The 57,671-nt window shown below is 65.7% G+C and carries 51 protein-coding genes and 1 pseudogene (1 of these 52 running past the window's edge); 12 read left to right on the plus strand and 40 right to left on the minus strand.

The annotated features are described in order from the left end of the window. Positions 1-187: pseudogene (locus CH292_RS01195) on the plus strand (cytochrome ubiquinol oxidase subunit I); the annotation flags it as partial. Between the two features lie 15 nt (positions 188-202). Here CH292_RS01195 and CH292_RS01200 read toward each other — a convergent pair. Then, complete coding sequence (locus CH292_RS01200; protein WP_230594061.1) at positions 203-1,504, minus strand: ATP-binding protein; 1,302 nt, start codon at positions 1,502-1,504, stop codon at positions 203-205. A gap of 170 nt (positions 1,505-1,674) precedes the next feature. Between CH292_RS01200 and CH292_RS01205 the strand changes: the two genes are divergently transcribed. Next, positions 1,675-2,628, plus strand: a complete 954-nt coding sequence (locus CH292_RS01205) for a HAMP domain-containing protein (protein ID WP_019663633.1) — start codon at positions 1,675-1,677, stop codon at positions 2,626-2,628. A 9-nt stretch (positions 2,629-2,637) separates the two neighbouring features. Here CH292_RS01205 and CH292_RS01210 read toward each other — a convergent pair whose 3' ends face one another. Both CH292_RS01210 and CH292_RS01215 read right to left on the minus strand, forming a co-directional pair. After that, the gene (locus tag CH292_RS01210; RefSeq protein ID WP_019663632.1) at positions 2,638-3,135 is read right to left on the minus strand and encodes a metallophosphoesterase; all 498 of its coding nucleotides are present in this window, start codon (positions 3,133-3,135) and stop codon (positions 2,638-2,640) included. Between the two features lie 63 nt (positions 3,136-3,198). Continuing rightward, positions 3,199-6,486, minus strand: a complete 3,288-nt coding sequence (locus CH292_RS01215; protein ID WP_052061884.1) for an error-prone DNA polymerase — start codon at positions 6,484-6,486, stop codon at positions 3,199-3,201. Positions 6,487-6,657: 171 nt separating this feature from the next. On the opposite strand from CH292_RS01215, the gene CH292_RS01220 reads away from it, so the two are divergent. Both CH292_RS01220 and CH292_RS01225 read left to right on the plus strand, forming a co-directional pair. Then, positions 6,658-8,787 (plus strand): MMPL family transporter, encoded by a 2,130-nt coding sequence (locus CH292_RS01220; RefSeq protein ID WP_037159718.1) that lies wholly within the window; start codon positions 6,658-6,660, stop codon positions 8,785-8,787. A 212-nt stretch (positions 8,788-8,999) separates the two neighbouring features. Continuing rightward, positions 9,000-11,000, plus strand: coding sequence for an SDR family oxidoreductase (locus tag CH292_RS01225; RefSeq protein ID WP_094626220.1), 2,001 nt, complete (start codon positions 9,000-9,002; stop codon positions 10,998-11,000). A 15-nt stretch (positions 11,001-11,015) separates the two neighbouring features. On the opposite strand, the gene CH292_RS01230 is transcribed toward CH292_RS01225, so the two are convergent. From CH292_RS01230 to CH292_RS01240, 3 genes are read right to left on the minus strand one after another with little or no spacing between them, the layout of a single operon-like run. Next, on the minus strand, positions 11,016-11,525 hold the full coding sequence (locus tag CH292_RS01230) for a hypothetical protein (RefSeq protein WP_094626219.1): 510 nt from the start codon (positions 11,523-11,525) through the stop codon (positions 11,016-11,018). 27 nt (positions 11,526-11,552) lie between these two features. After that, entirely contained in the window at positions 11,553-13,106 is a 1,554-nt protein-coding gene (locus CH292_RS01235; RefSeq protein WP_037181935.1) for a DNA polymerase Y family protein, read from the minus strand. 13 nt (positions 13,107-13,119) lie between these two features. Further along, the gene (locus tag CH292_RS01240; protein WP_230594067.1) at positions 13,120-13,923 is read right to left on the minus strand and encodes a hypothetical protein; all 804 of its coding nucleotides are present in this window, start codon (positions 13,921-13,923) and stop codon (positions 13,120-13,122) included. 343 nt (positions 13,924-14,266) lie between these two features. Between CH292_RS01240 and CH292_RS01245 the strand changes: the two genes are divergently transcribed. Next, positions 14,267-15,487 (plus strand): serine/threonine-protein kinase, encoded by a 1,221-nt coding sequence (locus CH292_RS01245; RefSeq protein WP_019663625.1) that lies wholly within the window; start codon positions 14,267-14,269, stop codon positions 15,485-15,487. 63 nt (positions 15,488-15,550) lie between these two features. Here the strand turns inward: CH292_RS01245 and CH292_RS01250 are convergent, their stop codons facing one another. The 6 genes from CH292_RS01250 to CH292_RS01275 form a co-directional block, all read right to left on the minus strand. Then, the gene (locus tag CH292_RS01250; RefSeq protein WP_019663624.1) at positions 15,551-16,207 is read right to left on the minus strand and encodes a response regulator transcription factor; all 657 of its coding nucleotides are present in this window, start codon (positions 16,205-16,207) and stop codon (positions 15,551-15,553) included. Next, positions 16,186-17,319 (minus strand): sensor histidine kinase, encoded by a 1,134-nt coding sequence (locus tag CH292_RS01255; RefSeq protein WP_019663623.1) that lies wholly within the window; start codon positions 17,317-17,319, stop codon positions 16,186-16,188. The genes CH292_RS01250 and CH292_RS01255 overlap by 22 nt, the downstream gene beginning before the upstream one ends. Then, positions 17,316-18,002 carry a hypothetical protein gene (locus CH292_RS01260; protein ID WP_033189925.1) on the minus strand — a complete coding sequence of 229 codons (687 nt, stop codon included), beginning with the start codon at positions 18,000-18,002 and terminating at the stop codon, positions 17,316-17,318. Before CH292_RS01260 ends, CH292_RS01255 begins: the two co-directional genes overlap by 4 nt. A 68-nt stretch (positions 18,003-18,070) precedes the next feature. Further along, on the minus strand, positions 18,071-18,718 hold the full coding sequence (locus CH292_RS01265) for a response regulator transcription factor (protein ID WP_019663621.1): 648 nt from the start codon (positions 18,716-18,718) through the stop codon (positions 18,071-18,073). Further along, positions 18,715-20,034, minus strand: coding sequence for an ATP-binding protein (locus tag CH292_RS01270; protein WP_033189924.1), 1,320 nt, complete (start codon positions 20,032-20,034; stop codon positions 18,715-18,717). The genes CH292_RS01265 and CH292_RS01270 overlap by 4 nt, the downstream gene beginning before the upstream one ends. 71 nt (positions 20,035-20,105) lie before the next feature. After that, complete coding sequence (locus tag CH292_RS01275) at positions 20,106-20,897, minus strand: NADPH-dependent F420 reductase (RefSeq protein ID WP_256976891.1); 792 nt, start codon at positions 20,895-20,897, stop codon at positions 20,106-20,108. A gap of 14 nt (positions 20,898-20,911) precedes the next feature. Between CH292_RS01275 and CH292_RS01280 the strand changes: the two genes are divergently transcribed. Next, positions 20,912-22,342: a PspC domain-containing protein gene (locus tag CH292_RS01280; RefSeq protein ID WP_094626217.1), complete on the plus strand. Its 1,431-nt coding sequence runs from the start codon at positions 20,912-20,914 to the stop codon at positions 22,340-22,342. Beyond that, positions 22,335-22,583 carry a hypothetical protein gene (locus CH292_RS01285; RefSeq protein WP_094653831.1) on the plus strand — a complete coding sequence of 83 codons (249 nt, stop codon included), beginning with the start codon at positions 22,335-22,337 and terminating at the stop codon, positions 22,581-22,583. Before CH292_RS01280 ends, CH292_RS01285 begins: the two co-directional genes overlap by 8 nt. 7 nt (positions 22,584-22,590) lie before the next feature. Here CH292_RS01285 and guaA read toward each other — a convergent pair whose 3' ends face one another. The 4 genes from guaA to guaB all read right to left on the minus strand — a co-directional run bounded on the left by guaA (position 22,591) and on the right by guaB (position 29,114). Beyond that, the gene (gene guaA / locus CH292_RS01290) at positions 22,591-24,180 is read right to left on the minus strand and encodes a glutamine-hydrolyzing GMP synthase (protein WP_020111133.1); all 1,590 of its coding nucleotides are present in this window, start codon (positions 24,178-24,180) and stop codon (positions 22,591-22,593) included. A gap of 48 nt (positions 24,181-24,228) precedes the next feature. Then, complete coding sequence (locus CH292_RS01295; protein WP_019663615.1) at positions 24,229-25,986, minus strand: GMC oxidoreductase; 1,758 nt, start codon at positions 25,984-25,986, stop codon at positions 24,229-24,231. 411 nt (positions 25,987-26,397) lie between these two features. Continuing rightward, positions 26,398-27,537: a GuaB3 family IMP dehydrogenase-related protein gene (locus tag CH292_RS01300; RefSeq protein WP_019663614.1), complete on the minus strand. Its 1,140-nt coding sequence runs from the start codon at positions 27,535-27,537 to the stop codon at positions 26,398-26,400. Positions 27,538-27,590: 53 nt separating this feature from the next. After that, a complete protein-coding gene (gene guaB, locus CH292_RS01305; RefSeq protein WP_170945130.1) occupies positions 27,591-29,114 on the minus strand; it encodes an IMP dehydrogenase in 1,524 nt (507 codons plus the stop codon). A 312-nt stretch (positions 29,115-29,426) separates the two neighbouring features. On the opposite strand from guaB, the gene CH292_RS01310 reads away from it, so the two are divergent. Next, positions 29,427-29,831 (plus strand): DUF5319 domain-containing protein, encoded by a 405-nt coding sequence (locus tag CH292_RS01310; protein WP_026347520.1) that lies wholly within the window; start codon positions 29,427-29,429, stop codon positions 29,829-29,831. Positions 29,832-29,910: 79 nt separating this feature from the next. Here the strand turns inward: CH292_RS01310 and CH292_RS01315 are convergent, their stop codons facing one another. The 3 genes from CH292_RS01315 to CH292_RS01325 all read right to left on the minus strand — a co-directional run bounded on the left by CH292_RS01315 (position 29,911) and on the right by CH292_RS01325 (position 32,427). Further along, entirely contained in the window at positions 29,911-30,903 is a 993-nt protein-coding gene (locus CH292_RS01315; RefSeq protein WP_020111134.1) for an anti-sigma-D factor RsdA, read from the minus strand. Then, on the minus strand, positions 30,896-31,474 hold the full coding sequence (locus CH292_RS01320; protein ID WP_019663610.1) for a sigma-70 family RNA polymerase sigma factor: 579 nt from the start codon (positions 31,472-31,474) through the stop codon (positions 30,896-30,898). The genes CH292_RS01315 and CH292_RS01320 overlap by 8 nt, the downstream gene beginning before the upstream one ends. A gap of 122 nt (positions 31,475-31,596) precedes the next feature. Further along, entirely contained in the window at positions 31,597-32,427 is an 831-nt protein-coding gene (locus CH292_RS01325) for a hypothetical protein (RefSeq protein ID WP_026347519.1), read from the minus strand. A gap of 684 nt (positions 32,428-33,111) precedes the next feature. On the opposite strand from CH292_RS01325, the gene CH292_RS01330 reads away from it, so the two are divergent. Then, positions 33,112-33,405, plus strand: coding sequence for a WhiB family transcriptional regulator (locus CH292_RS01330; RefSeq protein WP_026347518.1), 294 nt, complete (start codon positions 33,112-33,114; stop codon positions 33,403-33,405). A gap of 75 nt (positions 33,406-33,480) precedes the next feature. Here the strand turns inward: CH292_RS01330 and groL are convergent, their stop codons facing one another. Further along, positions 33,481-35,094: a chaperonin GroEL gene (gene groL, locus CH292_RS01335; protein WP_019663607.1), complete on the minus strand. Its 1,614-nt coding sequence runs from the start codon at positions 35,092-35,094 to the stop codon at positions 33,481-33,483. Between the two features lie 98 nt (positions 35,095-35,192). Further along, a complete protein-coding gene (groES, locus tag CH292_RS01340) occupies positions 35,193-35,492 on the minus strand; it encodes a co-chaperone GroES (protein ID WP_008718149.1) in 300 nt (99 codons plus the stop codon). 438 nt (positions 35,493-35,930) lie between these two features. Between groES and CH292_RS01345 the strand changes: the two genes are divergently transcribed. Then, on the plus strand, positions 35,931-37,505 hold the full coding sequence (locus CH292_RS01345) for an Hsp70 family protein (RefSeq protein ID WP_094653832.1): 1,575 nt from the start codon (positions 35,931-35,933) through the stop codon (positions 37,503-37,505). 12 nt (positions 37,506-37,517) lie between these two features. On the opposite strand, the gene tsaD is transcribed toward CH292_RS01345, so the two are convergent. Genes tsaD through glmS form a run of 8 tightly spaced genes read right to left on the minus strand, consistent with a single transcriptional unit; the run spans position 37,518 to position 45,880 of the window. Next, on the minus strand, positions 37,518-38,561 hold the full coding sequence (gene tsaD, locus CH292_RS01350) for a tRNA (adenosine(37)-N6)-threonylcarbamoyltransferase complex transferase subunit TsaD (protein ID WP_037144573.1): 1,044 nt from the start codon (positions 38,559-38,561) through the stop codon (positions 37,518-37,520). Then, positions 38,558-39,034: a ribosomal protein S18-alanine N-acetyltransferase gene (gene rimI / locus CH292_RS01355; protein WP_019663604.1), complete on the minus strand. Its 477-nt coding sequence runs from the start codon at positions 39,032-39,034 to the stop codon at positions 38,558-38,560. Before rimI ends, tsaD begins: the two co-directional genes overlap by 4 nt. Next, positions 39,031-39,693 carry a tRNA (adenosine(37)-N6)-threonylcarbamoyltransferase complex dimerization subunit type 1 TsaB gene (gene tsaB / locus CH292_RS01360; RefSeq protein ID WP_094653833.1) on the minus strand — a complete coding sequence of 221 codons (663 nt, stop codon included), beginning with the start codon at positions 39,691-39,693 and terminating at the stop codon, positions 39,031-39,033. Before tsaB ends, rimI begins: the two co-directional genes overlap by 4 nt. 33 nt (positions 39,694-39,726) lie before the next feature. Next, a complete protein-coding gene (gene tsaE / locus CH292_RS01365; RefSeq protein ID WP_026347517.1) occupies positions 39,727-40,200 on the minus strand; it encodes a tRNA (adenosine(37)-N6)-threonylcarbamoyltransferase complex ATPase subunit type 1 TsaE in 474 nt (157 codons plus the stop codon). Positions 40,201-40,234: 34 nt separating this feature from the next. Next, positions 40,235-41,275: an alpha/beta fold hydrolase gene (locus tag CH292_RS01370; protein WP_019663601.1), complete on the minus strand. Its 1,041-nt coding sequence runs from the start codon at positions 41,273-41,275 to the stop codon at positions 40,235-40,237. Beyond that, positions 41,272-42,567: an alanine racemase gene (gene alr / locus CH292_RS01375; protein ID WP_020111137.1), complete on the minus strand. Its 1,296-nt coding sequence runs from the start codon at positions 42,565-42,567 to the stop codon at positions 41,272-41,274. The genes CH292_RS01370 and alr overlap by 4 nt, the downstream gene beginning before the upstream one ends. Further along, positions 42,560-43,999: a bifunctional ADP-dependent NAD(P)H-hydrate dehydratase/NAD(P)H-hydrate epimerase gene (locus CH292_RS01380; protein ID WP_033189919.1), complete on the minus strand. Its 1,440-nt coding sequence runs from the start codon at positions 43,997-43,999 to the stop codon at positions 42,560-42,562. The genes alr and CH292_RS01380 overlap by 8 nt, the downstream gene beginning before the upstream one ends. An 18-nt stretch (positions 44,000-44,017) precedes the next feature. Continuing rightward, positions 44,018-45,880 carry a glutamine--fructose-6-phosphate transaminase (isomerizing) gene (glmS, locus tag CH292_RS01385; RefSeq protein WP_026347516.1) on the minus strand — a complete coding sequence of 621 codons (1,863 nt, stop codon included), beginning with the start codon at positions 45,878-45,880 and terminating at the stop codon, positions 44,018-44,020. 103 nt (positions 45,881-45,983) lie between these two features. Here glmS and CH292_RS01390 point away from each other — a divergent pair, with 103 nt between their 5' ends. Further along, positions 45,984-46,838, plus strand: a complete 855-nt coding sequence (locus CH292_RS01390) for a dienelactone hydrolase family protein (RefSeq protein WP_094627611.1) — start codon at positions 45,984-45,986, stop codon at positions 46,836-46,838. A gap of 24 nt (positions 46,839-46,862) precedes the next feature. On the opposite strand, the gene CH292_RS01395 is transcribed toward CH292_RS01390, so the two are convergent. From CH292_RS01395 to CH292_RS01405, 3 genes are read right to left on the minus strand one after another with little or no spacing between them, the layout of a single operon-like run. Then, complete coding sequence (locus tag CH292_RS01395; RefSeq protein ID WP_230593821.1) at positions 46,863-47,219, minus strand: hypothetical protein; 357 nt, start codon at positions 47,217-47,219, stop codon at positions 46,863-46,865. Positions 47,220-47,235: 16 nt separating this feature from the next. After that, a complete protein-coding gene (locus CH292_RS01400) occupies positions 47,236-49,140 on the minus strand; it encodes a hypothetical protein (protein ID WP_256977839.1) in 1,905 nt (634 codons plus the stop codon). Then, positions 49,137-49,529 (minus strand): hypothetical protein, encoded by a 393-nt coding sequence (locus tag CH292_RS01405; RefSeq protein ID WP_037181607.1) that lies wholly within the window; start codon positions 49,527-49,529, stop codon positions 49,137-49,139. Before CH292_RS01405 ends, CH292_RS01400 begins: the two co-directional genes overlap by 4 nt. A 96-nt stretch (positions 49,530-49,625) precedes the next feature. Here CH292_RS01405 and CH292_RS01410 point away from each other — a divergent pair, with 96 nt between their 5' ends. Further along, positions 49,626-50,666: an LLM class F420-dependent oxidoreductase gene (locus CH292_RS01410; protein ID WP_020111143.1), complete on the plus strand. Its 1,041-nt coding sequence runs from the start codon at positions 49,626-49,628 to the stop codon at positions 50,664-50,666. 7 nt (positions 50,667-50,673) lie between these two features. On the opposite strand, the gene glmM is transcribed toward CH292_RS01410, so the two are convergent. The 8 genes from glmM to eccCa form a co-directional block, all read right to left on the minus strand. Further along, positions 50,674-52,011, minus strand: coding sequence for a phosphoglucosamine mutase (glmM, locus tag CH292_RS01415; protein ID WP_094653835.1), 1,338 nt, complete (start codon positions 52,009-52,011; stop codon positions 50,674-50,676). Positions 52,012-52,225: 214 nt separating this feature from the next. Continuing rightward, complete coding sequence (rpsI, locus tag CH292_RS01420; protein ID WP_019663591.1) at positions 52,226-52,762, minus strand: 30S ribosomal protein S9; 537 nt, start codon at positions 52,760-52,762, stop codon at positions 52,226-52,228. After that, positions 52,759-53,202 (minus strand): 50S ribosomal protein L13, encoded by a 444-nt coding sequence (gene rplM, locus CH292_RS01425; protein WP_019663590.1) that lies wholly within the window; start codon positions 53,200-53,202, stop codon positions 52,759-52,761. The genes rpsI and rplM overlap by 4 nt, the downstream gene beginning before the upstream one ends. A gap of 192 nt (positions 53,203-53,394) precedes the next feature. After that, positions 53,395-53,736, minus strand: a complete 342-nt coding sequence (locus tag CH292_RS01430; protein ID WP_019663589.1) for a TraR/DksA C4-type zinc finger protein — start codon at positions 53,734-53,736, stop codon at positions 53,395-53,397. A 118-nt stretch (positions 53,737-53,854) separates the two neighbouring features. Further along, positions 53,855-54,148: a WXG100 family type VII secretion target gene (locus CH292_RS01435; protein ID WP_019663588.1), complete on the minus strand. Its 294-nt coding sequence runs from the start codon at positions 54,146-54,148 to the stop codon at positions 53,855-53,857. Positions 54,149-54,227: 79 nt separating this feature from the next. After that, a complete protein-coding gene (locus CH292_RS01440) occupies positions 54,228-54,536 on the minus strand; it encodes a WXG100 family type VII secretion target (RefSeq protein WP_230593817.1) in 309 nt (102 codons plus the stop codon). A gap of 166 nt (positions 54,537-54,702) precedes the next feature. Further along, on the minus strand, positions 54,703-56,475 hold the full coding sequence (locus CH292_RS01445; RefSeq protein ID WP_094653836.1) for a type VII secretion-associated protein: 1,773 nt from the start codon (positions 56,473-56,475) through the stop codon (positions 54,703-54,705). After that, a protein-coding gene (eccCa, locus tag CH292_RS01450; RefSeq protein WP_179277885.1) for a type VII secretion protein EccCa crosses the window boundary here: on the minus strand, positions 56,472-57,671 show its 3' portion. It continues 2,820 nt past the right edge of the window; the window shows 1,200 of its 4,020 coding nt (coding positions 2,821-4,020); its start codon lies off the right edge, out of view; its stop codon occupies positions 56,472-56,474. The genes CH292_RS01445 and eccCa overlap by 4 nt, the downstream gene beginning before the upstream one ends.

Genomic DNA, 57,671 nt, shown 5'->3' on the forward strand with positions numbered 1-57,671 from the left:
CACCGAACTGCCCCGGATCCGTTCCGAGCGTCCCGCGTTCGAACTGCACTACCCGCACATGGTCGAACGCCTCCGCGCCGAAGCCCACGTCGGACCAGGTGCCCACGGCGGACACACCACCGAAGTCCTCGAGAAGGCGCGTCGAGAACCACTGGCCACCGGCGACGACGAGCATTCGGGCGACTGAACCGGCAGCGACGAATCACAGGTACTGCCCCGTCAATTCGGCTGCGCGCCAGCGTCCGTCGGCGATGGTGCGGAGCAGCACCTGTGTGGTCACTGCAGTTCCGTGTTCCAGCACTGCGCGTCGCACCGTTTCTCGCACATCCGCCCCGGAGACCGCAGTAGCGAAAGACCGCGCCACGGCATGGCAGTCCACAGCGTCGGCGCCGGGTATCGACGTCAGTATCCGACGCAGGATCTCGGCTGTCGCGGCGGTGTCCGGGTAGTCGATCTCGATGATCGCATCGAACCGAGCCGACCGCGTTGCCGCGGAATCGAGAGACTTCGGATCGTTGGTCGACGCGATGGTCAGAACGTCGTCGTACTGCCGGGTGCCGTCGAGGACGGTCAGAAACTCCGCCAACGGCTCGTCCCGACCCCCGCTTCCCCTCGTGCCGATGATCAGATCGAGATCCTCGAGGATGACGACGGTGCGTCCGAGATATCTGGTCTCCTCGTAGATGGACCTCAGCGCACGAGATCCAGCGAGGGCGTCGACGATGATGACGGTGGCGTCTCCCATCAGCTCCCCGGCCACGACACGGCTGACGGCACTCTTGCCCACACCGGGAGGACCGGTCAGAAGCACTCCTCGGCTGGTGCCGAGGCCGAGCTGACGCATCAGGTCGGCGCGAGTGGTCACTGCAGCGATATTGGTGTCCAGTTCGTTCCACACTTCGGCTGGCAACACCAGATTCGAGCGGTCCTGACGGGGAAGGTCGACGATCGACAGGCCGAGCACAGGTTTCGCGGTCGCCTGAAGAACACGCCCTCGGAAAAAGTTTCGAGGACCGCGCGCCGCGGTCATCGTCTGCGCGAGCAGTGCCCTGCCCGCCTCGGCGTCGACCGTGCGGGTGTAGATGCGAAGCTCGAATTCGTCGTTCATGAACGACGCTTCCCTCAGGCACCCCACGACGTCGATCGGGGCGAACGAGCCACCGACGAAGAACACGGCAAGTTCCTTGGGCAGCGAGATCGACGTGCCGTCGATTTCCGTTCGCTCCCACGTCGGAGGACACGAATCCTCTGCGGGACCGACCGGAGGGTTCCATGTCGACATCTCGTCCGCGAGGATTGCAGCCACTGCCGGACGCGTGGAGACCGTGAGGAGTTCGGTGGCGCAGACGACGTCGTCGCTCGACACTCCGAGTGAGGTCGAGACGAATGCGTCTGCCGTGGTGGCCGAGCGCGAGGCGCCGAGGAGCAGGTTCGCTATCGCGGCGACGGTGCGACGGACGGATTCCGGTTCACCGGACAGGCTTTCGTGCACTTCTGATGCCATGTGGGAGTCACGATTCTTTCACCACGCCGAGTACGTGGACTACTCCGCATGCGCGAAGATCGCCAGAGTACTACATCGACAACACGGTCGCCCAACGCATTTCCACGCGTCACCGACCGAGTAATCCCGTTTCTCAGAACGCTCTCAGCAGTCACGGTCATACTCGTCCAGTGATCCCCCGCGCAGCCCATCGCCCCACAGCGTTGACGCTGCACGGCCGCATCCGTGTCCTCACGATCAGTGTTGCGGCTCTCGCCGTCGCGGTCAGTGCGCTCGCCATCTACGTCGTCGCGGACCAGGCTCTTCGTGATCAGCTCGGTGACCGAGTGTCTCGCAACGCCAAAGCACTCATCACCGGAGCACAGTTGGGCGTCCCGCCGAACGCGTACGGTTTCGGCGTCAGCAGCCCCGATGGCCCCGCGATCAAGGTAGCTCTGGTCTCGTCGACCGGGGAACTCGTCACGTTCAACACCGAGTCCAAGCCGTTCACGAACTCGGCGGGTGTGCTCGACTCCCAGGAGCAGGCAGTCGTCGACGGGACGGCGCCTGATTCCCTCCGCGAGGTGCGCGGATACATGGTCGCGGCCGAGCGGACGACCACCGGCGAAACCGTCATGGTCGCCGAGTCGCTCGAGTCCAACGATCCACTGCTGGGGAAGCTGACGCTCGCTCTCGTGATGATCGGAGCATTCCTGGTCGCCCTGGCCGGAATCGCCGGTTCGGCGGTGGCTCGAACAGGGCTGAGACCGGTCAAACGTCTGCGCAACGCCACCGAGCAGGTGGCGCGCACCGGCGACTTGGAACCCATCGTCGTCAGCGGAGACGACGAACTCGCATCGCTGGCCACCAGCTACAACGAGATGCTCGCCGCGCTCACCGTCTCCGGCCGCCGGCAGAACAAGCTCGTCACCGACGCCGGCGAGGAGTTGATGGAACCGTTGCAGACGCTGCGAGCGAAGATCGACACCGTGATGGCGCTGGACTCGGACGACCCGCCCGCACTGTCCCCCGAGGAGCAGGACGAGCTTCGCGCGGGTGTCATGACCGACATGGACGTGATCATCCGACTGGTCCACGATCTGGTCGATCAGGCCCGCGTCCAGTCGGAGGCGTCGCACTCCTGATCGACGCCACTACCGTTCGATTCGATGCAGGCGAACGTTTCCGAGCGTCGAATCCTCGATGTCGGCGGTCATGAACGTACAGAACGGTTGCCGACGGCGGTCGGTGGGAGATCCTGGATTGAGCAGGCGCAGCCCGTTGTCGGCCGTGGTGTCCCACGGAATGTGACTGTGTCCGAACACGAGTACATCCGTGTCGGGATAGGCCGCCGCCATGCGTTTCTCACGTCCGGTGGCCTGACCTGTCTCGTGGACGACGGTGAGTCGGACGCCGTCGAGTGCGACGTCTGCCCGCTCGGGCATGCGTGCGCGTAAGTCTTCGCCGTCGTTGTTCCCCCAGCATGCGATCAACCGTGTCGACGCGGCCTGCAGCGCGTCGAACAGGTCGACCTCGACCCAGTCGCCGGCGTGGACGACGACATCCGCATCTCGGACGGCATCCCAGACTTGCTGGGGCAGTGCCCTCGCCCGCTTCGGCACATGAGTGTCTGCCAGCAACAGAAGTTTCACGTGCTCCAGTGTGCACGCTCGGCTGTCGCGGGCGGGGAATCCGGATCGGACGATGCGCGGGGTTCACCGGAAATCCCTCGACTTGGATTGCACCCGCAGATCCAGCAGTTGCAGATGATCCGCCACCACGGTGGCGGCCCCTTCGGCGTTCTGCACCTTGCCTCGGATCAGCAATGCAGGAGCGGTGAGCGCAAGCTTTCGATACTTCGCCCACAGTCCGACCGAACACACGACATTGACCATTCCCGTCTCGTCCTCCAGATTGACGAACGTGACTCCGCCCGCTGTCGCAGGCCGTTGACGATGCGTCACCGCTCCCCCGACGAGCACCCGGTCCCCATCGGGAATCGCCAACAGCCGATGCGCCGGAACCACCCCGAGGCGGTCGAGTCGATCTCGAAAGAACTGAGTGGGATACGAATTCGGTGATACCCCCGTTGCCCATACGTCCGCGGACGCCAGATCGAGATCGCTCATACCGGGAAGCACGGGCGCGTGGGTCGACGCCCCGAGACCGGGAAGCAGATGCGGCCGCTCCCCTGCCGCAGCGCCGGCAGCCCACAACGCTTGGCGACGAGTGGTCCCGAAACAGCCGAGAGCGCCTGCTGTCGCCAACGATTCGGCCTGGGCGGTGGACAGCTCCACACGTCCGGTCAGATCGAGGAACGAGGTGTACGGGCCCCCCAGTACCCGAGCTTCGACGATCTTCTCCGCGAGCGCCTGACCGATGTGACGAACATCGGCCAGACCCATACGAATCTCGAGTCCACCACCGCACAAGTCCGCGTACCAGGAGCTGGCGTTGACATCCGGTCCGTGCACCTGCACACCGTGACGCCGTGCATCGGCGACCAACGATTGCGGGGAGTAGAAGCCCATCGGCTGTGCCCGCAGCAGTCCCGCGCAGAACGCTGCCGGATGGTGCAGTTTGAACCACGACGAATAGAACACGAGCGATGCAAAACTCTGCGAATGACTCTCGGGAAAACCGAAGTTGGCGAAGGCGGACAGTTTCTCGTAGATACGATCGGCCGCATCCCCGACGATTCCGTGCAGCTCACGCATACCGTCGTAGAACTTTCCGCGCAGTTCGTTCATGCGCTCCGGGGACCGTTTGGAACCCATGGCTCGGCGGAGTTGATCGGCATCCGCAGCGCTGAAACCCGCGACATCGATCGCCATCTGCATGAGCTGTTCCTGGAACAGCGGAACTCCGAGCGTCCGATCCAGAGCCTTCTTCAACGACGGATGATCGAACGTGACCGGTTCGAGCCCGTTGCGGCGCTTGATGTACGGGTGAACGGATCCACCCTGAATGGGCCCCGGCCTGATCAGTGCCACTTCCACGACCAAGTCGTAGAACTCACTCGGCTTCAGGCGAGGCAACGTCGCCATCTGCGCGCGCGACTCCACCTGGAACACGCCGATCGAATCCGCTCGCTGCAGCATGTCGTAGACAGCCTTCTCGCTCAGATCGATGTCCGCGAGGTCGATCCGGATGCCTTTGTGCTCGTCGATCAGATCGATCATGTAATGCAGGGCCGACAACATCCCGAGTCCCAGCATGTCGAACTTGACCAAACCCACCGCAGCGCAATCGTCCTTGTCCCACTGGAGAACACTGCGGTCGGCCATCGTCGCCCACTCCACCGGACACACGTCCGCAATGGGGCGATCGCAGATCACCATGCCGCCCGAGTGAATACCGAGATGACGCGGAAACCCTTCGATCTGCCGCGCCAGATCCAGTACCGGAGCAGGTATGTCGCTTCCCTCCTGGTCACCGATGTTGGACCAACGGGTGACCTGCTTGCTCCACGCATCCTGTTGCCCCTGAGAGAATCCCAACGCGCGAGCCATGTCACGCACCGAGGATTTACCTCGATAGGTGATCACGTTCGCGACCTGCGCGGCATACGTGCGCCCGTACTTGGAGTAGACGTGCTGAATAGCTTCCTCACGCCTGTCCGATTCGATGTCGACGTCGATATCGGGTGGACCGTCCCGCTCGGGCGCGAGGAATCGCTCGAAGAGCAGCTTGTTGGCAACAGGGTCCACGTTGGTGATGCCGATGGCATAACAGACGGCGGAGTTCGCTGCCGAACCCCGCCCCTGGCACAGAATGTCGTTGTCCTTGCAGAATTTCACGATGTCGTGGACGACGAGAAAGTACCCGGGAAAACCCAACCGCTCGATGATGTCCAGTTCGTACTCGATCTGAGCGTGCGCCGCAGGATGTTCCGTCGGCGAGCCGTACCTGAGGCGCGCACCACGCAGCGCGAGATCACGCAGGTGACTGATCTCGGTATGTCCGGGAGGCACATCGAACGGCGGAAGCTTCGGCGCGATCAAGTGAAGATCGAACGCACACTCACGACCGAGCCGGGCTGCGGCGTCGACCACGCCGGGATGATGTCGGAACAGCGCAGCCATCTCCGCACCGGACCGAAGATGGGTACCACCGGTCGGTGCGAGCCATCCCGATGCCTCGTCCAAGCTGCTTCTGGCGCGCACCGCAGCCATCGCCATGGCAAGACGGCGGTTCTCCGGCGTCGCGTAATGGGCCGCAGTCGTGGCGATCACCGGAAGGCGGAAGCGGGCGGCGGCGTCGAACAGCGCGTCGTTGCGCTCGTCGTCCTCCGGCAATCCGTGATGAGTGAGCTCGACGGTGACACGGTCGGCGCCGAATCTGTCGACCAGGTCCCGGACGGCAGCATCCATCGCGTCCCGCCCGCCGTCGCGCAGGGCACGCCGCACGTGCCCCTTTCTGCACCCGGTGAGGATCTGCCAATGCCCACCCGCGGCATCGGACAACGCGTCGAAGTCGTACCGAGGCTTTCCCTTGACGCCACCGGCCAGATGCGCCGCCGCGATCTCCCTCGACAGTCTGCGATACCCCTCCTGACCGCGAGCGAGCACGAGAAGATGCGTACCGTCCGGGTCGAGCTCACCTGCCCGCGACTTGTCCGTTCCCAGCGACAGTTCGGCACCGAAGACAGTCCCCACACCCAGCGCCTTGGCGGCCTCGGCGAACCTCACGACCCCGTAGAGACCGTCGTGATCGGTGAGGGCGATCGACTCCAGCCCGAGCCTCGCGGCCTCCTCCACCATCGTTTCCGGCTGGCTCGCCCCGTCGAGGAAACTGAACGCGGAATGCGCATGCAACTCCGCATACGGAGTTCCTGTCACGGGTGCCGAAGTGACCGACCCTTCGTACGCCGCACGTTTACGCGACCAGGCAGGACTGTCCCCGCCGTCGCCGACGATCTCGGGCTTGTCCGGCCGCGCAGGACGCCCCGACAGCACCCGCTCCATCTCCGACCACGTCGGTGGACCATCGTTCCAGCCCATGACCATCCCCTCGTTCATCGAGAACTCGAACAGCACGGTCGAACAGAGGGGAAGACACCGTTCGAACGTGTGTTCTATTAGAGCGCACGGCACCGACAGAAATCAACGTGTCGTCTCCAGCCACTAGGCTCGCTCTGCGATCGCATGTAACTAGAGAGCTGGAGTGAGAACGTGACACGTTGGGCTTCGTTCGTCGTTTCCCGTAAACGCTGGGTGCTCACCATCGCCATCGTGGCGGTGGCCCTCAGCGGGGTATGGGGAATCGGCGTGTTCTCCAAGCTCAGCGAAGGCGGCTTCATCGACCCGGGAAGCGAGGCCGCCGAAGTCAGCACACTCGTCGCCGGCCTCGGGCAACCGACACCGGACATCGTCGCCATCTACACCGCACCCGAAGGCAAGACGATCGACGACATCGCACCCGATGTCACAGCCGTGCTCGACGAGTTCCAGAACGAATACTCCGTCGAGAACGTCACGTCCTATTGGACGGCGAACGCCGCAGCCAAGCAGTTCCTCCTGTCCAACGACGGCACCAAGGCGCTCGCGACCGTCACCCTCGGCCCCAAGTCAGGCGTCACGTTCTCGACGTTCGGCGACCTGCCGCCGAAACTCGTCGTCCCCGGCGTGACTTCGCAGTTCGCCGGCGGATCGGTGGTAGGAGTGTCCTTCAGCACCACGCTGCAGAGCGACCTCGTGCGATCCGAGGCGATCGCGATCCCCATCACCCTGGTGCTGTTGATCTTCATCTTCGGCGGCGTGGTCGCGGCCGCGGTGCCGGTGTTCGTGGGCATCCTCAGCGTCATCAGCGCACTGGCAATTCTGCGGGCGCTGACGGTGGTCACCGAGGTCAGCTCGTTCTCCATCAACGTCGCCTCACTTCTCGGGCTCGGCCTCGCCATCGACTACGGACTGTTCATCGTCAGTAGATTTCGAGAGGAGATGCGCGCAGGCGTCGACCCGCAGAACGCCGCAGTTCGCACCGTGCTGACCGCAGGCCGAACCATCGTCTTCTCGGGGCTGCTGCTGATCTGCGCATTCGCGGGAATGCTCGTGTTTCCGCAACCGGTCGTCAAATCGCTCGGATTCGGAGCCATGGCCGCCGTCGCCAGCGCGGCAATCCTGTCGCTGACGGCTGTTCCTGCCCTGCTCGCGATACTCGGTCATCGCATCAACTCGCTCACCTGGAGCCGTAGCGCATCCGACCGCGGCGACGCGCGCGCACAGAAGTTCTGGGGAGCCGTCGTCACCCGGGTGATGCGCACTCCCGGAATCGTCGCTGTAGTCATCGTCGCCGCACTGCTCGTGCTCTCAGCGCCGATTCTCAAGGTCACGCTGGGAGAAGTCGACTACACCGCACTGCCTCAGAACGATCCGGCTCGCGTCGCCGTCGAGACACTGAACTCCGAATTCCCGACCACGGGCGAAGGTGCCACCGTAGTTCTCCGCGGCACCGACGGGCAGAAACCCCAGGGCGCCCCGATCGCAGACATCACCCGCCAGGCAGAAGCCGTCGACGGAATTGCCCGGGTCCAGTTCACCGGGTCCGCGGACGACTTCGTCGTCGTCCAAGCAACATTCAGCGAACCCAGTGAAGGCAAGAGCGAAGTCGAATCGACCAGTGACGCCGTCGCTTCCCTGCGACAGATGACACCGCCGGAGGGCACCGAGATCCTCGTCGGAGGCTCGAGAGCTCTCGTCGACGACGGCAACGCAGCGATCGCCAAGTGGCTGCCGGCGATGATCGCGATCATGGTCGTCTCGACGCTCATCCTGTTGTTCCTCGCCTTCGGCTCGATCGTTCTCCCCATCAAAGCGGTCCTGATGGCAGGGCTGAGCCTCGGAGCCACCTTCGGTGTGTTGACCTGGGTCTTCCAGGAAGGGCACGGTGCCGAACTGCTCGGCGTCACCCCGGCACCACTCGAAGCGACATTCGTCGTCCTCATCCTCGCCGTCGTCTTCGGCCTGTCCACCGACTACGAGGTCTTCCTGATGTCCCGAATGGTAGAAGCAAGAGCCGGCGGCGCCACGACGGAAGAAGCAGTGACCGTCGGCGCACAACGGACAGGACGCATCGTCACCGCCGCCGCCCTCATCCTCATCGTCGTCACCGGCGCATTCACCATCTCCGATCTGTCGATCATGAGATTCCTCGGCGTCGGAATGATCCTCGCCTTGATCGTCGACGCCACCATCATCAGAATGCTGCTCGTCCCGTCACTGGTGAAACTGATGGGCGAAGTCAACTGGTGGGCGCCTGCATGGATGAAGAAAGTGCACGAAAAAGTCGGTATCGGTCACTGACCTCGCCGCATCCCTGTCTTCGTGGACCGAACGTGACGTTCGGTCACCTCTAGTGACCCAACGTGACGTTCGGTCACCTCAAGTGACCCAATGTGACGTTCGGTCACCTCAAGTGACCCAACGTGACGTTCGGTCACTTCAAGTGACTGAATGCCACGTTCGGTCCGAGAACAAGGGTGGCCGAGGAACTTACTATCAAGTAAGTTCGAGGGATGGCGAAGTACATCGTTACCGGCGGTACGGGTTTTCTCGGGCGGAATGTGCTGCCCCTGATACTGGAGCGCGATTCGGCTGCGGAGGTGCATGTTCTGGTTCGGCAACAGTCGGTTGCCAAGCTCGAACAGCAGGTCGCCGGGCTGCCCGGTGACGACAGGGTTCATCCGCTCGTGGGAGACCTCACCGAACCGGGGCTCGGGGTGAAGGAGGTGCCGTCGGATGTCGATCACATCGTTCATCTCGGCGCGGTGTACGACCTGACCGCCGGTGATGAGCAGTCCGGGGCGAATGTGGACGGCACCCGAGCCGTGGTCGATCTGGCGGTGGCGACGGGGGCGAGGTTGCACCACGTGTCGTCGATCGCAATTGCCGGTGACCATGTGGGGACGTTCACCGAGAACGATTTCGACAAGGGCCAGGGATTCCCGACGGCGTATCACCGGACCAAGTTCGAGGCGGAGGCGATCGTCCGCGATTCGGCTACCGATTGGCGCGTGTACAGGCCGTCCGCGGTTGTCGGCCATTCCGAGACCGGCGCGATCGACAAGATCGACGGGCCGTACTTCTTCTTTCCGTTCTTCGCCGAACTTGCCAAGTTACCGTCGATCCTGCCTGTCACAGTGCCTGATATCGGTGCGACCAATCTGGTACCGGTGGACTACGTTGCCACTGCCATCGTCGATCTGATCGTGCGGAATCCTCTGGGTCAGAGGGTGTTCCATCTCGTCAACCCCGAGCCTCAGTCGATGGTCGAGGTGTATTCCGCGTTCGGCGCGGCCGCGGGTTCGAAGGCCAAGGTCGTGGGGATACCGGGGGCGGTTGCTGCTCCTGTCGTCTCGCCGCGGACGAGGGTGGTCAAGAACGGTCGCGACGCCGTGCTCACACGGTTCGGTGTTCCACCCGTCATGCTCGATCATCTGACGCTTCCGACGGTGTTCACGTCCACTGCCACCCAGACTGCGCTGAACGGACTCGTTCCGCCGCCGTTGAAGTCCTATGCGGACAAACTGTGGACGCATTGGCAGCGCAACCTCGACCCGGACCGCGCGCGCAAGCAGGATCCACGCGGACCGCTGGTCGGCCGTCACATCGTCATCACCGGGGGTTCCTCTGGAATCGGACAGGCGAGCGCCGTGTCCGCAGCGCGCAAGGGCGCAACGGTTCTTCTGCTGGCGCGCGGCGCCGAGCAGCTGGAAAGCGTTGTTGCGGACATCCGTTCCTCCGGCGGGGACGCGTACGGGTATCCCTGCGACGTCACGGACACCGAGTCGGTGGAGCAGACGGTCAAGGCCATTCTCGGTGAGCACGGGCACGTGGACATGCTCGTCAACAACGCCGGGCGATCCATCCGGCGTTCGCTCTACCGATCGACGGACAGACTGCACGATTACGAAAGAACGATGGCCGTCAACTACTTCGGTGCCGTCCGACTCGTGTTGGCGCTACTTCCGCACATGCGTGAGCGCCGCTTCGGCCATGTCGTGAACGTCAGTAGCGCGGCAGTGCAGGGCCACACACCACGTTTCTCCGCGTACGTGGCGAGCAAGGCCGCTCTCGACGCGTTCTCCGACGTGGCTGCAGCCGAAACTCTGTCCGACGGAATAACGTTCACGACCATCCATATGCCGCTCGTTGCGACGCCGATGATCACACCCACCGGCGACAAGAACGTCGGCCCGGTGGTGTCACCGGAGAAAGCCGCGGCAATGGTGATCAGGGCGTTGACCGACAGGCCGAAGCGCATCGACACTCCACTCGGCACTCTCGGTCAGTTCGGCAGCATCTTCACGCCGAACGGCAAGGACCGGACGATGCATCAGTTCTACCGGCGGTTCCCCGATTCGGCTGCGGCCAAAGGCGAAGTGACGGAGGGCCAGGGCGAATCTCAGCCGATCCCTGTACCTCCGACCTCGACCTACGACGCGTCCAGCGCCTCGGCGCGGGTCGGCAAGCTGGCGAGGCGACTCGGAAGGCTGGTTCCCGGAGCCAACTGGTGACGAGGCCGGTACCGATCACCTGCGTATCGAGCGCACCAGCACCGAACCGAAGCCGGCGGTCAGATACCCCAGAGATCCCAACGCCAGAGTCCATTTGGCGATACTGACGGCCGAGGTGGCTCGCACGACCGAATCGGTGATGTGCTCGGGCCGATCCAGCAGGTGCAGGCCGACGATGTTCTCGACGTAATCTCCTGCTGCCGAGAGGACAGGAGCGAGCGCAAGCACACGTGCGGTGGCGGGCGGTATCGGCATCAGTTCACCCAACCGCTCGGCACCGGCACGAAGCGCGACGGCGTAGATCGCCGGGTGGACGAAATCCGGGTAGTAGTGGCTTCGAAAACGCGCGGTCTCTCGAACGTCCATCTTCTCGAGAATCTCTCGATATCGTCGTGCCGACCACGCCGTCTGCACTTCGAGGACGCGGGGCCCGGCCGGACCGAGCAGCCGAACGATATTCGCTTGCGAGACAACGAAAAGCGCTGCACTGGCGATCAAGGGAACATCTCGCTTCGACAGTCTCATGCACTGATGGTAGATCCTCACCGCGGATCATTCGTAGATACCTTCCACTCGCCACCCGTCGTCGCCGTAGAGAAGCAGCAGGGCACGGGTTTCTTCGAACAGCACCTGAACGCGCGCGCCCTGTGTACCCACGGTGGGATCCCACCAGCGTTCGTCGATCGGCCATGGTCCGGCCCATCCTCGTAGTGGCCACGCCTTGCTCCCCCACCGCAGTGTGACCGGGCGGGTGTCGAAACTTCCGCGCATGCCGACGTGCACGTCGTTGCCGTTCGCGTCCTCCAGCGTCACCCGAGGAGACGTGTCCATCACTGCTGCCGGTGCGGGCGCCGGGAGCCGGCCGGGCCAGGGAGCAGCAGGATCCGACAGGGGCACCAACTCGTCGCCCAGACTGCGCAGAGTCACCCGGTCGCCGGGGCCACGCCCCCCGCTCAGCACGCCGATTTTCACCGAGTCGCCGCCGAGAAGTCCCTGCACACGGACAAGGGCACGTCTGGCGCGTTCCTCCTCGTCGCCGACGCTTCCCCAGAGGCCGAGTTGGAGCTCACCGGCTGCGACCACCTCGACCGGTTCCAATCGCAGCATCGTGATGCCCGACGTCGGTTTGGCGACGCTACGCCCGGTGAGCCAGCCGTCGAGTTGCCACCGCACGCGGTCTGCGGTTCCTTCCGGGGTCAGAGGCTCGGCGCATCGCCATGTTCGCGAGAGGTTCTCGCCGTTGCCGGTGGATGCATGGACGAGCAGTCGAGTACAGGCAACGGCAGCGGCCGCCAACTTCGTGTGCAGTTTCTCCGCCATCCCCCTGCCCGCGAAGGCCGCTGCATCCACGCGATCGATCGGCGGATCGCACTGGTACTCCACGTTCAGGTCCGGTGGCAGGGCGCGAGCCGACGGTGGACGCTCCGCCTCACCCCTCGCGCTCCGATGGGCGAGCACGGCGTCGGTCCCGAAACGGGACGCCACATCACCGGGAGTGAGGGCCGCGAAATCACCGATGGTGCGCAGACCCAGACGTCGTAGGAGATCGATCAGGTCTTCCCTGTCCGCCGCGGCCAGACTGGGTTCTGCCGCCAGTTCCGACACCGGCAGCGGGGCGAGATAACGAGCCCCGCCGCCCCGGGGAACGATCACGGCATGCCTGGCTGCGATGACCGCCGTCGACAACTCGTCGGCGATCCCTATCTGACATTCGACGCCGGCCGCGGCCGCCTGATCTATCAACCGCTCGGCTGCGTTGTGCTCGGATCCGAAGTACCTGCTGACACCTCGGGCACCGAGGATCAGCAACCCCGGCCGCAGTACCTCCACACCCGGCGCAACCATGTCGACGGCTGCGGCGACCGGCTCGAACATCCGGCCGTCGCGATCCGAATCAGCCGTCACCACATGCACATCGGGACAGCGAGCCTGGGCCTCACGTTTGCGTAGACCCCGCCGTACACCGTGTGCGCGGGCAGGTGCCGAACATGCGATCACACGATTGGCGGACACCACCGCCACCGGGCTGGTCGCCGGAAGATCGGCGACGGCAGCAGCCGCGACCGCGGGCCAGTCCGGGCACCACAGCGCCAGCACCCGGCTCATGCCTGTTCCCATTTCATGCCAGCACCGCCACTCTGTCGGCACCGACGGCCGCAATGGACGGGACCTCGAACCACTCGACGCGGCCGCGCTCGGAACGTAGGTCGAATCGAGTGGAACGAGTGCGCATCGCCTTCCCCTGCGCGCGCACTTCCAACCGGAGACCACGAAGCCGCCCGCGGCCTGCACCGTCTCCGGTTCCGACACCGTCGACGCCGGCCACGGACGCATCGAGCCGCAGATCCACCCCGTCCCAGTGCCCGTCCGTCACCAGAAGCGACGCACCCTTGCTTCGAGCGCGTGCAACGACGGCACGTGCTCGCGACGGCGGCACCGACCTACCACCGAGACCGAGCACGACCAGGTCCACTCCGTCGAGCAGGATCGCGGCCACTTCCACCGGGTCCTCTCCCGGATCGGGAACCATGGCCAGTCTGTGCAACTGCGCTCCCATCTCGGACGCTGCGAGCAACCCGAAGCGCGGTTGACCGACCACTGCCACGTGACCGCCTGCAGCCGTGACCGACGCGACCATGCCGAGCATCAGAGAACCCGCGCCGGACACTGCGGTCACCGACCCTCGAACCAGGCCTCCGTGAGGGAGGACAGCCGCAAGCGCCTCCGGGACACTCAACACCTCTTTTGCAGGTGCGCGTGTGCTTTTCTGCTGTTCGAGGCGGTTGTCGGGCGCCGATGGCTCGGCCGACACAGGGGCACTCGACCGTGAAACCGAGGGACGGGCGACCGAGCGTGTTTCGCCCTTGGACGGCACAGCGGCCATGCGTCGCCGAAGATGTTCCACCCTCTCCGGCAACGACATGCTCTCCAGCGCAACACCGCCGTCACGAGCAACACTGCTGTCACGAGCAACACTGCCGTCACGAGCAACACTGCCGTCACGAGCAACTCTGTTGTCGCGGGAGATACCGTGCCGAGAGTCGGCGGAAACAGACATACTTACCTCCCCATGGTGATGGAATCGTGGAACTCGGCCCTCTTCCGAAGACGATGGGGAAGTCCCGCCTTCGAACAGACTTTCGAACACCCCCAAGTTAAGCCGTTCCGGCGACCTCCGTCAAGGCAGCGACGAACCGGCTGGTGACGGCCGGGGCGGCGCGTCACGCCGGACGTCGCGGGCAGCGATGCTCACTGTCAACTAACCTGTGGGCGTGACCGAGCAGCAACGCACCGCACGGGTCGTCGGACCCGATTATCTCCTCGCCGGCAGATACCGCCTCGCCTACAAGCTCGGCGGTGGCGGAATGGGTGCCGTGTGGCTTGCGCAGGACACGCTGATGGGAAGAAAAGTTGCCGTCAAACAGGTCACCTCGACGATCGACCTGAGTGAGAAGGCCGCGCGCGAAGTCCGTAATCGCGCCATGCGTGAGGGACGGATCGCCGCGCGGCTGTCCAGCCCACATGCCATCGCCATGCACGACGTCGCGATCGAGGACGGAGAACCGTGGCTCGTCATGGAGTACATGCCGTCACGGTCGCTGGCGCAGGCACTGAACATCGCCGAGACGCTGCCACCGTACGAGGTAGCGCAGGTGGGCGCCCAGGTTGCCGACGCGCTCACCGAGGCACACGAGGCAGGTATCGTCCACCGCGACATCAAACCGGGCAACATCCTCATCGCCGACCGTGGCCGGACGCTCGGGATCGTCAAGATCAGCGACTTCGGGATCTCGCGTGCGAAAGGTGATGTGGAGGAGTCGGATTCGAGCGTCATCACCGGAACTCCCGCCTACTTCGCTCCCGAGGTCGCACGCGGACAGGATCCGACCGAGGCAAGCGACGTCTTCTCCCTCGGCGCGACGCTGTACACCGCGATCGAGGGCAGACCGCCGTTCGACATCGACGAGGACTCCATCGCACTGCTGCACCGAGTCGCTCGCGGCCAGATCATCTCGCCCAGCAGATCAGGAGATCTCACCCCGGCGTTGCTGCACATGCTCGAGCCGGACCCGTCTCGCAGGCCGACCATGGCACAGGCCAGAGACGAGATCATCCGGAGCGCGGTCAGCAGCAAAGGATCCATTGCGTCGCTTCGCGGTGTTCCACTCACCACATCGGACGGCGTCGTTCCGGGGTGGGCACACCGATCCACGCCCGTCGCGGAAACCCGCCGCCCGTCACGCGAATTCGGCAACACTGTCGCAGGGCTTCCCGCAGTGCGCTCGACCGGGCTCTCGGACACCACACCCAAGCCCTACGCCCCGCCCCCGTTCGACGTGCCCAAGAAGAAGAATCCGTTGGACAAGGTGCTCGATGCAGTCGACGACGCCGTGGGAGACAAGGTCGACATCCCGCCTGCGGTGATTCTGGGCGTGGGAGTGGCTGTCGTCCTACTGATGGTGGTGCTGCTGATCGTCCTCCTCTGAATCTCCGTCCAGGAATCGGAAGAACTGCGCGAGAACGCTCGGCGAATGACCGAGGCCGGAGAGCTATCGACTCTCGAACACGGCAATGGCGATCTGCACTCGGTTGGTGCATCCGAGCTTGGCCAACACTCTCGACACGTAGGTCTTGACGGTCGCGACACTCATGAAGAGCGACCCGCTGATCTCGGCATTCGACAATCCCTGCGCCACCGCGATTGCCACTTCACGTTCCCGATCGGTCAGCACGTCCAGTACATCGTCGGCCCCGGCCGTGCGTCGATCCTGCTCGCGCCAGGCCGACACGAGTGTTCCGACGGCCGACGGCGACAGCATCGACTCACCGTCCTGCACTCGCTTGACGGCCTCGATGATGTCCCGCGGAGGAGTGTCCTTCAGCAGGAAGCCGTTGGCGCCCAGCCGAAGTGCTCGAAGGAGGTACTCGTCGGTGTCGAATGTCGTGAGCACCAGGATCGCCGGACCTCCCGTGCTAGTCCTGAGCATCTCGGTTGCGGCCAGACCGTCCATGACGGGCATTCGTATGTCCATCAGAACCACGTCCGGCTCGAGCCGTCGAGCCGCGTCGACACCGCTCGCGCCGTCCGCGGCCTCACCGACCACCCGAATCGAACTGTCGGACTGCAGAATCATCGACAAACCCGATCGGACCAGAGCGTCGTCGTCGACGAGGAGAACATCGATCACCTCGGCCACGGCAACCATGCTTCCAGTACGTATCCGACCGACCCGTCGACGGTCTTCACCCCGTGTTCGAGCCGACCGCCGGCCAAGGACAGCCGCTCGGACAGACCGATCAGCCCCGTGCGAGAACCCGGCACGACCGAGTCGCGCCCGCCCAGCGCGTTGGACACCGACACGAGCATCCCCTCTCCTTCCGGCCGAATCGACACCTGCACTGCAGAGCCCGCCGCATGCTTGCGGGCGTTGGTCAGGCCCTCCTGAACGACACGAAAGACGTTACGCCCCATGGTCGCAGGAACGCCGCCCGCGTCCAACCGACTGTCGAAATCGACCACGACCCCGGCTGCGCGAACCTCGTCGATCAGCGCCGGTACGTCATCGATGGACGATCCCGGTTTCATCGGTGGTGAATCCTCGTCGGATCGCAGTACGCCCAGGATTTCCCGGAGATCGTTCAACGCACCGTGCGCACTGGTTCTGATGGTTCCCGCGATCTTCTCGATGTCGGCTGCATCGGCGTCGGACCGCACCTCGAGCGCACCGGCATGCAAACTCACCATCGAAATCCGGTGTGCCAGGGCATCGTGCATCTCTCTGGCAATCCGCTCACGTTCCTGGCCACGAACCCGATCTGCCCGGTCCGCCGCCGCAGCCTCCGCTCGTTCGGCGCGCTCGCGAAGCGAATCGATGACCTCTCGCCGCGCCTTGACGATCGCACCCCACGCCATCGGGATACTGAGCAGCGCCAAGCTCAGAATTCCCGTCGACACCACCGAGTCACCGACCGAGAAGAAGCGTGCGTACACCAGCGAAGCCACGAGATGCAGCGCAACGATCGCCGCGGTGACCCTCCACGTTCGCATCGATGCCACGGTGTAGATCGCCACCAACTCCGCGCCGCCCGCAGCGTCGGAGAACACCGTCAAGGCTGCGAGCACGAGCGCGATACCGACCGGCCGGCGCCGACGCCACCACAGCAATGCAGTCGCGACGACGCCGATCGCAACCGCGGTCGCCACACGCAAGTTCGAGAAATCGGCGGCGGTCACCCCGTCGAAGACGACCATTGCTGCGATGAACAGCGAGAACGCCATTGCGCCGAGATCGCCGGTACGCCGACGCGACACGGTCATCCGCGCACCAGCGGTCGCCAGTACTGCGTGCTCTTGCGTTCACGAACAACGATTCCCAACCGGTCCAGCGCCTCACGTAGCTCGGACGCATCCTCGCGAGACTTCTTCTGCAACGCCATTTCTCGGGCGCGCATCACGGCGTCGACCTCAGCGGGAAGCGTCGGCGATCCCGGAATCCAACGCTGATACAGGCTTTCGTACGGATCGCCCTCCACGAAGGAGTAGCCGTGTTCGACGAACACACGCTCCACCGCGGGTTCCTTCTCCTCGATCGGTGCGCGAACGACCTGACGCGACGCCGCGTCGAGGACGACGAGTTCCTTGCCGTCGACGAACACCGTCGACGCATCGGCCCGAGCGACCGACGTCGTCCGGCCTTCCTCGGTCAGACGCAGGCCCGACGCGGAGACGACGACGCGGAGACTGTCGTGAAATGCGAAGGCGACGAACGCGGCTCCCAGTGCGACACCGATCCCGGTGGTCAGATACTGCACCCACCAGTGCGACCACGAAGCAACGAACTCGAACACTCCCTGGAACGGGATCCACTTCTGCGACGCTGCCCACGGTGCCCAGCGTGGGAGAAAGAATCCGACGGCGCCACCGACCGCGGGCGCGACCACCGCCAGAAACACCCGGTCGGCGGTGGGAAGCCACAGCACCGATTCGCTCTTGTCCTTCATGACCTCGACGCTAGTGGCACCGAAGGTCGATCCGACAGTCTCCGAAAGTCTATTCCTGCATCCAGCCGTCAATCGATCCGACGCTTGTGGGCCCACCTGGTCAGGGCGTTGCGATTGGATTGCTGTGTCTTCCGCAGCACGTTCGACGCGTGGGTCTCTACGGTCTTGACCGAGATGAACAGATCCTCCGCGATCTCTCGATACGTGTAACCGCGCGCCAACAACCTCAACACTTCGAGTTCGCGCGGTGTCAGCGAATCCAGCTCCGGATCCAGCGGCGGCTCCGGAACGGCCGAATTGCCGGTGAAGGAGTCGAGAACGAACCCGGCGAGTCGAGGCGAGAACACCGCGTCCCCGCCTGCCACCCGCCGCACGCCGTCGGCCAGTTCGGCTCCTGAAATGGTCTTGGTGACGTAACCGCGTGCACCGGCTCGGATCACGGCGATGACGTCCTCGGCTGCGTCGGACACCGACAACGCCAGACACACCGGACCGGACGATATACGTCCGAGTACCGCCACACCACCGCCGTCGGGCATGTGCACGTCCAAGAGGACCACGTCGGGCTTGGTCGAGTCGATTCCCGCTACCGCGTCGGCAACCCCGCCTGCCTCACCGACCACCTCGATATCGCCTTCGCGCGCCAGTTCGGCTCTGACTCCGGAGCGGAACACTGCATGGTCGTCGACGAGAAAGACACGGAAGGTGTCGGTCACCGGGGCTGCTCCTGCGGTAGTGGTTGTTCGGACGTCTGCGATTCAGGGGATGTGATGTGGTCGGCAACATGAATCTGCCTGTCGGGAGCCGAATCGTGCCGGGGCATCAGGATGCGCACTTCGGTTCCTCTGCCCACGGTGGAGCGTACCGACACCTGACCACCTCGACGTTCGATTCTGCCGTGGATGGATTTGGCGAGTCCTTGCCGATCCGTCGGCACCAGGTTCTCGTCGAAACCGCTGCCGCGATCGCGCACGAAGACCGTCACCTTGTCCGCCTCGGTCTCGGCGAAGAGGTCGATGTTGGTCTCGCCGGAGTGCTTGGCTGCGTTGACGAGCGCTTCCCGCGTCGCGCCGAGCAAAGCGGTGAAGTGCTCACGTGGAAGCCCGGAGTCGGAGTTCTCGGCCGAGAGTTGCACGTCGCCGACTGTGATCGGCCGAACCGTGACGCCGTGCTGATCCTCGACCTCGCCTGCGATGGTCTTCAGCGCCTCGGACAGGGACGAATGATCGGTGTCCCCGCCCTCGAACAGCCACTTCCGGAGCTCTCGCTCCTGCCCACGGGCCAGACGCATCACTTCCTGCGGCTGATCCGACTGTTTCTGGATGAGCGCCAGCGTCTGCAGCACGGAATCGTGCAGATGGGAGGCGATCTCCTCGCGCTCGTCGTTCCGAATACGAGCCGACCGCTCGGCGTTCAAGGTGCGCCACAGACGCAACCAGACCGGGACCGTCAGCAGACCGGCCCCGACCAGTGTCACGATGACCGCGAGCAGCGAGGACCTGATCGACGCGATGTCCACCCTGGCCAGCACCACGACGCAGAGTCCGAGAATGATCAACGTCGCGCCGCCGACGACGCGAGCCCAGCTGAGGACGGTCGGCTTCTTCGGCATCCCGAGCAGAGACCTAGGACCTTCGGAGTCGAACTCCCGCCATACGAGCGCCGCACCGACGATCACCACGACGACAGGAACGAGTACCGACGCCGCCGTGCCGTTCAGCAGCCACGCCAAGCCGGCCGCGAGCCCGAGGCCGAGCGCCGCGAGACCCAATGCCCGCTGGCGCTCGGCCGAACTCGGCCGGTCCACGTCGTCACCTGCCGGGGTGAACACCCACAGCAACCCGTAGGCGAAGATTCCGGCGCCCGCCATGACGGCGAGCAACGCAAACGCGACTCGGACCTTGAAGACGTCGACACCCAGATGGTCGGAGAGTCCACCTGCGACTCCGCCCACGATCCTTCCGCCGCCGCGCCGGTAGAACTTCACCGGCTCGGCGCCCGGGGACGAGGACGCGGCATCGACAGGGAGCACGTCATCGATCCTGGCACGAATCGAGCCGCACCCGCATCAGGGTCTCCCCTGATTTCCGCACCGGACTGATGTCAGGACGGAATCGCGCGCCACTCCTCGGTTCTGTCGGCGGTCGCCTCGGCAAGAGCCTTCTTCGTGGCGTCGGCGTCGTAGTCCTTGCCGTACACCGGCGTACCAGGCTGCTGACGCCACGATTCTTCGAGCGTGCCGGCGTCCACCGGCTCGAATCCCAGAGCGTCGACGACGTCGAAGACGAGCTTCTTGCCCGGCCCGTCGGCACCCGCGACGGGAAGCGCGATTCTCGTCCGGGTGGACGCAGCGTCGGTTCCGGCGGGAACGCCCTTCTCGAGAAGATGCTTCCACCAGATTCCGTTGAACACCTTGAACACATCCGACGATCGATCACCGAAATGCTCGGCAACCCACACGCTTTCGGGCTTGCCGTTCTCGATCTCGGCGATCAGGCCGTCGCGCTGCTGCGGGTAGTAGTTGTTGGTCTCGATGATCGGCGCGCCTGGCTTGGCCGCATCGAGAATGTCCGACGCCAGGTCCGGGGTGTTCTTCTGTGGAATGCTCACGATAACGAGATCGGCGTCGGCGGCTGCGTCCTTGCTCCACACTGCCTCGGCGCCGGTGTCGGCAGCCAACTCGGCCAACGTCTCCGGTGCGCGCGAATTCGACACGCGCACGTCGTGTCCGAGTTCGGCCAGCTTGCGGGTCAGGGTGCCGCCGATGAGCCCGGCCCCGATGATTCCGATCTTCACGCGTTTCTCCTTCGTGATGCGAATGGTCGTTCTCGAAGTAGCAAGCCGTGGGATGCCGAGAACATTCCTGCAACTCGTGCGTGAAGGTAGGGAAAACATCAGGGCGATCCCCGATGGTCTCCGTGCACCCGACGGGCCACGATGGTTCCATGAGCAACTTGGCCGTCTCCGAACAGCTACAGCAGATGTGGCGTACGCGCCCGTATCGGTTGCCACAGCGTGGCCATGTCGCGGGTGTCGCCGCCGGCATCGGCTACCGCTACGGCGTCGATCCCGTCCTCGTTCGCGTCGCGCTCGTCGTCGGCACCATCTTCGGCGGAGCAGGCATCGTCCTGTACCTCGCCGCCTGGCTGCTCTTCAGCAAGGCAGGAGATGCAGCCTCTCCCGCCGAGTCGCTGATGGGCAGAGGCACCAGCTCGGAATCCAACACCAAGATCGTGGTCCTGATCGTGGCGCTGATCATCGCGGTCTCCACCCTGGGTCCCGTCGGTGTCGGATTGGGCGGATCCGGCGCCATCAGCATGGTCGCGCTTCTCGCCGGACTGTGGCTACTGCACCAGAGGCAGCCGCAACCACCCGAGTTCCTGCCCGGCGGTGCACAGGTCTACGCGCAACAGGATTTCCCGATCTCGTTCAACACGCCGTACACCCCGACGCCGTGGGCAGGTGCCAACTACCGCCCGCCCAACTATCGACCCGCGGGCTACACACCTCCCGCGTACTCGCCGTACACGACACTGCCCACGACGTACGTTCCGTCCACACCCCCACCCACCGACCGGTCGACGGGTTCCGAGGTGAACCTGAACAAATCCGAGTCCGCGGCGCCGGCCCAGCCGACGACGGACACGACCACCGGCCCGACACCACCGTCGTGGGATCCGTTGGGCGTCGCCCCCTTCGCCTGGGACCTACCCGAACCGACGACTGTTCACCTTCCGGCGTCGACCACTCCGAAGAAGCGGCGCTCACGGTGGACGTCGAGTTTCATCGGGTTGGCCCTGCTCGCCGCAGCCGTCACCGGCGGCATCGCGGCGGCAACGGGGTCGGAGTGGCTCTCCCCCGCACGCATCGGGGCCGTAGCTCTCGGTGTCCTCGCCGTCGGACTGATCCTCGGCGCATTCCTACGCAAGGGGTACGGCCTGCTGGTCGTCGCATTCCCTGTACTCGGTTTCGTGATCCTCGCATCCATCGTGGGACCGGTGAACTTCGACGGCGCAACCAGCGGGTCGGTCGATGCACGGCCGACGACGGTCGCGCAACTCCAACCGTCGTACAGCATCGCCGGCGGTGACCTCCAACTCGACTTGCGCGGCCTCGCCCTCACCGACAACCGAACTGTCGCAATCGATGTCACCGGAGGAAACGCGACCATCTGGGTACCGTCGACGATGACAATCGACCCGACCTGCGTGGCAGTCATGGGATCGGCTGCCTGCGGATCCGGTGGCCTGCAGCGCGGCACCGACGCAGCCGAGGACGCCCCTGTTCTCACCATCGACGGAGATGTCCGTCTCGGAAACTTGGAGATCATCCATGAATAGCAGCGAGTACGGAGACAGGGACACCGACACGGCCGAAGAACGAAACGCGCGCACCCGACCCTCGGCGTTGCTGTTTCTCTCCGGACTCGTGGCCCTGCTGGTCAGCGTCAGCGCTCTGATCGGGCCCTCGGCCCTCGAGTCCCTCGGCAACGTTCAGTTCCGCTGGGTCTTCGTCGTCGCGGCGATCGTCGTCGGACTGGCCCTTCTCCTCGCCCCAGGCCGGGGCGGGAAGAAGAACTAGAGAATTCTCACTCCCACTCGATGGTGCCCGGCGGCTTGCTCGTCACGTCGAGAACGACTCGGTTGACCTCCGGAACCTCGTTGGTCACCCGGGTCGAAATGGTTTCCAACACCTCGTACGGCAACCTCGTCCAGTCCGCCGTCATCGCATCCTCGCTCGATACCGGGCGCAAGACGATGGGATGGCCGTACGTCCGGCCGTCACCCTGAACGCCGACGCTGCGCACATCCGCGAGCAGGACCACGGGGCACTGCCAGATCTGCTGATCCAAGCCCGCCGCGGTCAGTTCCTCACGGACGATCGAATCGGCCTGGCGCAACGTGGCCAATCGGTCTCGCGTGATCTCGCCGACGATGCGAATGGCCAGACCGGGCCCGGGGAAGGGCTGGCGGCCGACGATTTCCTCGGGAAGACCCAACTCGCGGCCCACTGCCCGGACCTCGTCCTTGAACAAGGTACGAAGAGGCTCGACGAGGTCGAACTGCAGATCGTCCGGCAGACCGCCGACGTTGTGGTGGCTCTTGATGTTGGCGGTGCCGGATCCCCCACCGGACTCGACCACGTCCGGGTACAGCGTGCCCTGCACCAAGAACTGAACCTCCGCACCCTGAGCAGCGTTGTCACCCAACACCTCAGCGACAGCACCCTCGAAGCTACGAATGAATTCGCGGCCGATGATCTTGCGCTTCTCCTCGGGATCGGAGACGCCGTCGAGGGCACCGAGGAACGTGTCGACCGCATCGACGGTGACCAGCTTGGCGCCGGTCGACGCGACGAAGTCCTGCTGGACCTGCTCCCGCTCGCCCTCTCGCAGCAGACCGTGGTCGACGAACACACACGTCAGACGGTCACCGATCGCACGCTGCACCAAGGTTGCCGCAACCGCGGAATCCACACCCCCGGACAGTCCGCAGATGGCGTGACCGTCCGGCCCGACCTGCTCCTGGATCTGCTCGATCAATGCGTCGGCGATGTTGGCCGCCGTCCACTCCGCCTTGATTCCGGCTGTCTCGTGCAGGAACCGACCGAGGACCTGCTGACCGTGCGGCGAATGCAGCACCTCGGGGTGGTACTGGACACCGGCGAGCCTGCGCTCGGCGTTCTCGAACGCAGCCACGGGAGCGCCGGCGCTCGTCGCCGTGACCGTGAACCCTTCCGGAGCCTCCGTCACAGCATCACCGTGACTCATCCACACCGGCTGCGTCGCAGGAAGACCGTCGTGCAGGACACCGCCATCGACGGACAGCTGCGTCCGGCCGTACTCACGAGTCCCCGTGTGCGCGACGGTTCCGCCGAGTGCCTGCGCCATCGCCTGGAAGCCGTAGCAGATACCGAAGACCGGAAGATCGAGATCGAACACCTTCGCGTCGAGAGCAGGCGCGCCCTCGGCGTACACACTCGACGGCCCGCCGGACAGAACGAGTGCAACCGGGTTCTTGGCGGCGATCTCCTCGACGGTCGCGGTATGCGAGATCACCTCGGAATACACGTTCGCCTCACGCACACGACGCGCGATGAGCTGGGCGTACTGGGCACCGAAGTCGACTACGAGAACGGGCCGAGGCAGGGCGGGATCAGGCTGCTGCGATGCGGTCACCGGAACAGTCTAGTGGCGCGCGACAGGCTGGTTCCACGCAGCATCTTCTTACGCGGCACCGGTGGTGGCGGGTTTCGGAGAGCGGATCTCGACGATGGGCAGACGCAACGCTGCGGGCGCGGACACCGGCACCACCGGAGCGTTGGGAGCGATCGGCTCGATCCGTTCGTAAGCGAGACCCTGGCGCGGCCGTAGATCCTGCTCACCCTTGTTGGGCCACAGCGCCGCTGCACGCTCCGCCTGAGCACTGATGGTCAGCGACGGATTCACGCCGAGGTTGGCCGACACGGACGACCCGTCGACGACGAACATCGTCGGGTACCCGTGGACGCGGTGATACGGGTCGATGACGCCGTGCTCGGCGTCGGACGCGATGGCGCAGCCACCGAGGAAGTGAGCGGTCAACGGAATGTTGAACAGCTCACCCCATGTGCCGCCCGCGACGCCCCCGATCTTCTTCGCTATACGCCGCGTCGCGTCGTTGCCCTCAGGGATCCACGTCGGGTTCGGTTCGCCGTGTCCCTGCTTGCTGGACACCTTGCGACCGAACAGCCCACGCTTGGTGAAGGTGGTGATCGAGTTGTCGAGGTTCTGCATCACGAGCGCGATGATCGTGCGCTCGCTCCAGTTCTTGGTGTTCACCACCCGCAGGAAGTCGAGCGGATGAGCCAGCAGCGCGAAAACGAACTTGAGCCATCGCGGAATGCGCCCACCCCCGTCGGTCATCAGCGTCTGCAACAGGCCCATCGCGTTGGAACCCTTGCCGTAGCGGCACGGTTCGATGTGGGTGTTCGACGACGGGTGGAACGACGACGTGATCGCCACTCCCCTGGTCAGATCCATCTCCGGGTCGACCTTCAACTTGGCGGCACCGACGATGGATTCGGAGTTGGTACGCGTCAATTCACCGAGCTTGTCGGACAGACGCGGCAGTGCGCCGGTGTCCTTCATCTTGTGCAGCAAATTCTGCGTACCCCACGTGCCCGCGGCCAGGACGACGTGCGACGCGGTGTAGGTCTTGGGGTGCTTGCGAACCCACGCGCCGGTTCGCTCGGTGGCGACGTCCCACGTGCCGTCGGGCAGAGCACGAAGACCTGTCACCGTCGTCATCGGGACGATCTCGGCTCCGGCGCGCTCGGCAAGGGCGAGGTAGTTCTTCAGCAGTGTGTTCTTGGCGCCGTGGCGACACCCGGTCATGCACTCACCACACTCGATGCACCCGGTGCGCTCAGGACCGACGCCGCCGAAGTACGGGTCGCCGACCTTCTTGCCCGGCTCGTCGCCGAAGAACACGCCGACCGGAGTCTGAATGAACGTGTCCCCGACGCCCATGTCCTCGGCGACGGACTTCATGACCTCGTCGGCGGGTGTCATGTGCGGGTTACGCACGACACCGAGCATGCGCGTCGCCTGGTCGTAGAACGGACCGAGCTCGCTGCTCCAGTCGGTGATATGCGCCCACTGCTTGTCCTTGAAGAACGGCTCCGGCGGCTGGTACAGGGTGTTCGCGTAGTTCAGCGAACCGCCGCCCACCCCTGCACCGGCCAGAATGAGGCAGTCACGCAGCAGGTGAACACGCTGGATGCCGTAGCACCCGAGCTTGGGCGCCCACAGGAACCGCTTCAGGTCCCAGCTGGTCTTGGCGAAATCCTTGTCCTCGTAGCGCCGTCCGGCCTCGAGGATGCCTACCTTGTAGCCCTTCTCGACCAAGCGCAGCGCCGTGACGCTTCCGCCGAAACCGGACCCGACGATCAGAACGTCGTAGTCGGTCGTGCGAGCCTGTGTCCCAGCTGTCCGTGTCTCCACTGTTGACCTCCGCGCCTCGTGCGTAACTCAGCCAGCTCCGCCGCACCGCGCATCACCTCGATGTGACTGCGACCACACTCTAGATGACAGCAGCGGCGAACTGACAACAACCCTGTGACAGTTGACACAAGCCACTGTAGCTGTAACTCCAAGTATCACCAACTGAGGTAAGGCTCACTCCGCGCTGCCCCAGGTGACCGAACGTCACGTTCGCTCGCTCTCGGCCCCCGAACGCGCGGCTTTCAGCCCACGCGCGCACTGCAACCCGCGCACTCGCTGCAACCCGCGCTCCCGGGCCCCCAGGTGACCGAACGTCACGTTCGCTCCCACCCGGCACCCGAGTTCCCCAGCAAACGACGAAGCGCGCACCCCGATTCGGGGTGCGCGCTGTCGAACGTGGGACAGAGAGGGTCAGGCTCGGACGTTCAGGCCGACTTTCTGGAATTCCTTGAGATCCGAGTAACCCGACTTCGCCATGGACCGGCGCAGACCTCCGACGAGGTTGATCGAACCGTAGGGCTCGCTCGACGGACCGTGCAGGACCTGGTCGAGGCTCGGGCGCTCACCGGCTGCGACGGGCAGGAGTGCGCCTCGCGGCATCGACGGGTGCGCTGCCGCGGAGGGCCAGTACCAACCGCCACCGGGCGCCTCTGCTGCCGCCGCGAGAGGAGCACCGAGCACGGCGGCGTCCGCACCGCACGCGATTGCCTTGGCCAGGCCGCCCGACGTGGTGATGTCGCCGTCGGCGATGACGTGAACATAGCGGCCGCCGGTCTCGTCGAGGTAGTCCCGACGAGCTGCCGCAGCGTCCGCGATGGCCGTTGCCATGGGTACACCGATGCCGAGAACTTCACCGGTGGTGGTGCCTCCCTCGACCGACCCGTAGCCGACGATGACTCCGGCAGCGCCGGTGCGCATCAGGTGCAGCGCGGTGCGGTGATCGCTGACGCCACCGGCGATGACCGGTACGTCGAGCTCGGCGATGAACGTCTTGAGGTTGAGCGGCTCCTCGTCGCCGTGCGCCACGTGCTCCGCGGAGATGATGGTGCCCTGGATGACGAGCAGATCGATACCGGCTGCGACCAGCGCAGGCGTCAGGTTCTTGGCGCTCTGCGGGCTGACGCGGACCGCGACGGTGACACCGGCTGCGCGGACCTGCGCGACGGCGGCAGCGAGGAGGTCCGGTTGCAGCGGTGCTGCGTGCAGCTTCTGCAGGAATGCGACGGGAGCGTCGGCGTCGAAGTCGTTCTCGGCGATCGCGACCAGCTCGTCGAGCTTGGCCTGGACGTCCGTGTGGCGAGCCCACAACCCCTCGCCGTTGATGACGCCGAGGCCACCCTGCTTGCCGAGCTCGATCGCGAATTCCGGCGACACCAACGCGTCGGTCGGATGAGCCAGGACCGGAATGTCGAATCGGTAGGCGTCGAGCTGCCAGGCCGTGGACACCTCCTTCGACGACCGAGTACGGCGCGAGGGCACGATGTCGATGTCGTCGAGCTGGTAGGTGCGACGGGCTTCTCTGCCCATGCCGATTTCAACGAGGTCGCGCACGCGCGCCCCTTTCCCTAGGAGTTCGTCTTGAGTTCAGGCCGATGCGAGCGAAGTCAGCGCACGGTGTAGTTGGGAGCTTCCGCGGTCATCGTGATGTCGTGCGGGTGGCTTTCCTTCAGTCCGGCAGCGGTGATCTGCACGAACTGCGCCTCCTGCAGTTCCTCGATGGAGTTGGACCCGGTGTATCCCATCGCGGCACGGAGACCACCGGTCAGCTGATGGATGACCTGGGACAGCGGTCCGCGGTACGGGACCCGGCCTTCGATGCCTTCGGGGACGAGCTTGTCCTCGGCGAGGACGTCGTCCTGGAAGTAACGGTCCTTGGAGAACGACTTGGCCGCTCCGCGTCCCTGCATCGCCCCGAGCGAACCCATGCCGCGGTAGCTCTTGAACTGCTTGCCACCGACGAGAATCAACTCGCCCGGCGACTCGGCCGTACCTGCCAGCAACGAGCCGAGCATGGCCGTCGACGCGCCCGCAGCCAACGCCTTGGCGATGTCGCCGGAGAACTGGAGACCACCGTCGGCGATGACCGGAACACCGTGCGCCTTGCACGCGGCGACCGCCTCGAGGATCGCGGTGATCTGCGGGGCGCCGACGCCTGCGACGACGCGGGTGGTGCAGATCGAGCCGGGACCGACGCCGACCTTGACCGCGTCCGCGCCTGCCTCGACGAGTGCCAATGCGCCCGCGCGGGTCGCGATGTTGCCGCCGACGACCTGGACGCGTTCTCCTACTTCGGCTTTCAGCTTGCTGACCATCTCGAGCACCGACGAGTTGTGCCCGTGCGCGGTGTCGACGATGAGCACGTCGACACCGGCGTCGGTGAGCGCCATGGAACGCGACCACGCGTCCTGCCCGACACCCACTGCCGCTCCGACCAGCAGGCGCCCGTCGCGGTCCTTGGTGGCGAGGGGGTGCTGCTCGGTTTTGACGAAGTCCTTGACCGTGATCAGTCCGGTGAGAGCGCCCTGTCCGTCGACGATGGGGAGTTTCTCGATCTTGTGCCGACGGAGAAGACCGAGAGCTGCCTCGGCGGTGACGCCCTCGCGCGCGGTGATGAGCGGTGCCTTGGTCATCACGTCGGCGACGCGGCGGTTCTGGTCGACCTCGAAACGCATGTCACGGTTGGTGATGATGCCGACGAGGGCACCGGTCTCGTCGGTCACCGGCAGACCCGAGATGCGGAACCGTGCGCACATCGCGTCGACCTCGGCGAGTGTGTCGGTGGGCTTGCAGGTGACCGGGTCGGTGACCATGCCCGCCTCGGACCGCTTGACGGTTTCCACCTGGGACGCCTGATCCTGCAGTGACAGGTTGCGATGCAGGACGCCCATGCCACCCGCGCGGGCCATGGCGATGGCCATGCGCGCCTCGGTGACGGTGTCCATCGCGGAACTGACCAGTGGGACGCGCAGACGGATCTCGCGGGTGAGTTGACTGGAGGTGTCCACGGCGCTGGGAATCAAGTCCGACGCAGCGGGCAACAGCAGAACATCGTCGAAGGTCAAACCGAGCATGGCGACCTTGTTGGGGTCGTCGCCACCGGTACGGACGTGGGCTCCGGAACTACTCATGCGGATCTGGCCCTCCCTAGAGCCTGTGTGCCCTTCTCGCAGCGCGCGGGCGGTGCACCGGAGAAGACGGCGTGTTCGAAAGCGGATGGAGACAGTGCGGACGAAAAAACATGGACGCGTACGCTCGCTCAGCGCCTGCACACATGGTATCGGCTCCGCCGTTCGCTCGTGAACGCGCACCGGACGGCGTCGTTCGAGCAGGTCGACCGCACCCCGACTGCGGCCGATCGGCCGCCCGGTGGACCTCGTCGCGCGTCGACACGAAGCGTGAACGGCTGGCGCAGACCCACCAGTCCTGCGTACCGTGGAGACGTGCGCGATCAACTGCCTCCAGGTTTACCGCCGGATCCCTTCGCCGGTGACCCCGCCGACCCCTCGGCCGCCCTCGATGCAATCGAGCCCGGCCAGCCTCTGGACCCCCAGGAGCGGCTCGCCGTCGAGGAAGACCTCGCCGATCTCGCGGTGTACGAGGCACTCCTCGGACACCGCGGTATTCGCGGACTCGTGGTGTGCTGCGAGGACTGCCAGCAGGATCACTACCACGACTGGGACATGTTGCGAGCCAACCTTCTCCAGCTCCTGGTCGACGGGACCGTTCGTCCCCACGAGCCTGCGTACGACCCCGTTCCCGATGCGTACGTCACATGGGACTACTGCCGCGGATACGCGGACGCGTCCATGAACGACGCTCTGCACGGCGACGGTTTCGAGAACTAGTCACCCGATCATACGACTGATGCCCTACACGATTTTCGTGTAGGGCATCAGTCGTATGCGGTGCAGGGCCGGAGGGCGATCAGCCTCCGTTGGTGTCCAGCGTGTCGATCCGGGGAGCAGATGTACCGTCACTCGAACCGCTGGCCGTAGCCGTCGTCTCACCGGTCTGATTCAGAATCGTCGGCCCGGGAGGCGTCGTGGTGACTGCGGGCGGCTCGGTCGTCGGGAGCACCGGATCGCTGGTCGAAGGAACCTGCGACGGGTCGACCGTGCCGGAGACCGGCGGAGGCAGCGGATCCGTGGTGACCGGAACCGAGCCCAACTCGGGTGCACTCTGAACGGGCGCAGGCAACGTCGGATCGACCGGTAGGGGCAACTGCGGAGGAATCGTCGGGATGATCGTCTGGAGTTGCTCGATCAACCGCTGCAGCCAGATCTCCAGATCCGTGCGCTGCGCGTCGTCGGTGACCGCGCCGGCCGCACCCGACGCACCGTCGAGCAGAGCCTGTGCACCTTCGACGTCGCCTGCTGCGATCAGCTGTTCTGCCTGCTCGAGCTTCGACGTCGTGTCGATCTGCGCGACGGTCGAATCTGCTTGCTGCGAGAACACCACGGACTTGACGCTCCACAGCGCGTCGCCCGGGGAGGAGTTGTAGGAGAAGACGACCAAGCCGCCCATCACCAGCGCGATCGCCGCTGCGGCGCCCGCTACCGGGCGGAGCAGACGCTGACGTCCGCGACTCGACGCCTTGCGGCGTAGCCCTGTCGCGGCAATCTCCTGATCGACGGCTGCCGCCACTTCGTCGAGGTCGGGACCTGCGGGGAGCGCGGGGTGGACGATTTCTGCACGCCAGTTGGCGAGGAGCAGAGCGAGTTGGTACTCGTCCGCGTCGTCCGTCGCGATCGGTCCGTCGCCACGGATTGCCTCGATGAATTCCTCGTCTCGGCGTACCGCTGCGATGTCCACCGGACTCGAACCCACGAGGGTGCTGTCGAGAGAATCCTCGGATGGCGTGGAACCATCCGGGCGGCCGATACGGGGAATGCCATCACGGCCGTTGTTCCTAGCCATACATTTCACCCGCTTTCACAACTTCGTTCTTCAGTTTCGCGATGGCTCGGTGTTGAGCCACGCGGATGGCACCTGCGGTACTACCCACTGCCGCTGCCGTTTCCTCGGCCGACAATCCGACGACGAGTCGGAGCACCAGAATCTCTCGGTGCTTGGCGGGCAAGGTGTCCAGCAGGGCGGTCATCTGTCTACTCGACTCGGAGTCCAGAGCTCGCTGCTCCGGTCCGTGTTCCGTCGACACGACATCTGGTACTTCGGCGGCCGGGTCCGATTTGTTACGGGAGGCGCTTCGATGTGCGTCGGCGACCTTGTGGGCGGCAATGCCGTACACGAAGGCCATGAACGGTCGGCCCTGGTCCTGATAACGCGGCAGGGCGGTCATGACTGCCAAGCAGACCTCCTGAGCCACGTCGTCCGCCGAGAGCTGACCACGCTCGGCGGAGCCCACACGTGCGCGGCAGTACCGCACCACGAGCGGACGGATGATTTCCAGAACTCGGGAGAGTGCGGCTCGCTCGCCCTGCGCTGCGGCAGCGACGAAGGAGTCCAACTCCTCACCCGTGTTGTTCATCGCTCAAGGATTCCCCGCGTTACAGTGACGCCGCCGCATCTCGACAGCGCTTCCACCCGAAGTGGAACCTAGTAAGGATAGCGACCTTCACCCCACTCGATCGAACCACTCGGTCCGTGACTTCACACGGCCGTGAACCGACCACCGCGCCGAGCCAGCTCCGCCTCGCACTCCCGCGCGACCGACTGCGCGGCCGCTCCTCCCCCGACGCCGCTCCACAACATCGCTGCCGCCCAGCGCAACGGTAGGAGTCCGTGCACCTCGCAGGCATCGAGTACACGCTGGGCGCCGTCACCACTTCGTGACAGATCTCCCACGGAGCTGTAGGCGGCAGCCAGCACGAGGTCGGTCTTGACGATGTGGCGTAACGAATCGATCTCGTCGGCACGCCCGCGCGCGTCGAGCGCATGCCGGACCGCGTCGGGCCCTTTTCCCGAGAACATCGCGAGTTCCGCGCGGACCCACCCGAGCCTCAGATGTTGACGCCACAGAACGTCCTCGCGCCCATCTCGCGCCACGATGTGCTCGCATCGAGTCAGCAGCGCGTCCGCGGTGCCGAATCTGCCTACGCCGAGGGCGTCCGCGGCAAGGCCGACGAGAGCATCCGCTCGCGCACGAACGACAGCAGCCTCATTGCCGTCCTCACCCGACGGAGAACTGCGCTCGTCGAGCCCGACCGCAGCGATCGCCGTCCCGTCCACCCGCGCCGCTGCACTGTGCACTCCCCTCTGCCGTATCCATGATGCGCGAGTCGAATACATCTGCGACCGCAGAGACGGTGGAACAGGGCCCGACAGCGCAGCCGCATCGAGCTCGGCCGACGCGGCGAGGTACCTGCCTTGCCCACCGAGTGCGACGGCGCGGTCCCACCGCTCGCGGACGGTCGATGCAGCGGGCAGTGGCCACATACCGGGTTCGGTGCCCCAGGCAGCGCGATGAAGCCGATCGTCCATCGTGTCGACGTTACGACCCGGAGCGGCCCCTGCGACCGTGAGGCTCGGCATTCCTCTCGGTTCACCGTCGAATGGATGGATACTCCTGGCCGCTTCGTGCCCATCGCCGAATATCGTCGAATCCGTCGCGCGACATTCTCGTTTGTTTCACGGAATTAACATGCGCTCCCGGGATGCATTTGATGAGCGCTTTCTGACGAGAATGTAGCCGTAAGGTTAATCGCGGGATTCACTACCCGGGGACCAGTGTTGCTCGCGACCTGATCGAGTCGTTCGAATCCGGCAGACGAATTCCGCGATCCTTCTTCCGACACGACCACGAACCTGCAGGCCAGTGCCCTTTGCTTTCGATCGTGACCGAAGTCCGTCAGACCGCTGTTCATGCTGCGATCGAGAACTCCTCAACGAATCGACCCATGAAGTTGTGTCGAAGTAAATGTCGCCCGCGTTAATTTCTCGAGATACGACTATGCACCTCGCCACGGCGATGGCCTATTGACTCGATTTCATCGCCACGAATAACGTTGGCGTTGTTCACGACAACCGCGATTGCAGTATCTCGCGGAACGAGTTCACCACAAGTTCGGCGCCGCCGCCGGACGAAACCACGAATTCGCATTTCTTCTGTCTTCCACAGGAGCGTCGCCGCATCCGTTGCGGCGAGCAGACACCCTAGGAGTTCTCATGCCGCAGCCGAATCACCTCCCTGGGCCCAATGCAGATATCTGGGATTGGCAGATGCACGGTTTGTGCCGTGGCGTCGACTCGTCGATGTTCTTCCATCCGGACGGCGAACGCGGCCGAGCTCGTGCTCAGCGTGAGATGCGTGCCAAGGAGATGTGCCGAACCTGCCCGGTTCTCGCACAGTGCAGGTCCCACGCGCTCAGCGTCTCGGAACCCTATGGAATCTGGGGCGGAATGTCCGAGACCGAGCGGGAGATGTACGCACGCCACAACCGTCGACGAATCGCGGTGTAGCAGGACCACATACGAGAAGCGGGGCCTTTCCTTCGAAGGAAAGGCCCCGCTTCTCGTGCTGCGAGATACAGAGAATCAGTGACTGTGGCCGTGTCCGGCCGCAGGCTCCTCTTCCTCGGCAGGCTTCTCGACGACAGCACTCTCGGTCGTGAGAATCATCCGCGCAACGGACGCTGCGTTGACGACCGCAGAACGGGTCACCTTGACCGGATCGACGACACCGTCGGCGAGCAGGTCACCGTAGGTCAGGGTCGCGGCGTTGAAGCCGTGGCCCTTGTCGAGTGCCGCGACCTTGCTGACCACGACGGATCCGTCGATGCCCGCATTGGTGGCGATCCAGAACAGCGGCGCGTTGAGTGCAGTACGCACAACAGCGACACCGGTCGCTTCGTCACCCGTCAGACCGAGGTTGTCCGCGAGCGACAACGCAGCCTGTGTCAGTGCCGAACCGCCGCCGGGGACGATGCCCTCCTCGACAGCAGCCTTGGCTGCATTCACGGCGTCGTCGACGCGGAACTTGCGTTCCTTCAGCTCGGTCTCGGTTGCCGCGCCGACCTTGATGACGGCAACTCCGCCGGACAGCTTCGCCAGGCGCTCTTCGAGCTTCTCGCGGTCCCATTCGGAATCGGTTGCTTCGATTTCACGACGCAGCTGGGCGACGCGGGTGTCGATGTCCGCCTGCGTGCCTGCACCGTCGACGATCGTCGTGTCGTCCTTGGTGACGACGACGCGGCGAGCGGTTCCGAGCAGCTCGAGGCCTGCTTCCTTCAAGCTGAGGCCGACATCGGCGGTGATGACCGTACCGGCCGTCACGACAGCCAGGTCGTCGAGGAACGCCTTGCGGCGGTCGCCGAAGAACGGTGCCTTGACTGCAACTGCCTTGATGGTCTTGCGGATCGAGTTCACGACCAGCGTGGACAGGACTTCACCCTCGGTGTCCTCGGCGATGATCAGCAGAGGCTTTCCGCTCTCGGCGACCTTCTCCAGCAGGGGAAGGAAGTCGGGAAGGGAGGTGATCTTGTCGCGGTGCAGCAGGACGTAGGCGTCCTCGAGCACTGCCTGCTGCGAGTCGACGTCGGTGACGAAGTACGGCGACAGGTAGCCCTTGTCGAAGCGGACGCCCTCGGTGACCGACAGCTCGGTGCTCAGCGTCGAGGACTCCTCGACGGTGACGACGCCGTCGGCGCCGACGCGAGTGAGTGCTTCACCCACGAGCTCGCCGATCTCCGGGTCACGTGAGGACACCGTGGCGACCTGCGCGATTGCTTCCTTGCCCTCGACGGGTGTCGCTGCCGCGAGCAGTGCCTCGGCAACCTTGTCGGCCGCCTTGGCGATACCGGAACCGAGTGCGATCGGGTTGGCGCCCGCCGCGATGTTCTTCAGGCCCCCGCGCACGAGTGCCTGCGCCAACACGGTGGCCGTGGTGGTGCCGTCGCCCGCAACGTCGTTGGTCTTGGTGGCGACGCTCTTGACGAGCTGCGCGCCGAGGTTCTCGAACGGGTCTTCGAGGTCGATCTCGCGGGCGATGGAAACGCCGTCGTTGGTGACCGTGGGGCCACCGAATGCCTTGGCGAGCACCACGTGTCGTCCGCGCGGTCCGAGCGTCACCTTGACGGCGTCGGCCAATTTGTCGACGCCACGCTCGAGGGCCCGGCGGGCTTCCTCGTTGAATTGGATTTGCTTTGCCATGTTTCGGTATTACTCCTTCGAGTCAGTGAACTCGATTGAACGCACTCCGCCCCGGGACCGAATCGAAATCGGGTTCCGGGGCGGGAAGCGTTTACGGCCTACTTGGCGATGACAGCCAGCACGTCACGTGCCGACAGGATCAGGTACTCCTCGCCGGCGTACTTGATCTCGGTGCCGCCGTACTTGCTGTAGATGACGGTGTCGCCTTCTTTGACGTCGACCGGGATCCGGTTGCCCTTCTCGGTGACACGGCCTTCGCCGACAGCGACGACGGTGCCTTCCTGAGGCTTCTCCTTGGCTGTGTCGGGGATGACCAGACCGGAGGCGGTCGTCGTCTCGGCCTCGTTGGCCTGGACGAGGATCTTGTCCTCGAGCGGCTTGATTTTCACGCTCGCCACGTTGAGCCCTCCATTGTTATGGGGTACGCGTCCGGGGTCGGATCCCCGGACTGCTGTGTTTGTACTGCACGTTCACTGCTCTGCGCTTGTTCCCGTCGTCGCGGGTTCCGGGACTTCGCGCATCGCTGTCTAGCACTCTATACACGCGAGTGCCAGCACTCAACCCCTAAGGGTGCAAGGCCGTCGGCGAGTCGTACGCCCGCAGCGAAACCCCGTCGACCACGGCACTCACCAGCCGTTGTGAGCGGAAATGTAGGCCAGGGGAAACTTTCGTACGCACGTGTGGAGGCCTGCCGCCCCTCGACGCAGGGGCGGTGCTGCGTTTCACATTCGCTTGGGCGCTTCTGTAACGTTAAGATAACGAGACTCCGATATGTCCACCGGACGTAAGAAGCGAACGCAGGCACAGCACGGGACCGACAGGACGGGAGGTGGACGGTGAGGACTGCCATCGGCGTATCCACCGGCACCGAGGTCGTCTGTGCCGCTTTGGTCATCGAAGAGGACAACGGTTCCCGCACGGTCGAATACCGCACCGTCTCCGCCGACAGCGAGGTCAACACCGACGTCGGCGATCTGGTCGCGTCGGCAATCGATGTCGTGCTGGCCCTCGCTCCGCCGCCCGACGGCGTCGGTGCCCACACGGGTGAGCGGGTTCGTCCCGAGGCCATCGCGGTCACCCACCGCACCGAAGACCACGCCGCATCCATCAGGTCGGCGTGCGGACGCTCCACCCATACCGTCGTACTCGTGCCCGAGACGGCCGCCGCGCATGCGTTTCTCGACGATGCGGGCTTGATCGCGCGTTACCGGACGGTGACCGTGGTCGACGTCGGCGCCACCGGGACCACCGCGTCGGTCATCGACACAGCCTCCGGCGAGGTTCGCCATGCGGAACGCACGTCGCAGTTCGGCGGTGATCTCGCGGACCGTCTGGAGTGGGATCTTCTCGAACGCGGTGGAAGCGACGACGGCCGGGACGAGTTCGAGACCGCACTACGTCCACACGTGGTGAAGGTCGGACACTTCGCACGCCGAGTCGCGGCATCCGCAGGTGCCGATGCAGAGGCGGTCGTCCTCATCGGTGGAGGGGCCCGCATCCCGTCCATCCGCGCCGTTCTCGTGTCGGTGCTGGATCTTCCGGTGATCCTCCCGTCCGACCCGGACACCGTCCTCGCGCAGGGCGCGGCCCTGCTTGCGTTGCACGCCGCCCCAGGACGTTTTCCTACCGTCACCGACGGTAGAGGTTCGAGTGCGCGGTCGTTCGGCCGTTACGGCACTGCGCTCGCGGGGGCCTTGCTCGTCGGCGGAATCGTCTTGGCCTACGGAATCCAGACTCTCACTCCCAGCAACGATTCCGGCGTTTCGCCCGCGGGTTCGGCCGCAACGACGTCCGAGGACGTCGAGGCCGTGAACGTTCCCGCCGGAGACGACAACCCGATCGGCGCGCCGCCGACCGGCACCCGCGGCTCCTCGGCCGCGCCCAGCACCGGTTATCCTCGGCCGCCGGTCGTCGACTCGACGCAGTACACGTCGGGCAGCACCACCCGACCATCGACGACGCCGTCGCTGCGTCCGGCTCCCGATCTCCCCGTCATACCGTGGCCGGCCAGCCCGCCGGAGCAGTCGACGACCCGGCCCGCGCCGCAGTCTCCGACATCACTGCCCGGCGGCGGAGTGGACTCCCCGCCGACCGACGATCCGGGCGAGACGGTGACCACCCCGCCGGTGACGACGCCGCCAGTGACAACACCTCAGCCGCCCACCTCGGCACCGGGTGGGTCCACCGAACTCAGCCCTCCTCCGTCGACTCCGGGGAGTATCCCGACCACCGATGTCAACGGAACGCCGACGACCCCGGGCTTGAGCCCTCCCACCACCGTGTGGTCGCCCCCGCCGAACGCCGGGGCTTCGGACGAGGACACTGCGCAACCGACGCCGTCGCGCGCTCCGAGCACGTCGTCGACCACACCATCGGATACGGCCGGCGGAGCGACGACGCCGACTGCGTGACCGGACAGTTCGCTATCGGGCAGCGGTGATCCGACTGGTGGACACGGGCAGTCCCGGGTCGGTGGCCACCCGCAGATCCGACGGCTCGGCCCCTCGCGCGACGAGGTGGGCGCCGAGCGCCGCGATCATGACACCGTTGTCGGTGCACAGCCGCGGTCGTGGAATCCTGAGCGTCAAACCTGCTTGCTCACAGCGCGACCCGATGAGAGATCGAATGCGTGAGTTGGCCGTGGCGCCACCACCGAGGACGATGGTGTCGACACCGACGTCGGTCGCGGCGCGCACGGCCTTCATCGTCAACACATCGGCGACCGACTCCTGGAACGAGGCGGCCACGTCGGCAACAGGAACGGCGTCTCCCGCTCGCTGCCTGGCTTCGACGAATCGGGCCACGGCCGTCTTGACCCCGGAGAACGAGAAGTCGTATCGAGCATCGCGCGGTCCGGTCATACCCCGAGGGAACGCTATGGCGGTCGGATCCCCTTGCCGCGCAGCGTCGTCCAGAGCCGGACCACCCGGGTAGCCCAGACCCAACAGCCGGGCCACCTTGTCGAACGCCTCCCCCGCGGCGTCGTCGACGGTCGTCCCCAACTCGACGATGGGCTCGCCCAGATCGTTCACGTGCAGAAGATGCGTGTGGCCACCGGAGACCAGAAGCGCCACGCAGGACGGCATCGGCCCGTGTTCGAGCGTGTCGACGGCGACGTGTCCACCGAGGTGGTTCACCGCGTAGAACGGCACACCCCAGGCAGCCGCATAGGCTTTCGCTGCAGCGACTCCCACCAGAAGCGCTCCGGCGAGACCGGGTCCGATGGTGACGGCCACCGCGTCCGGTCGATCCAGGTCGGCCGCGGCGAGCGCACGCCGCATCGTCGGAACGATTGCTTCCAGGTGCGCGCGGGACGCCACCTCTGGAACGACGCCGCCGTAGCGCGCGTGCTCGTCGACACTGGAGGCGACCTCGTCGGCCAGGAGTTCGCACACTCCCGAGTCCTTCCATCGAACGATGCCGACTCCTGTTTCGTCACAGGAACTTTCGATCCCCATCACGTTCATGCGGTTGCACCTGCCCTCGGATCGGGCCGTTGCATCGTGTAAGCATCTGCGCCACTGGGTTGGTAATAGTTACGGCGGGTGCCGACCACCACGAAGCCTTCTCGGACGTACAGTTCGATCGCGGGTGTGTTGTCGGTGCGCACCTCGAGAAAAACCGAACCGCCGTGAGCATCCGCTTCGCTCAGCAGTCGGTCCATGAGGGCGCCACCGATTCCGCGGCGATGCGCGCTCGGGTCGACACCGATGGTGTGCACCTCGGATTCCGCCGAGGTGCCGTGTCCGAGCAACGCGATTCCGGCGTACCCCAGAAGCTCTCCATCTTCTCGCGCCGCGAAGTAACGATTGTGCGGCGCAGCGAGTTCGGAGAGAAACGCCTGTTCGGTCCACGGGTCGTCACCTGGAAACAGGATGCCCTCGAGTTCGGCGCACCGCGGCGCATCCGACCGGACCATCGGGGTGATGTCGACGCTCATCGGCCTGCTGCCTTTGCGGCCTCGCGCTCGGCGATCGTCTTGGCATCGGGCCTGCGCAGGTACAGCGGGATCAACGGCTCGGGGGTGATTCCCGACGTCAAACCGTCGGCCGCCGTCAGGACCAGACTCGCGGGTGTGGGCGACTCGGCTTCTGCCGCAGGGAGATCGAACAATCCGACATGCCCCGCAGACCCGGCGATCATGGTTGCGTCACCGGGATCGACCAGAGCGGGGGCATCCACGTCCGGGCCCGACACTCGCACGCCGGCTCGGTACCGCGCCGAATAGACTTCACGGCGGCGTGCGTCGGTGACCACGAGCAGCTCGGCCACGGTGTCGACCTGCACCGCGATGGCATCGAGACTGCACACGCCGTGCACCGGGACGCCGAGTGCATCACCGAATGCCGCGCCGGTTGCCATTCCGACGCGCAGGCCGGTGAACGGACCAGGTCCGACGCCGACGACGACGGCGTCGAGATCTGCAGGCGTCAGGTTTGCCTCGGCGAGGCATTCGAGAATGTTGGGCGTCAACACCTCAGCGTGCAATCTGGCATCGACGACGACTCGGGCTGCGAGGGTGTGCGCGACACCGCCCTCGAATCGGACGACACCGGAGGTCACAGCGGGCGTGGAGGTATCGACGGCGAGAACGAGCACGGTATCTCAGAGTACCCGCACGAGCACGGCGGGTCAGTGCTGGGCGATCCGCCGCACCTGTACACGACGAGTGTCGGACTCCGGATCACGACGGATGCGCACGGAGATGTGGGAATCGGCCAACTTCTCCACCAATCCCTCTCCCCACTCGACGACGACCACGGCGTCTGCGAGGTCGGAATCGAGGTCGAGCGCATCCAACTCGTCGAGCGCGGATTCGCCGGTCATCCCCAGTCGGTACGCGTCGACGTGAACCAACGTCACCGGGTCGAGGCCCTCGCCCCGCCGGCCCGGTCGATGCTCGCGAGCGATGACGAACGTCGGTGAGCTGACACGTCCCTGGACGCCGAGACCCGCCGCGATGCCGCGTGTCATCGCGGTCTTGCCCGCACCGAGGGGGCCGTCGAGAACAACGAGGTCACCGGCGGTCAGGTGCCGGGCGAGTTGCTGTCCGAACGCTTCGGTGTCGGTCGCCGTCTCGAGAAGGCGCTCGGTGCCGTCGAACATGTCCGTGTCGGTGTCCGCGCCCGGGTCCGTGAGGTCAGACAATGCCCCTCCTACCGGATCGACGCTGTGCCCTCAGCTCCATGGCTCGGGTTCCGAGCCGCACCAGTGCGGCGTTCACCTTGTCCGGGAATTCGAGCTGAACGAGGTGGCCGGCCTGACGAATCCGCACCATCTCGGCTTCCGGAAGTGCATCGGCGAGCGCAACCGAACTGTCGAACGGAATGATCCAATCGTCGTCGCCGCACACGACCGTCGTCGGAATGCGCAGCAGCTCGGCGAGCGCATCGCTCTCGTCGTGCAGTTCCAACGTCTCGAGGAAGTTCACGATGGTCACGACGGAGGTGTCATCGATCATCTTCTGCGAGAAATCCACCAGCCGCGGACTCACTCGCGTTCCGTAGGACGCCGCGCGCAGAACCGGTGCGATGAGCGTCTTCGCCGCGCCGCGGCCGAACTGTACGACGCCCGGCGAGGTGCGTACGGCCAGCCGGAACGCGTCGACCACCGGGTTGTCGAGGCTGCGACCGAGCCCTGTCTCCGCCAGGCCTGCCGCCGTCGTCGAGATCAATCCGACCCCGACGACCCGCTCACGGACCAGTTCGGGTTTCTGCCTTGTCATGGACAGGACGGTCATCCCACCCATCGAATGCCCGATCAGCATCAGGTGTCCTCGCGGCGCGACAGCTCGGATGACCGCGTCGAGGTCGAGGCCGAGCTGGGCGATCGTGCAACTCTCCGGCGTCGGGATCCCGGACTTGCCGTGTCCTCGCTGGTCGTAGAACACCATGCGCACCTTCGAGCCCCACTCCTGCTCGAGCGCCTGACGTTGGAAGTGCCACGACGCCATCCGCAGGCAGTACCCGTGGACGAACACTGCGGTGATGGGCGCGTCGGTGGGCCCAACTTCCCGCACGGCCAGCGGAACTCCGTCGTCGGCGATGACGATCGATCCTCGGTCGGCGTCCATCAGCTCGAGGTTCTCGCCTGCGAGCGGGTCCTTGTTGGACCTCAGCAAAGTCTCGCGCAGCGCGATCCCGACACTGCCGAAGATCCCGAAGCTCTCGGCCAACTTCACCGAGCAACCTCCTCGGTCGTGTCGGCGGCATGTCGCTCGGTCGACGCCGAGTCGGACCCGACGTAGCGTCTGCGTGCCCGTCCGCCTATCCCGGTGACCACCTCGTAGTGAATGGTGTCCAGTACGTCGGCCCATTCCTGCGCTACGGGGGCGTCGTTCTCGCCGGCGCCGAACAGCACCGCCGTGTCGCCTTCAACGACGGATCCGCCGTCGGGTCCGAGATTCACGACGAACTGGTCCATGCAGACTCGACCGACCGACGGATACCGTCTGCCGTCGATGGTGACGTCGAACCGACCGCTGAGTGTGCGTCGCACACCGTCGGCGTAGCCCATCGGTATCAGCGCCACGACGGTGTCCTCGGGTGACGTCCACGTGTGGCCGTAGGACACGCTGTCTCCTGCCCGCACCTTCTTGATCAGCGCCACCTGCGCGGACACCGTCATCGCCGGGATCAGGTCGAACTGGCCCAGTTCGGGGATCGGCGACAGTCCGTACATCGCAATTCCCGGCCTGACCATGTCGAAGCGGAGATCGTGCCGTGTCACGGTGGCGGCGGAGTTGGACAGGTGAACGATCTCGGGTCGTACACCGGCCGCTGCGGCCCTGACGACGCTTTCCTGCAGCACCATCGCCTGCTGGTCGTTCAGCGGATGCCCGGGCTCGTCGGCGCACGCGAGGTGCGAGAACATGCCGCGAAAGTGAACGGACCCCTCGGCGACCGCGCCGCCGAGGACGGTCAACACGTCGTCGAGGTCCTGTGGTTCGATCCCGTTGCGGTTGAGTCCGGTGTCCACCTTGAGCGTGATTGCCGCGGTGGTACCGACGCGGCGTGCGGCGTCGACGACCGAGGCGAGTTGTGCGCGCGAGGACACTCCGATGCCGACCCCGGCCGTCAGTGCGGGCGCGAAATCGGTGTCCGAACGGTGCAGCCAGGACAGGATGGGCGCCGTGATCCCGGCATCACGCAGTGCGATGCCCTCCCCCACCGTGGTGACTCCCAACTCGGAGGCACCTGCCGCGAGTGCAGTCCGCGCCACCTGGACGGCACCGTGGTTGTATCCGTCCGCCTTCACCACGACCATCGTTGCGGCGTTCTCCGCGTGTTCACGAAGCACACCGACGTTGTGCGCGATTGCTGCGAGGTCGATCGTCACCGACCCGCCCGCACCGGTGTCCGCTTCCTCGGCATCCACCGTTGACGCACTCACGTTGTCCACAGCACCCGATAGTGCCACCACTGCGACGCGATCGTGCATCGGGTCCGTGGAGATCTGTGAACGATCACGCACGCCCTGTGACCGAACGAACAGTTCGGATTGCGTCGGACACTGCCCCCAGCAGCGGACTCGCGGAGATCGGAGCGGCGAACTCGCCGCCGCGACCGTGTGCCGCTGTCGCGGCGGCCAAAGCGTGGACCCGCGCCGCGCAAGCTGCCGCGGTGACCGTGTCCAGTCCGGATGCCAGGAGGGCACCCAGAATCCCGGCCAGCACGTCGCCCGAGCCCGCCGTCGACGCGGCCGACCCGCCGGCATCGCTCACCACCACGGCACCGTCGGGACCCGCGATCACGGTTGCGCGACCTTTGAGAAGAACACTCACACCCCACGTCGACGCGAGTTCCCGCACGGCAGAGACCCGATCGGAGCCGGGAGCCGCACCGGTCAGACGCTCGAACTCACCGGCATGCGGGGTCAGCAGCGTCGGCGCAGTGCGTCCGCGAACCAGCTCCGGCGACGACGACAGGATCGTGAGAGCATCGGCATCGACGACGACGGGCAGGTCCGACGTCAGGACCTGCGACAACACGTCACGGGACGAGGTGTCGGTGCCGAATCCCGGGCCGACCACCCAGGACTGAACCCGTCCTGCTTCCTTCATTCCGGTTGCCGCCACGACTTCCGGATAGTGCGTTACCACGTCCGCCGCAGCGCTTCCGACGTATCTGACCATCCCGGATGTCGCAGCGACCGCGGCTCCGGAGCACAGGATCGCAGCGCCCGGGTACTGCGCGCTGCCCGCGAGGACCCCGACGACTCCCTGCGTGTACTTGTCGTCGGTCGCGGCGGGAACGGGCCATCGAGCGCCGACGTCGGGCGGCTCGAATGCTCGCAGGTACGGCGATCCGAGTTTCAGGCCCAGTTCGACGACGTCGACTCTGCCGCAGTACGGGACGGCCAGCACGTGGGCCGGCTTGCGCGCACCGAAGGCCACCGTCACGTCGGCTCGGACGGCCGGGCCGTCCACCGCACCGGTTGTCGGATCGACACCGCTCGGAATGTCGGCCGCCACTATCGGAGCCGACACGCGCGAGACCACGTCGGCGGCCTCGGGCCGCAGCGGTCCACGACCGGAGATCCCCACCACGGCGTCGACGACGACGTCCGGCCGACCGGGTGAATCCACGATCCGCCCGCCCGCGCGGCGGAACGCGGCGAGACCGGCTGCGTGCGTGCGCTCCGGGCTGAGCAGCACAGCGCTGACCGCCACGCCCCGACGTCGCAGCATCGCGCCCGCCCAGAGCCCGTCGCCGCCGTTGTCCCCCGATCCGACGAGCACGCACACGTTGCGCCCGACTACCCCGGAAGTCCTGCTGTGCAGTTCCGCCGCGACCACCCCGGCCAGTCCGTGCGCGGCACGCCGCATGAGGGCACCGTCGGGCAGTGACTGCATCAGCGGACGCTCGGCGTCACGAACCTGGTCGGGTGTGTAGTAGCTGCGCACGATGCCTTCCTGCCGGATCTATTCGACGGTGACGGACTTCGCGAGGTTCCGAGGTTTGTCGACGTCGTATCCGCGAGCCTGTGCCACCTCGGCTGCGAACACCTGCAGCGGAACCGTCGAGAGCAACGGTTGCAGCAGGGTCGGAGCGGCGGGGATCTCGATGAGATGGTCCGCGAACGGCCTGACTGCCTCGTCCCCTTCTTCTGCGATGACGACGGTGAGCGCACCGCGAGCCTGGACCTCGCGGATGTTGGACAGCAGTTTCGAGTGCAGGACCGCGCGGCCCTTCGGCGACGGCATCACGACGATGACCGGCACGCCGTCCTCGATCAGCGCGATGGGGCCGTGCTTGAGTTCACCCGCGGCGAATCCCTCCGCGTGCATGTAGGCCAGCTCTTTGAGCTTCAGCGCACCCTCGAGTGCCACGGGATATCCGACGTGCCGGCCGAGGAACAGGATCGTCGGCGTGTGGGCGAGCTCGCGCGCGAGCACCCGTACCGGCTCCACGGTGTCGAGCACTCGCTGCACCAGCTCCGGCATCGATTCGAGGTCGGCGTACTCGCGAGCGACCTCGTCGGGGTACTTGGTACCGCGGGCCTGGGCGAGCGCGAGTCCGACGACGTAGTTCGCGGTGATCTGCGCGAGGAAGGCCTTGGTCGAGGCCACTCCGATCTCGGGTCCGGTCCGGGTGTAGACGACCGCGTCGGCCTCCCGAGGAATCTGCGATCCGTTGGTGTTGCAGACAGCCAGTACCTTGGCGTTCTGCTCCTTCGCGTGCCGCACCGCTTCCAATGTGTCCGCAGTCTCGCCGGACTGGGAGATGGCCACCACCAGCGTCGACCTGTCCAGCACCGGATCCCGGTACCGGAACTCGCTCGCCAGTTCCACCTCGACCGGCAGCCTCGTCCAGTGTTCGATCGCGTACTTGGCCAACAGGCCGGAGTGGTACGAGCTTCCGCAGGCGACCACGAACACCTTGTCGACGTCACGCAACTCCTGATCGGACAGTCGCTGCTCGTCGAGGACGATCCGACGATTCTCGAAGTGACCGAGCAACGTGTCCGCGACGGCGGCCGGCTGTTCCTGGATCTCCTTGAGCATGAAGTAGTCGTAACCGCCCTTCTCGGCGGCAGCGAGATCCCAGTCGATGTGGAAGGGGCGGCCCTCTGCAGGGCTCCCGTCGAAATCGGTGATCGTGTAGCCCTCGGCGGTGATGACGACCACCTGGTCCTGACCGAGCTCCACCGCGTCACGCGTGTGCTCGATGAACGCCGCGACATCCGATCCGAGGAACGTCTCACCCTTGCCGACACCGACGACGAGCGGAGTGGAACGACGAGCAGCGACGATGGTGTCCGGATGATCGGAGTGTGTGAAGACCAGCGTGAACGCGCCCTCGAGTCGACGGAGAACCCTCTTGGCGCTCTCGACGAAGTCACCCGCAGTCGGGCCGTCTGCATACGCCGCGGCGACGAGGTGAACCGCCACCTCGGTATCGGTGTCGGAGGAGAACTCGACTCCCGTGGACTCCAGCTCGGCGCGCAGGGGGCCGAAGTTCTCGATGATGCCGTTGTGCACGACCGCCACCGAGCCGCTCACGTCGCGGTGCGGATGCGCGTTCCGGTCCGTCGGCCGCCCGTGCGTTGCCCATCGCGTGTGGCCCATGCCCGACGTTCCGACGAACTTCTCCGCACCGACCTCGTCGAGCTCAGCTTCGAGATTGGCGAGACGACCGGCCTTGCGTTCGACTGCGGTGTTGCCGTTTCCGTCCAGAATGGCGATGCCTGCAGAGTCGTAGCCCCGGTACTCCATGCGCCTGAGCGCTTCGACGACAACACCCAACGCCGGGCGGTGGCCGACATATCCCACGATTCCACACATGGTGGTTCAGGGTACCCGCCACCGGACCCCGATCAGCGTGGCGCTTGCTCGTTCTCTGCCCCGTACCCACGCAGTTCCGCTCCGATCCGATAGCGTTGCCGCTGTGTCGACATCGAAGAAGCTCGCCGCCCAGCTCGGGAAACGTGGTCCTCACCCAGTGCTCCGCGGCAACCTCGCGTTGGCGGGCCAGCCCGGCGTCGTGTTCACCCCGGCCACGGGCTACAACCTGCCTGCGGTCGCGTTCGGCCACGGCTGGCTGTTGAGTGCCGAACGGTACGCGGACACGCTGAAGCACCTGGCGTCGTGGGGCATCGTCGCCGCCGCTCCGGACACCGAGCGCGGACCGGTTCCGTCACACCGCGGGCTGGCAGCCGACCTCGCCACAACCCTCGACATCGTCACCGGAGTGCGGCTCGGAACCGGAGACATCAGCGTTCACCCGGACAAACTGGCGGTGGCCGGCCACGGCATGGGCGCCAGCATCGCGGTACTCACCGCTGCAGCGCGATCGGACGTCAAGGCCGTCGCTGCTCTGTACCCGGCGCCGTCGGCACCGAGCGCCGAGGACGCGGCAGCGACGCTCGACATCCCGAGCATCGTCCTGGGTGACGCGGCCCTGGCCGACTCGTTGAACGACAACACCGTGTCGCTCGCAGGTGCACTGCGCGCCCCCACGACGTTCCGGCGTCTGGACAAGGCGTCGTCCGACGGAATCGTCGAGGGCCGGCGACTGCTGAGCCCCCTCGGAGTCGGCGGGACGGAGAAGTCGACCGTCCGAACCACCCGAGCTCTCCTGACCGCGTTCCTGTTGTTCCACCTCACCGGCGAAGAGCAGTACGCCGAACTCGCCGGAGCGGGTGAGCTGAAGGGAACGCGAGTCGTCGATCCGCACGCGCCGGTCCAGGACCAGCCGAAGCCCAACCCGTTGACCGCGATCCGTGGCGTGATCGGCCGCTGAACTCGCTGCGAAACCGCCGCCGGGTCAGACCAACCAACTCCTGGTCTCCGCCTGGTGCGGATCTTCCTGTCCGTTCTGTCCGTCGCTGCGGTCCTGCCCGGTCACCGGCCGGACAGTGCGGTCATGCTGCGCGGGTGTCAGGAACGACGCCGTGCGGTACTCGTCCTCCTCCCACGACGCGGGCCGATGTACGTCGGACCCCGGCGAGGGCCCTGTAGCTGGCGCCGAGACCGGGTCCGCGTCGGAGTCACGCGTCAGGACACGTCTGACGACATCCTCGTATCCGCGGCCCGCGGCCTCGATCGATTCCGCGCATTCCAGGGATGCGCGGTCCATTCGTTCCCGCCACCACCGGCCCGAATCCAGAAAGGGCTGATTCATGACGGTCCCGCCTGGGTCACAGGGGGCCCGCCTGGGTCAGACGAGCACCGGAACCAGCGGGTGCGGGTGCGGGCATGTCCGGCTCTGAAGTAACCGGTGGTTCGGGTGTCGGTGGTTCGGGTGTCGGTGGTTCGGGTGTCGGTGGTTCGGGTGTCGGCGGTTCGGGTGTCGGCGGTTCGGGTGTCGGCGGTTCGGGTGTCGGTAGTTGTGCTGGTGGGAGGTCCGGCGCAGGCGCCTGCTCGGTTCCGGACGCGGCGGATTCAGAGGGGAGCGCGGTGGGTTCCGGTGGAAGCGCAGGTGGCCCCGGTGCGGGAGCGGGAGGCTCCGGGTTCGTCGTGCACTCGACGATCGGAAGACCGAACGGTCCCGGCTTCAGTTCGAAACGACGACTCTCGCCGTCGGGAGTTCCGAGCTGCAACGCCACATTCCCATTGTGCGCCAACGACAATCGAGCACTGTGCCCGTCGAACGCAGCCTCGACATGTCCACGTTCGACGTCGCCACCCGCAACGGGTGGCGGCATGACGGGCGGTCCGGGAACGAATGGGGAGACCGGATGATTCTGTGCGACGGATGGATCCGGTCGTTCGTCGGGCCGATTCCGCTCGGTCGTGTCGGCTGGGTCGCCCGCATCGGACGGCCCCGGGCTTCGCGGTGCGTCGTTCGATTCCGCTGGCGGCAAAAGGTTTTCACCGACGCCGTCGGGTGAACTCAGACGATCGAGAAGAGCCTCGATTGCCGCCTCGGTACGTTCGACCATCTCGGCGCCGGAGCGCTCGATGGCGGCGATGATGTCCTTGCTGCTCGGAACCTCACCGAGCAGCGACTCGAGACCGGCGCGTATCTCCGACGGATCGATCCGGCGCTCACCGGATGTGGCGGGATCGCCAGGAACGGCGACGTTTCCAGGGGTGATCGGAGCCGATCCCGGTTGGCTGTCGACGACGTCCGGGCCGAACTCCTGCACGCGTGCCGGCAGGACCACTCCGTCGTGCCGAGGATCGGGAGGGTTCTGCTGAGCGAGAGGCAGGGTCTGGGTGCCCCCTCCCCCGTCTGCTCGTCGGTTCGGACCGTCGCAACCCCACGGGGGCTGCGGGGCGGACGGGAACGGCTCGGACCGAACGGCTTCGGCGACCAGTGCCACGGTCGTCAGGTGGTCCCGCACTGCCTGATCGATGGATGAGCAGATGTCCGTGAAGGTTCGGCACGCAGCCGAGACCACGGGAACCAGAACCGTGCGCAGCCACTCGTCGCACACGTCCCGAGCGTTCTGCATCAACTTCCGTGGTGCGGAGTCGGCAGACAGCGGTCCGTTGGATACAGGCCAGTCGAACACCGGCAGCATGTCCACCAGCGCATCCGCGGCTTGTTTCGCGCGATCCAACGACGTCGGGTCCGCAAGGTCCACCGTCGCGACCGTGTCGATACGCTCGACGATCTCCAGCATCTTGCCGTCGATCGCTCCCCACTCGGACGCGACGGTCGGATCGAACCGGGCCGTCTCCGACGCCTTCTGCTCCACCGCTCCGCGAATCCTCTCGGCGGCCTGACCGAGCACCTGTGCCAGCTGTTCGGTCGCGAGCACACGCTGATCGGCCAACGTCGTGTCCGATGCGATGTCGGCAACCGCGGACTCCGCGGCAGAGCCGACCCAGGCCTGCGCGAGGTCGCCCAAGAGTGCGCGTTGCTTGTCGAGCTCTCGCCGAGCCGACACGACGCCGTCGCCGAGAAGCCGCGCGTCCTCGGACAGTACCGCCAGGTCGAGCCCACGCTGTTGGTCGTACCGCGCGCACAGGGCCGGGTACGCCCACGCTGTGTCGGCTGTGAGTCGGTGCAGGATCGGCAGGTACCTCTCGAAGTACAGAAGGCCCACTGCCCCCGCGTCGAGGATCTCGTCGACACTGCGTCCGGTGGGACTCACCGCGGACCTTCCGCGGTCGCGATCGCCCACGACGTCCGGCCGTCGGCGGCCTGGTAGGCGTCGAGGACGGCACGCAGGGACACCGCATTGTCCTCGACGGCCTCGCTCCACCGCCGAATTCCCGTCTCCACGCCGTCGTACCCTGCGGCGATGCGCAGACCGACGTCGCCGTAGTCACGACCGGCCGCGGCCGGCCCGAACGACAGTGTCGTCGCCACCAGAGCTACATCCGCCACCGTCCGGGAGGACGCGTCCAACTCCACCGCCACCCGACCGACCTTCTCGATGTCGATTTCCATACTCGGACGTTCCCCCATGTCGACGAACTGCTCGGCACCCGTTCGGTGCTCCTTCTCTGTTCGACGCAGCCCGAGAACATTCGGTTCCACCGTGCCCAGGTATCGTCCGATAACAAGAACCCGCCGGGTCACAGTGAGCCAGCGGAAAGACTCGACATCGGATAGCACCTACCTGCGAGGAGTCCCATGCACATCGGAACCATGTTGAATTATTCGGGCGGGTTCAACGAGACCGTCGCCGAGGTCGCGGAGCTGGAGAAGGCCGGGGTCGACATCATCTTCGTCCCCGAGGCGTACTCGTTCGACGCCGTCAGCCAGCTCGGGTTCCTCGCCGCCAAGACGTCGACGATCAAGATCGCGTCGGGCATCTTCCAGATCTACACCCGCACGCCGTCGCTGACGGCGATGACGGCAGCCGGCTTGGACTACGTCTCCGACGGCCGGTTCGTTCTGGGCCTCGGCGCATCGGGACCTCAGGTGGTCGAGGGATTCCACGGCGTCAAATACGACGCGCCGATCGCTCGGACCAGGGAAGTAATCGACATCTGCCGCCAGGTGTGGCGCCGCGAGAAGGTCGAACACCAGGGCAAGTACTACCAGATCCCCCTTCCCGCCGAGAAGGGCACCGGTCTCGGAAAGCCACTCAAGCTGATCAATCACCCTGTGCGCGAACGCATCCCCGTGGTCATCGCAGCATTGGGACCCAAGAACGTGGAGTTGACGGCCGAAATCGCCGAAGGCTGGCAGCCGATCTTCTACTTCCCCGAGAAGGCAGAGCAGGTCTGGGGTGACGCCTTGGCCGCAGGCAAGGCCAAGCGCGATCCGTCGCTCGGCGACCTGCAGGTGTTCGCGAGCCCGACGCTCGCCATCGGTGACGACGCCGAGAAGTTCCTGCCCTGGGTGAAGCCGCATCTCGCCCTCTACATCGGCGGAATGGGCGCAAAGGGCAAGAACTTCTACAACGACCTGGCGCAGCGATACGGCTACGAGGCCGAAGCCGAGAAGATCCAGGACCTCTACCTCGCGGGAAAGAAGGAGGAGGCCGCGGCGGCTGTGCCCGACGAGCTGGTCCGCGCCGTCAACCTGATCGGTCCCGAAAGCTACGTCAAGGAGCGTGTCGCCGCGTTCGCCGAAGCCGGGGTCACCACGCTGAACGTCGCGCCACTTGCCGAGAACACCGCCGGCCGCGTCGCGCAGCTGACCAAGCTACGGGAACTGACGGCCTGACCACCGGTCAGACCTGGCCGACCCGGCTCGCCAGATCCTCGGCGAGCCGGTTCGCCAGATCCACCTCGGCAGCTTCCACCATCACCCGCACCAACTGCTCGGTTCCACTGGGGCGCAGCAGGACTCGCCCGGAGTCACCCAGGATCCGTTCCGCCTCGGACACCGCATCCAGAACAGCCGGGGCCGACGCGACAGCGCGCTTGTCCGACACCTTCACGTTGATCAGCACCTGAGGCAGCGTCGTCATCACCGATGCCAGGTTGGCCAAGGAACGTCCGGTCTCGGCCATCCGCCCCATCAACAGCAAGGCCGTCAGAACGCCGTCGCCGGTGGTACCGAACGACGGAATCACCACGTGCCCGCTCTGTTCGCCACCGAGCGCGAATCCGCCCGACCGCAGCTCCTCGAGCACGTACCGGTCACCGACCGCGGTGGTACGGACCGAGATCCCTGCCTCGCGCATCGCGATGTGCAGGCCAAGGTTGCTCATCACGGTGGCAACCAGCGTGTCGTCGGTCAGGACGCCCGCGTCCTTGAGACCGATGGCAAGGACGGCCATGATCGCGTCGCCGTCGACGATCGCACCCGTCGAGTCGACGGCGAGGCACCGATCGGCGTCGCCGTCGTGTGCGATTCCCAGGTCGGCGCCGTGCTCCACGACGGCCTTCTGCAGGTCCTCCATGTGAGTCGATCCGCACCCGTCGTTGATGTTCAGACCGTCGGGGTCGGCGTTGATGGCGATCACGTCGGCACCTGCCTGCGCATAGATCGCGGGTGCAACCACCGAGGCCGCCCCGTGCGCGCAGTCGACGACAACGGTCAGCCCGTCGAGACTATGAGTCGACGCACGTCCGACGTGCGCGCTGTATCGACCCGCGGCGTCCGACGATGCGCGGACGCGGCCGATTCCTGCACCTGTCGGCGCGGCGCCCTGCAAATCGCCTGCGATGTGCGCTTCGATTCGATCCTCGACATCGTCGTCGAGCTTGTGGCCGCCCGCGGCGAAGATCTTGATTCCGTTGTCCGGCATGGGATTGTGCGATGCCGAGATCATCACACCGAGTGCGGCACCGAGGTCTGCGGTGAGGAATGCGACTGCGGGCGTGGGAAGAACCCCGACGTCGACGACGTCCACTCCGGACGCTGTGAGCCCGGCAGTGACTGCAGCGGTGAGCATTTCGCCGCTCGCACGAGGATCACGTCCTACCACCGCGACGGGAGTCGTACCCGGCGAGCTGGGCGCGAGAACAGCGGCCGCAGCCTTGGCCACCTTCAACGCCAACTCGGGGGTGAGGAGGTCGTTGGCCAGCCCCCGTACTCCGTCGGTACCGAACAGTCGAGTCATGCGGGCATGTCCCCCTTCGCCGAATCGAGCATGCGGTCGCTCCGCAGGCTCCGCTCGAATGGAGCATGCGGTCGCTCCGCAGGCTCCGCTCGAATGGAGCATGCGGTCGCTCCGCAGGCTCCGCTCGAATGTAGAACTGTCGAACAAACGCCGCGAGGGCAGGCATCCGATACTTCGTGGACGCCTGCCCTCGCGGGTAGAACTGTGCGGCGCGTCAGCGCTTGGAGTACTGCGACGCCTTACGTGCCTTCTTCAGGCCGTACTTCTTACGCTCGACTGCACGAGCATCACGCGTGAGGAAGCCGGCAGCCTTCAGCGGCGGGCGATCCTCGGGGGTGACCTCGATCAGGGCGCGAGAGATGGCCAGACGCAGCGCGCCTGCCTGTCCGGACGGTCCGCCACCGTGCAGCAGTGCAACGATGTCGAAGGACTCCGCACGATCGACGAGCACCAGCGGAGCCTTGATGAGCTGCTGGTGAACCTTGTTCGGGAAGTAGTCCTCGAGGCTGCGGCCGTTGAGCTTGAATCCGCCGGTGCCCGGAGCGAACCGGACGCGAGCGACAGCTTCCTTACGACGGCCGACGGTCTGAACCGGGCGGTCGAACAGGATGGGCGCGGGAGCGGCGGCGGCTGCCTCGATCTCCTCGACGACCTCGGGCTCTTCCACGGAGACGAACTCGTCCGCGGCGATCTCCACTGCCTCTTCTGGGATTTCCTGCGACGTCACGTCATTTCCCTCCGGCGCCGTCACTGGGACACCTGCTTGATCTCGAACGGAACGGGCTGCTGAGCTGCGTGCGGGTGGTTCGGTCCCGCGTACACCTTGAGCTTGCCCGCGATTGCATTACCGAGCTTGTTCTTGGGGATCATGCCCTTGACGGCCTTCTCCACGAGACGGTCCGGGTTGTTCTCCAACACCTGACGAGTCGAACGCGACTTCAGTCCGCCCGGGTGGCCGGAGTGGTGGTGGTGGAACTTGCCGTCGAGCTTGTTGCCACTGATGGCAACCTTCTCGGCGTTGACGATGATGACGAAATCGCCACCGTCGACGTTGGGTGCGTAGGTCGGCTTGTGCTTGCCGCGCAGCAGAGTCGCGGCCTGGACGGCAAGGCGTCCGAGCACGACGTCCGTGGCGTCGATCACATGCCAAGTCCGGGTGGTGTCCCCGGCCTTCGGGCTGTATGTAGACACGTAAAAGTCCTGTCTTCATGATGTCGCTGCTGGCCAAGACGTATTGATGACCTCGGCGGCCAGTTGAGACCCGAGATCAAGGAGTCGGCCGCGCAGCATTGTGCGCGGCGTTCCCATACACGCCAACGAGGGACGATACCGGCTGCGTGGCCCCCAGGTCAAAACGCCCGTCGACCGGAAGGTGCGCCCGACTCACCGTGCACGGACGCACCGGATACAGCGGCGTGCCGCGGGCAATGCGTCGAGACGAGCGTCGGCGATGCATTCTCCGCACCGTTCGCAGATCCCGTAGGTGCCGGACGCCACGCGTTCCGTGGCTGCATCGAGCTCGCGCAACTCTAATTCCGCATCGCGGGCAAGCGACGCGACCGTGGCACGCTCGAACGCGATGGTCGAACCCTCCGGGTCGTGTTCGTCGTCGTCGGTGGACCACCGTGAGCCCTCGACGATCGCGGCGAACTGAGACCGCAGAGACTCCAGCCGAGCAGCGACGACCGACCTCGCCTCCTCGATCCTGCCCAGCTGATCCGTCACGCGGTCCAGTGAACATCGCGCGGCGTCCGATGGAAACCCCCGCGTCACCGACAGTCCGGCGCACACGCAATTCGGCCCCGAAGTCGCGAGGACGTCGGGGCCGAATGGACGACGAAGATCAGGAGAAGCGCGCGCGGTTGGCCGCTTCCTGCTCCTGCATCCGCTGGTTGCCGGAGTTCACCGCGCCGATCAGGCTCTGCAGAACGCCGTTGAGTTCGGCCTGCGCAGCGTTCCACTCGTTCTGCTTGACCTGGTACTGATCGGAGTCGGCACCCTGCCACGTCGCAACGAGCGGCTGGATGGACGACTTGACGTCGTCGAGCTTCTCGTTGAGCTGCGACCACTTGGTGGTCATGCCGCCGGCCAGATCGCCGATCGCACCGAAGTTGTACTTGATTTCACCGCTGGTCATCGTTTCCTCGCATTCGTGTCCATCGACTTCAGGCCGACGAGTTGATTGGTCCGTACGTTCGAGAGCCGAGCGCGAGCGATCAGAGGTTCAAGCTGCTCGCGACGGAGTTGAGCTGAGACGTGTTGTCCTGCTCCGACTGGTCGTACTGCACACCACTGGTCTTGATCGACTCCCCGATGCCGGACAGAGCGTTCTCCAGCTTGTTGGCGCTGGAATCCCAGTTGGTCATGACCTGGGCGAATGTCGTCGATGCCGAACCCTGCCAGATACCGGACGCCGCGTGGTTCACATCGCCGCGCAGCGCGGACAGCAGATCGTGAATTTCGCCTCGCAGGCCGTCGACCTTTGCAGACACTGCGAGCATGGTCTGAATATCGGTTTGTGCCATGTCGACCCCTTCGTGTTCATCGGTGTCGAGCACTCTGGTGAATGCTCGGTCGAGGCACCGGTTCGCCATGGCGTACCAGCAGATCTCCCCCTACATCTGATTGGACGCACCCGGCCGGTGGTTCGGTTCCATCGGATCCGAAGAATCTTCGAAGCGATGTGCGAATCTACCGAGCCGGCGAGACGGACAGGCTCGACACCGCCCGCGCACAGTCGTCGATCAACGCGTCCGCGAAGCCCGCAGAACTCTGGCATCCGATGCTGACCTGCAGCCCGCCGTCGACGAAGACGTGCCATTGCACCGTCGAGCCGTCGGGCGGGTTCTCCACGTACGAGATTCCTACTCGCTCACCGAAATCGGTCGCGGCGGTGAATTCCACGATCGACCCGTCGTCGCTGCGCGCGTCGAGTTGTCGCTGCAGATCCTCGGCCACCGAATCCAACGATGCACCCGGTGTCAGTTCCGTCGAGGAGAGGACGATCCGCCGCTCGGGAAAGTCCGGCGGTATCAACAGAATTCGCGTCTGCTCGCTGCGCGTCGTCCAGGTCGCAGGCCCGGCGATACTGACTCTCCCGAACTCCGACCGTGAGACCGGGTCCGGCGTCGAATTCGGTGTCGACACGGGTGTCGAGCGCTCGGCGGCCCGCGTCGACGATCCGGCTACCGGCGGCTCGGACGTCGGCGCCACTGCCGGGACGGGTCGAGAGGATGCAGGCTGGGCGGAAACAGGCTGGGCGGAAGGTACAGGTTTCTCCGCGCGGAACACGAAGAACACCAGCCCGCCGAGCAGGAGGACGAGAGCCAGCGCGCCGACAGCCGGCGCGGAAACACGGCGCGTCGGAGGCGACGGCGCGGTCGCCTCGGTCAACCACGCCGCGGCTCGGCCCAACGGCACCGGCGGGTGCACCGTGGGATCTGCTCGAAAGTCACCGGCCCCCACTTCACCGCGCACCCCGGCCGCGTAGATGTCTGCTGCGAACGGACTGGCCCAGTCGGGGGTGTCCGCGGCCGGCACGTACGCCGAGCCCGCGTCTGCCGAACGGTACGAATCCCCGGGTGCGTCACCCGGATCCGACAGTCCGACGGCGGCCGCCATCGATCGAACGACGGTCGGACCCGTCGCACGGTGAATCCGATACGCGTGCAGGTCGTCCGACGCTGGCTCGCCGACGCCGGGTCCGGTGAGTCCGGGCAGGACGGGTTCGTCGCCTGTCGTCGAGAGGACGAAAACGTCGACTCGTCCACGCCGGGGTTCGGCCGCGACGAGAGCAGCCACACGGTCGAGAACGGAGCGGCTCGCGGCGGCGTCGACGTCGATGTCTCTGCTGCCCACCGCGTCCCAGCGCACATCGCGAACGTAGCCGTGTGGCTGCCCGTCGACCCCCGGCTCGTCTCGCCGCCGATCGAGACCGACGACGACCGAGCTGAGATCGTCGACCTCGACGACCACAGCAGACTCGGGGGCACGCTCTCCGAGCGATCGAACGACCGCCGTCGCGGAGTCGATCACCGTCACCTCACCGGCCGAGGAACGGACGGCTCGCCGTACGACGTCGCGGCGGGCGTCACCCCACGCCGACGGACACGCGAGCTCGAGCAGGTCCACGTGGCCCACGACGCCGGACCGTGCGAGTGCGTCGCCCACGATTCCGCCGAACACCCGAGCCGTGGGAACTACGGTCGATCCGACGAGTACGGCTTCGTCGTCGACGAACGACCACGGTCGCCGCTCGGTCTCGGAGACGGCCGCTGCATGCTCGGCTGCCACGTCCGGCGGATCGGAACGCAGGAAGAGCAGGGTGCCTTCGTCCATCGTCAGCGCGATGTCGAACCTGGTGCACTGCACTCCAGCCGCCGAACTCACCAGCACGGACACGCAATCCTCACCGAGGTGAACTGCGGCGTAGGTTCCAGCGGAGTCTGCGGCCCGCACCCTCATGCCGGGGACCAGGCCAGTTGCACGAGCGACTGCCCACGCCGGTCCACCAACATTCCCCGTCCCGGCGGCATCGGCGACGGTTTGACCGTTCCGACGAGGTTGCCCTCGTCACGAGAGCCGCTCATCACCAACCCCGGTGACACGAGATCGCGGATGCGGGAGATCACCGGGTCGTACATCGTCCGCGAGGCTCCGCCGGACCGCCGCGCGACGACGAGGTGCAGGCCGATGTCTCGCGCGTGCGGAAGGTATTCCGTCAACGGCGTCAGGGGATTTCCCGACGCGGTGGCCACGAGATCGTAATCGTCGACGATCACGAAGATGTCCGGCCCGGTCCACCACGACCGTTCGCGAAGTTGCTGTGACGTGACGTCCGGGCCTGGCATGCGTTCGGCCAGTTTGGACGCCAGCTCGGTCATCATGGTGGTCAGAACCGGCTGCGACGCGGCGTATCCGGCCAGATGATCGGTGTCCACCAGACCGAGCATCGTCCGTCGATAGTCCGCGAAGATGATCTTGACCTGCTGGGGCGTGTTCGCTTCCACGAGTGAGGAGCTGATGGACTTCAGCAACGACGTCTTTCCGCATTCGGTGTCTCCGAACACGAGGAAGTGGGCTTGCTCGGCGAAGTCGATCGCGACGGGTTTCAGTTCGGCCTCGTCGATGCCGAGCGGAACCCACAGCTCCGCGACCTCGCCGCGCACCCGCGGCCATCGACCGACCAGTACCCGCCTGAGGTCCGCGAGGGGCAAGCTGTCCGGAAGCATGCGGACGGCAGGAGCGGCTCTGTCGCCGTATCGAGCCGAAACACTGCGCAGCGCAGCGGCGATTCCTGTGCCCAAATCCGTGGTCGACGACGCACCGTCGAGGCGCGGTAGGCCGATCAGCAGGTGCAGCCCGTCCTTCGTGATTCCGCGGCCGGGCCTGTTCTCCGGCACCCTGGCCGCCTTGACCCGTCCGAACTCCGAGTCCGATGCGTCACCGAGACGGAGCTCGATTCGGGTACCGATCAGGTCCTTCGTCGCGGGCCGGATCTCGGCCCACCGCGTCGCAGTGACGACGAGATGGACGCCGTAGGACAGCCCCTGCGCGGCGACGGCGGCGAGCTGCTGCTCCAGCGGCTCGAAATCCGTTCTGATGCTCCCCCACCCGTCGATGACCAGGAACACGTCTCCGAACGAATCCTCGGGATCGAC

Origin of the sequence: Rhodococcus sp. 14-2470-1a, assembly GCF_002259425.1 — a bacterium.
GTDB classification, from domain to species: domain Bacteria; phylum Actinomycetota; class Actinomycetes; order Mycobacteriales; family Mycobacteriaceae; genus Rhodococcoides; species Rhodococcoides fascians_E.

What these genes read in the sequence shown, in the direction of transcription:
- CH292_RS01200 (WP_230594061.1), bottom strand. Translation starts at nt 1,504, where the DNA reads ATGGCATCAGAAGTGCACGAAAGCCTGTCCGGTGAACCGGAATCCGTC.
- CH292_RS01215 (WP_052061884.1), bottom strand. Translation starts at nt 6,486, where the DNA reads ATGGGCTGGAACGATGGTCCACCGACGTGGTCGGAGATGGAGCGGGTG.
- CH292_RS01225 (WP_094626220.1), top strand. Translation starts at nt 9,000, where the DNA reads ATGGCGAAGTACATCGTTACCGGCGGTACGGGTTTTCTCGGGCGGAAT.
- CH292_RS01230 (WP_094626219.1), bottom strand. Translation starts at nt 11,525, where the DNA reads ATGAGACTGTCGAAGCGAGATGTTCCCTTGATCGCCAGTGCAGCGCTT.
- CH292_RS01235 (WP_037181935.1), bottom strand. Translation starts at nt 13,106, where the DNA reads ATGAGCCGGGTGCTGGCGCTGTGGTGCCCGGACTGGCCCGCGGTCGCG.
- CH292_RS01240 (WP_230594067.1), bottom strand. Translation starts at nt 13,923, where the DNA reads ATGTCGTTGCCGGAGAGGGTGGAACATCTTCGGCGACGCATGGCCGCT.
- CH292_RS01250 (WP_019663624.1), bottom strand. Translation starts at nt 16,207, where the DNA reads ATGGTTGCCGTGGCCGAGGTGATCGATGTTCTCCTCGTCGACGACGAC.
- CH292_RS01255 (WP_019663623.1), bottom strand. Translation starts at nt 17,319, where the DNA reads ATGACCGTGTCGCGTCGGCGTACCGGCGATCTCGGCGCAATGGCGTTC.
- CH292_RS01260 (WP_033189925.1), bottom strand. Translation starts at nt 18,002, where the DNA reads ATGAAGGACAAGAGCGAATCGGTGCTGTGGCTTCCCACCGCCGACCGG.
- CH292_RS01275 (WP_256976891.1), bottom strand. Translation starts at nt 20,897, where the DNA reads ATGTTTTCCCTACCTTCACGCACGAGTTGCAGGAATGTTCTCGGCATC.
- CH292_RS01280 (WP_094626217.1), top strand. Translation starts at nt 20,912, where the DNA reads ATGGTCTCCGTGCACCCGACGGGCCACGATGGTTCCATGAGCAACTTG.
- CH292_RS01285 (WP_094653831.1), top strand. Translation starts at nt 22,335, where the DNA reads ATGAATAGCAGCGAGTACGGAGACAGGGACACCGACACGGCCGAAGAA.
- guaB (WP_170945130.1), bottom strand. Translation starts at nt 29,114, where the DNA reads ATGAGTAGTTCCGGAGCCCACGTCCGTACCGGTGGCGACGACCCCAAC.
- CH292_RS01315 (WP_020111134.1), bottom strand. Translation starts at nt 30,903, where the DNA reads ATGGCTAGGAACAACGGCCGTGATGGCATTCCCCGTATCGGCCGCCCG.
- CH292_RS01320 (WP_019663610.1), bottom strand. Translation starts at nt 31,474, where the DNA reads ATGAACAACACGGGTGAGGAGTTGGACTCCTTCGTCGCTGCCGCAGCG.
- CH292_RS01325 (WP_026347519.1), bottom strand. Translation starts at nt 32,427, where the DNA reads ATGGACGATCGGCTTCATCGCGCTGCCTGGGGCACCGAACCCGGTATG.
- CH292_RS01330 (WP_026347518.1), top strand. Translation starts at nt 33,112, where the DNA reads ATGCCGCAGCCGAATCACCTCCCTGGGCCCAATGCAGATATCTGGGAT.
- groL (WP_019663607.1), bottom strand. Translation starts at nt 35,094, where the DNA reads ATGGCAAAGCAAATCCAATTCAACGAGGAAGCCCGCCGGGCCCTCGAG.
- tsaD (WP_037144573.1), bottom strand. Translation starts at nt 38,561, where the DNA reads ATGAACGTGATGGGGATCGAAAGTTCCTGTGACGAAACAGGAGTCGGC.
- rimI (WP_019663604.1), bottom strand. Translation starts at nt 39,034, where the DNA reads ATGAGCGTCGACATCACCCCGATGGTCCGGTCGGATGCGCCGCGGTGC.
- tsaE (WP_026347517.1), bottom strand. Translation starts at nt 40,200, where the DNA reads ATGTTCGACGGCACCGAGCGCCTTCTCGAGACGGCGACCGACACCGAA.
- glmS (WP_026347516.1), bottom strand. Translation starts at nt 45,880, where the DNA reads ATGTGTGGAATCGTGGGATATGTCGGCCACCGCCCGGCGTTGGGTGTT.
- CH292_RS01395 (WP_230593821.1), bottom strand. Translation starts at nt 47,219, where the DNA reads ATGAATCAGCCCTTTCTGGATTCGGGCCGGTGGTGGCGGGAACGAATG.
- CH292_RS01410 (WP_020111143.1), top strand. Translation starts at nt 49,626, where the DNA reads ATGCACATCGGAACCATGTTGAATTATTCGGGCGGGTTCAACGAGACC.
- glmM (WP_094653835.1), bottom strand. Translation starts at nt 52,011, where the DNA reads ATGACTCGACTGTTCGGTACCGACGGAGTACGGGGGCTGGCCAACGAC.
- CH292_RS01435 (WP_019663588.1), bottom strand. Translation starts at nt 54,148, where the DNA reads ATGACCAGCGGTGAAATCAAGTACAACTTCGGTGCGATCGGCGATCTG.
- CH292_RS01440 (WP_230593817.1), bottom strand. Translation starts at nt 54,536, where the DNA reads ATGGCACAAACCGATATTCAGACCATGCTCGCAGTGTCTGCAAAGGTC.
- CH292_RS01445 (WP_094653836.1), bottom strand. Translation starts at nt 56,475, where the DNA reads ATGAGGGTGCGGGCCGCAGACTCCGCTGGAACCTACGCCGCAGTTCAC.